This is a genomic window from Grylomicrobium aquisgranense (genome assembly GCF_033971865.1).
Taxonomy (GTDB): domain Bacteria; phylum Bacillota_I; class Bacilli_A; order Erysipelotrichales; family Erysipelotrichaceae; genus Bulleidia; species Bulleidia massiliensis.
Window position 1 is genome coordinate 1 of record NZ_JALBUR010000016.1, and the last position, 51,183, is coordinate 51,183.

General features: G+C 48.5%; 54 protein-coding genes, 1 riboswitch and 2 other annotated features. Of the genes, 47 read left to right on the forward strand and 7 right to left on the reverse strand.

All coding sequences use genetic code 11. From position 1 onward, the window contains the following. Nucleotides 1-227: 227 nt before the first annotated feature. Complete coding sequence (locus MOZ60_RS07160; RefSeq protein ID WP_370596140.1) at nucleotides 228-458, reverse strand: hypothetical protein; 231 nt, start codon at nucleotides 456-458, stop codon at nucleotides 228-230. A gap of 132 nt (nucleotides 459-590) precedes the next feature. Between MOZ60_RS07160 and MOZ60_RS07165 the strand changes: the two genes are divergently transcribed. The 11 genes from MOZ60_RS07165 to MOZ60_RS07215 all read left to right on the forward strand — a co-directional run bounded on the left by MOZ60_RS07165 (nucleotide 591) and on the right by MOZ60_RS07215 (nucleotide 13,386). Further along, the gene (locus MOZ60_RS07165; RefSeq protein ID WP_370596141.1) at nucleotides 591-2,144 is read left to right on the forward strand and encodes an ATP-binding cassette domain-containing protein; all 1,554 of its coding nucleotides are present in this window, start codon (nucleotides 591-593) and stop codon (nucleotides 2,142-2,144) included. An 87-nt stretch (nucleotides 2,145-2,231) separates the two neighbouring features. After that, nucleotides 2,232-6,863 (forward strand): SpaA isopeptide-forming pilin-related protein, encoded by a 4,632-nt coding sequence (locus tag MOZ60_RS07170; protein WP_370596142.1) that lies wholly within the window; start codon nucleotides 2,232-2,234, stop codon nucleotides 6,861-6,863. Nucleotides 6,864-6,922: 59 nt separating this feature from the next. Further along, a riboswitch (purine riboswitch) is annotated at nucleotides 6,923-7,022 on the forward strand. Between the two features lie 72 nt (nucleotides 7,023-7,094). Continuing rightward, complete coding sequence (locus MOZ60_RS07175) at nucleotides 7,095-8,465, forward strand: NCS2 family permease (RefSeq protein ID WP_277008011.1); 1,371 nt, start codon at nucleotides 7,095-7,097, stop codon at nucleotides 8,463-8,465. A gap of 69 nt (nucleotides 8,466-8,534) precedes the next feature. Continuing rightward, nucleotides 8,535-9,524 (forward strand): HD domain-containing protein, encoded by a 990-nt coding sequence (locus tag MOZ60_RS07180; protein WP_370596143.1) that lies wholly within the window; start codon nucleotides 8,535-8,537, stop codon nucleotides 9,522-9,524. Beyond that, the gene (locus MOZ60_RS07185; RefSeq protein WP_277009564.1) at nucleotides 9,517-10,116 is read left to right on the forward strand and encodes an XTP/dITP diphosphatase; all 600 of its coding nucleotides are present in this window, start codon (nucleotides 9,517-9,519) and stop codon (nucleotides 10,114-10,116) included. Before MOZ60_RS07180 ends, MOZ60_RS07185 begins: the two co-directional genes overlap by 8 nt. Next, complete coding sequence (locus MOZ60_RS07190; RefSeq protein WP_370596144.1) at nucleotides 10,100-10,801, forward strand: TIGR01906 family membrane protein; 702 nt, start codon at nucleotides 10,100-10,102, stop codon at nucleotides 10,799-10,801. Before MOZ60_RS07185 ends, MOZ60_RS07190 begins: the two co-directional genes overlap by 17 nt. After that, nucleotides 10,798-11,346 carry a tRNA (cytidine(34)-2'-O)-methyltransferase gene (locus MOZ60_RS07195; RefSeq protein ID WP_277634676.1) on the forward strand — a complete coding sequence of 183 codons (549 nt, stop codon included), beginning with the start codon at nucleotides 10,798-10,800 and terminating at the stop codon, nucleotides 11,344-11,346. Before MOZ60_RS07190 ends, MOZ60_RS07195 begins: the two co-directional genes overlap by 4 nt. Nucleotides 11,347-11,367: 21 nt before the next feature. Continuing rightward, a complete protein-coding gene (locus MOZ60_RS07200) occupies nucleotides 11,368-11,565 on the forward strand; it encodes a hypothetical protein (RefSeq protein ID WP_108775743.1) in 198 nt (65 codons plus the stop codon). A 14-nt stretch (nucleotides 11,566-11,579) separates the two neighbouring features. Then, entirely contained in the window at nucleotides 11,580-12,038 is a 459-nt protein-coding gene (locus MOZ60_RS07205) for a RidA family protein (protein ID WP_370596145.1), read from the forward strand. After that, nucleotides 12,007-12,471 carry a competence protein ComK gene (locus MOZ60_RS07210; RefSeq protein ID WP_167836358.1) on the forward strand — a complete coding sequence of 155 codons (465 nt, stop codon included), beginning with the start codon at nucleotides 12,007-12,009 and terminating at the stop codon, nucleotides 12,469-12,471. The genes MOZ60_RS07205 and MOZ60_RS07210 overlap by 32 nt, the downstream gene beginning before the upstream one ends. A 21-nt stretch (nucleotides 12,472-12,492) precedes the next feature. Further along, nucleotides 12,493-13,386: a YitT family protein gene (locus MOZ60_RS07215; RefSeq protein WP_245309507.1), complete on the forward strand. Its 894-nt coding sequence runs from the start codon at nucleotides 12,493-12,495 to the stop codon at nucleotides 13,384-13,386. A gap of 63 nt (nucleotides 13,387-13,449) precedes the next feature. Here MOZ60_RS07215 and trpS read toward each other — a convergent pair whose 3' ends face one another. Beyond that, nucleotides 13,450-14,448, reverse strand: a complete 999-nt coding sequence (gene trpS / locus MOZ60_RS07220; protein ID WP_277655408.1) for a tryptophan--tRNA ligase — start codon at nucleotides 14,446-14,448, stop codon at nucleotides 13,450-13,452. Nucleotides 14,449-14,776: 328 nt separating this feature from the next. Here trpS and MOZ60_RS07225 point away from each other — a divergent pair, with 328 nt between their 5' ends. Genes MOZ60_RS07225 through recD2 form a run of 3 tightly spaced genes read left to right on the forward strand, consistent with a single transcriptional unit; the run spans nucleotide 14,777 to nucleotide 18,638 of the window. Next, a complete protein-coding gene (locus MOZ60_RS07225) occupies nucleotides 14,777-15,226 on the forward strand; it encodes a Spx/MgsR family RNA polymerase-binding regulatory protein (RefSeq protein WP_108775747.1) in 450 nt (149 codons plus the stop codon). A gap of 21 nt (nucleotides 15,227-15,247) precedes the next feature. Then, nucleotides 15,248-16,399, forward strand: a complete 1,152-nt coding sequence (mnmA, locus tag MOZ60_RS07230; RefSeq protein WP_370596146.1) for a tRNA 2-thiouridine(34) synthase MnmA — start codon at nucleotides 15,248-15,250, stop codon at nucleotides 16,397-16,399. Continuing rightward, nucleotides 16,392-18,638 (forward strand): SF1B family DNA helicase RecD2, encoded by a 2,247-nt coding sequence (recD2, locus tag MOZ60_RS07235; RefSeq protein ID WP_370596147.1) that lies wholly within the window; start codon nucleotides 16,392-16,394, stop codon nucleotides 18,636-18,638. Before mnmA ends, recD2 begins: the two co-directional genes overlap by 8 nt. Nucleotides 18,639-18,709: 71 nt before the next feature. On the opposite strand, the gene MOZ60_RS07240 is transcribed toward recD2, so the two are convergent. From MOZ60_RS07240 to MOZ60_RS07250, 3 genes are all read right to left on the reverse strand, one after another. After that, nucleotides 18,710-19,516 carry an ABC transporter ATP-binding protein gene (locus MOZ60_RS07240; protein WP_370596148.1) on the reverse strand — a complete coding sequence of 269 codons (807 nt, stop codon included), beginning with the start codon at nucleotides 19,514-19,516 and terminating at the stop codon, nucleotides 18,710-18,712. Further along, the gene (locus MOZ60_RS07245) at nucleotides 19,516-20,454 is read right to left on the reverse strand and encodes an ABC transporter permease (RefSeq protein WP_108775923.1); all 939 of its coding nucleotides are present in this window, start codon (nucleotides 20,452-20,454) and stop codon (nucleotides 19,516-19,518) included. The genes MOZ60_RS07240 and MOZ60_RS07245 overlap by 1 nt, the downstream gene beginning before the upstream one ends. 78 nt (nucleotides 20,455-20,532) lie before the next feature. Beyond that, nucleotides 20,533-21,537 (reverse strand): ABC transporter substrate-binding protein, encoded by a 1,005-nt coding sequence (locus MOZ60_RS07250; protein WP_370596149.1) that lies wholly within the window; start codon nucleotides 21,535-21,537, stop codon nucleotides 20,533-20,535. 139 nt (nucleotides 21,538-21,676) lie between these two features. After that, nucleotides 21,677-21,876: a binding site (T-box leader), on the forward strand. A gap of 38 nt (nucleotides 21,877-21,914) precedes the next feature. On the opposite strand from MOZ60_RS07250, the gene alaS reads away from it, so the two are divergent. From alaS to MOZ60_RS07355, 21 genes are all read left to right on the forward strand, one after another. Continuing rightward, nucleotides 21,915-24,554, forward strand: a complete 2,640-nt coding sequence (gene alaS / locus MOZ60_RS07255) for an alanine--tRNA ligase (protein WP_370596150.1) — start codon at nucleotides 21,915-21,917, stop codon at nucleotides 24,552-24,554. Nucleotides 24,555-24,694: 140 nt separating this feature from the next. Further along, nucleotides 24,695-24,964 (forward strand): IreB family regulatory phosphoprotein, encoded by a 270-nt coding sequence (locus tag MOZ60_RS07260; protein WP_108775754.1) that lies wholly within the window; start codon nucleotides 24,695-24,697, stop codon nucleotides 24,962-24,964. Beyond that, the gene (ruvX, locus tag MOZ60_RS07265) at nucleotides 24,961-25,380 is read left to right on the forward strand and encodes a Holliday junction resolvase RuvX (protein WP_108775755.1); all 420 of its coding nucleotides are present in this window, start codon (nucleotides 24,961-24,963) and stop codon (nucleotides 25,378-25,380) included. The genes MOZ60_RS07260 and ruvX overlap by 4 nt, the downstream gene beginning before the upstream one ends. Before the next feature lie 36 nt (nucleotides 25,381-25,416). Beyond that, a complete protein-coding gene (locus MOZ60_RS07270; protein ID WP_370596151.1) occupies nucleotides 25,417-25,680 on the forward strand; it encodes a DUF1292 domain-containing protein in 264 nt (87 codons plus the stop codon). Further along, nucleotides 25,670-26,803, forward strand: a complete 1,134-nt coding sequence (mltG, locus tag MOZ60_RS07275; RefSeq protein ID WP_277634684.1) for an endolytic transglycosylase MltG — start codon at nucleotides 25,670-25,672, stop codon at nucleotides 26,801-26,803. Before MOZ60_RS07270 ends, mltG begins: the two co-directional genes overlap by 11 nt. Continuing rightward, the gene (locus tag MOZ60_RS07280; protein ID WP_370596152.1) at nucleotides 26,800-27,270 is read left to right on the forward strand and encodes an NUDIX hydrolase; all 471 of its coding nucleotides are present in this window, start codon (nucleotides 26,800-26,802) and stop codon (nucleotides 27,268-27,270) included. The genes mltG and MOZ60_RS07280 overlap by 4 nt, the downstream gene beginning before the upstream one ends. Next, nucleotides 27,270-27,902 (forward strand): uridine kinase, encoded by a 633-nt coding sequence (gene udk, locus MOZ60_RS07285; protein ID WP_108775759.1) that lies wholly within the window; start codon nucleotides 27,270-27,272, stop codon nucleotides 27,900-27,902. Before MOZ60_RS07280 ends, udk begins: the two co-directional genes overlap by 1 nt. Before the next feature lie 37 nt (nucleotides 27,903-27,939). After that, on the forward strand, nucleotides 27,940-28,416 hold the full coding sequence (gene greA / locus MOZ60_RS07290; protein ID WP_108775760.1) for a transcription elongation factor GreA: 477 nt from the start codon (nucleotides 27,940-27,942) through the stop codon (nucleotides 28,414-28,416). Nucleotides 28,417-28,450: 34 nt separating this feature from the next. Beyond that, nucleotides 28,451-28,696 (forward strand): hypothetical protein, encoded by a 246-nt coding sequence (locus MOZ60_RS07295; protein WP_370596153.1) that lies wholly within the window; start codon nucleotides 28,451-28,453, stop codon nucleotides 28,694-28,696. A 373-nt stretch (nucleotides 28,697-29,069) separates the two neighbouring features. Then, entirely contained in the window at nucleotides 29,070-29,543 is a 474-nt protein-coding gene (locus MOZ60_RS07300) for a ComEA family DNA-binding protein (RefSeq protein ID WP_370596154.1), read from the forward strand. Next, nucleotides 29,540-31,459, forward strand: a complete 1,920-nt coding sequence (locus MOZ60_RS07305) for a ComEC/Rec2 family competence protein (protein WP_370596155.1) — start codon at nucleotides 29,540-29,542, stop codon at nucleotides 31,457-31,459. The genes MOZ60_RS07300 and MOZ60_RS07305 overlap by 4 nt, the downstream gene beginning before the upstream one ends. Beyond that, nucleotides 31,452-32,462, forward strand: coding sequence for a DNA polymerase III subunit delta (gene holA / locus MOZ60_RS07310; protein ID WP_370596156.1), 1,011 nt, complete (start codon nucleotides 31,452-31,454; stop codon nucleotides 32,460-32,462). The genes MOZ60_RS07305 and holA overlap by 8 nt, the downstream gene beginning before the upstream one ends. Then, nucleotides 32,455-32,946: a DNA-deoxyinosine glycosylase gene (locus tag MOZ60_RS07315; protein ID WP_370596157.1), complete on the forward strand. Its 492-nt coding sequence runs from the start codon at nucleotides 32,455-32,457 to the stop codon at nucleotides 32,944-32,946. The genes holA and MOZ60_RS07315 overlap by 8 nt, the downstream gene beginning before the upstream one ends. Further along, the gene (locus MOZ60_RS07320) at nucleotides 32,933-35,110 is read left to right on the forward strand and encodes a peptidase U32 family protein (RefSeq protein WP_370596158.1); all 2,178 of its coding nucleotides are present in this window, start codon (nucleotides 32,933-32,935) and stop codon (nucleotides 35,108-35,110) included. The genes MOZ60_RS07315 and MOZ60_RS07320 overlap by 14 nt, the downstream gene beginning before the upstream one ends. Beyond that, nucleotides 35,085-35,483 (forward strand): large conductance mechanosensitive channel protein MscL, encoded by a 399-nt coding sequence (gene mscL / locus MOZ60_RS07325; RefSeq protein ID WP_277007390.1) that lies wholly within the window; start codon nucleotides 35,085-35,087, stop codon nucleotides 35,481-35,483. The genes MOZ60_RS07320 and mscL overlap by 26 nt, the downstream gene beginning before the upstream one ends. A 91-nt stretch (nucleotides 35,484-35,574) precedes the next feature. Continuing rightward, nucleotides 35,575-38,520, forward strand: a complete 2,946-nt coding sequence (locus MOZ60_RS07330; protein ID WP_370596159.1) for an SMC hinge domain-related protein — start codon at nucleotides 35,575-35,577, stop codon at nucleotides 38,518-38,520. Then, a complete protein-coding gene (gene ftsY, locus MOZ60_RS07335; protein ID WP_277007385.1) occupies nucleotides 38,517-39,488 on the forward strand; it encodes a signal recognition particle-docking protein FtsY in 972 nt (323 codons plus the stop codon). The genes MOZ60_RS07330 and ftsY overlap by 4 nt, the downstream gene beginning before the upstream one ends. After that, nucleotides 39,478-39,813 (forward strand): YlxM family DNA-binding protein, encoded by a 336-nt coding sequence (ylxM, locus tag MOZ60_RS07340; protein ID WP_108775771.1) that lies wholly within the window; start codon nucleotides 39,478-39,480, stop codon nucleotides 39,811-39,813. Before ftsY ends, ylxM begins: the two co-directional genes overlap by 11 nt. After that, nucleotides 39,806-41,002, forward strand: a complete 1,197-nt coding sequence (locus MOZ60_RS07345; protein WP_108775772.1) for an acetate kinase — start codon at nucleotides 39,806-39,808, stop codon at nucleotides 41,000-41,002. Before ylxM ends, MOZ60_RS07345 begins: the two co-directional genes overlap by 8 nt. Nucleotide 41,003: 1 nt before the next feature. Continuing rightward, nucleotides 41,004-41,960, forward strand: coding sequence for a DHH family phosphoesterase (locus MOZ60_RS07350; RefSeq protein ID WP_370596160.1), 957 nt, complete (start codon nucleotides 41,004-41,006; stop codon nucleotides 41,958-41,960). 185 nt (nucleotides 41,961-42,145) lie between these two features. Beyond that, nucleotides 42,146-42,325, forward strand: coding sequence for a hypothetical protein (locus MOZ60_RS07355; protein ID WP_370596161.1), 180 nt, complete (start codon nucleotides 42,146-42,148; stop codon nucleotides 42,323-42,325). On the opposite strand, the gene MOZ60_RS07360 is transcribed toward MOZ60_RS07355, so the two are convergent. Both MOZ60_RS07360 and MOZ60_RS07365 read right to left on the reverse strand, forming a co-directional pair. Next, entirely contained in the window at nucleotides 42,322-42,528 is a 207-nt protein-coding gene (locus MOZ60_RS07360; protein ID WP_370596162.1) for a hypothetical protein, read from the reverse strand. The two genes, MOZ60_RS07355 and MOZ60_RS07360, sit on opposite strands and share 4 nt — an antisense overlap. Before the next feature lie 44 nt (nucleotides 42,529-42,572). Further along, nucleotides 42,573-42,788 carry a hypothetical protein gene (locus MOZ60_RS07365; protein ID WP_370596163.1) on the reverse strand — a complete coding sequence of 72 codons (216 nt, stop codon included), beginning with the start codon at nucleotides 42,786-42,788 and terminating at the stop codon, nucleotides 42,573-42,575. Between the two features lie 300 nt (nucleotides 42,789-43,088). Here MOZ60_RS07365 and MOZ60_RS07370 point away from each other — a divergent pair, with 300 nt between their 5' ends. The 12 genes from MOZ60_RS07370 to MOZ60_RS07425 all read left to right on the forward strand — a co-directional run. Beyond that, complete coding sequence (locus MOZ60_RS07370) at nucleotides 43,089-43,403, forward strand: ArsR/SmtB family transcription factor (RefSeq protein ID WP_370596164.1); 315 nt, start codon at nucleotides 43,089-43,091, stop codon at nucleotides 43,401-43,403. A gap of 80 nt (nucleotides 43,404-43,483) precedes the next feature. Further along, a complete protein-coding gene (locus MOZ60_RS07375; protein WP_370596165.1) occupies nucleotides 43,484-44,452 on the forward strand; it encodes an NADH:flavin oxidoreductase in 969 nt (322 codons plus the stop codon). Between the two features lie 14 nt (nucleotides 44,453-44,466). Beyond that, entirely contained in the window at nucleotides 44,467-45,345 is an 879-nt protein-coding gene (locus MOZ60_RS07380; protein WP_370596166.1) for a radical SAM protein, read from the forward strand. 82 nt (nucleotides 45,346-45,427) lie between these two features. Further along, nucleotides 45,428-45,796, forward strand: coding sequence for a hypothetical protein (locus MOZ60_RS07385; protein WP_370596167.1), 369 nt, complete (start codon nucleotides 45,428-45,430; stop codon nucleotides 45,794-45,796). A 92-nt stretch (nucleotides 45,797-45,888) separates the two neighbouring features. Next, nucleotides 45,889-46,398, forward strand: a complete 510-nt coding sequence (locus MOZ60_RS07390; protein WP_370596168.1) for a pyridoxamine 5'-phosphate oxidase family protein — start codon at nucleotides 45,889-45,891, stop codon at nucleotides 46,396-46,398. Nucleotides 46,399-46,491: 93 nt separating this feature from the next. Next, a complete protein-coding gene (locus MOZ60_RS07395) occupies nucleotides 46,492-47,205 on the forward strand; it encodes a TIGR02452 family protein (RefSeq protein ID WP_370596169.1) in 714 nt (237 codons plus the stop codon). Nucleotides 47,206-47,256: 51 nt separating this feature from the next. Further along, nucleotides 47,257-47,787, forward strand: a complete 531-nt coding sequence (locus tag MOZ60_RS07400; protein WP_370596170.1) for a GNAT family N-acetyltransferase — start codon at nucleotides 47,257-47,259, stop codon at nucleotides 47,785-47,787. Then, a complete protein-coding gene (locus MOZ60_RS07405) occupies nucleotides 47,787-48,164 on the forward strand; it encodes an SdpI family protein (protein WP_370596171.1) in 378 nt (125 codons plus the stop codon). The genes MOZ60_RS07400 and MOZ60_RS07405 overlap by 1 nt, the downstream gene beginning before the upstream one ends. Before the next feature lie 82 nt (nucleotides 48,165-48,246). After that, nucleotides 48,247-48,456: a binding site (T-box leader), on the forward strand. A gap of 119 nt (nucleotides 48,457-48,575) precedes the next feature. After that, the gene (locus MOZ60_RS07410; RefSeq protein WP_370596172.1) at nucleotides 48,576-49,373 is read left to right on the forward strand and encodes a transporter substrate-binding domain-containing protein; all 798 of its coding nucleotides are present in this window, start codon (nucleotides 48,576-48,578) and stop codon (nucleotides 49,371-49,373) included. A gap of 22 nt (nucleotides 49,374-49,395) precedes the next feature. After that, nucleotides 49,396-50,067 carry an amino acid ABC transporter permease gene (locus tag MOZ60_RS07415; RefSeq protein WP_277654875.1) on the forward strand — a complete coding sequence of 224 codons (672 nt, stop codon included), beginning with the start codon at nucleotides 49,396-49,398 and terminating at the stop codon, nucleotides 50,065-50,067. Beyond that, complete coding sequence (locus tag MOZ60_RS07420; RefSeq protein WP_445972111.1) at nucleotides 50,060-50,797, forward strand: amino acid ABC transporter ATP-binding protein; 738 nt, start codon at nucleotides 50,060-50,062, stop codon at nucleotides 50,795-50,797. The genes MOZ60_RS07415 and MOZ60_RS07420 overlap by 8 nt, the downstream gene beginning before the upstream one ends. Then, nucleotides 50,797-51,183: hypothetical protein (locus MOZ60_RS07425; RefSeq protein WP_370596173.1), on the forward strand; the 387-nt coding region annotated here is incomplete at its 3' end. The genes MOZ60_RS07420 and MOZ60_RS07425, both read left to right, overlap by 1 nt.

Here is a 51,183-nt window from a genome sequence, read left to right on the forward strand (position 1 = left end):
TGCAAAAAGACTTAAATAAAGTCTTTTTCAGTTGTTTTACTGCGAACCTGCAACAGGCTGATTTTGGAAAATTTGCTATTATTTTCTATGTTTTGCCGAAAAATTTGGACTTTTTTTGTTTTATGCTTCTCTTTTTGTGCGTTTTGGGTTTTTTGCTTTTTGTTTAAATAGATTGTCAGCACAAAACACGCATCAAAAAAGGCATCCGTCCGGGATTTCGCCCTGAATCAGATGTCTGATTTTCGTTGCTTCCACGCCTGCGCGCGCAATTTATTCTGATCGGAACCGATGTATTGCTGGTAAACCTTGCTGATCTCAATCATGTTTCGTTCGTCTTCATTGCGCAAGATACCGAAGATGCCAGCCAGTTTCATCATTGGATTGTAAACAGTGTGACATGGATCCGCAGAATCGGAAATTTGACACGGTTCTTTTGGGATGGTACAATCTTCACCCATAGAAAGGCCTGAGCAATCAGGAAGTGATAGGCATGCGCAATTAAGTTTTGCTGGTAAATGAATTGTCTCCTGGCATTTGCCCGCGTAATCTGCTGTGTTTTCAGCTTATTGTGGGAGTAGAACGGAGTGTGCATGTTACAAATCAATCATCTTACAATTATATGCCGCAGTGATCTGCGCAGTCTGGTCACTGACTTTTCTCTTACCCTGAATAAGGGGGATGTATGTGCCCTGATTGGTGAGGAGGGCAATGGCAAATCAACACTGCTGAAATGGATGTATGATCCTTCGCTTGTGAAGGATTATGCGGATGTATCAGGATCTTTTTCCTGCTCGTTAAAGAAAGGATATCTGACCCAGATTCGAGAACATGATCCTGGCACTGTGTATGAATATCTGTGTGAGGAACCGCTGTTCTGCTATGCAGCTTCTGATGAGATTGCCTCTGTTGCATCCAGTGTGAATCTGCCGGTAGAGATGTTCTATTCTGATCAGATGATGGATAGCTTATCCGGTGGCGAAAGTATCAAGATCCGCATGAGCCGGCTCTTATTTTCGAAAGCACAGTTATTACTGCTGGATGAGCCTTCCAATGATCTGGACCTTGAAACATTAAACTGGCTGCAGAAATTTCTGGTTTCCTGTCCGGATCGTATCATTGTGTATGTATCGCATGATGAGGTTCTGTTACGCCATACGGCCAACAAGATCGTGCATATGGAACTGTTAAAGGCAAAGCAGACAGCACGGATCACCGTGGCAGGATGCGGTTATGAAGACTATCTGCAACAGCGTGCATTGAATCTGCATCATCAGGATGCTCTGGCTGTCAGTGATCAGAAGAACTATACAAAAAAGATGGAGAAGTACCAGCGGGTCCGCCAGCAGGTGGAACATGATCTGCGCAATGTATCCCGCCAGGATCCACATACCGGTCAATTGCTGAAAAAGAAGATGCACAGTATCAAGGCACAGGGAAAACGGCTGGATCAGGAAAAAGAGAATATGCATCAGAAGGTGGAAACAGAAGAGGCAATTCTGTTCTGTTTTCCTGCAGACACTGCCATTCCCAATGGCCGCATGGTACTGGATCTGCATCTTCCCCAATTATGCATTGATGGACATGTGCTGGCTCAGGATATCTCTTTGACAGTGCGCGGTCCTGCTCACCTTGCCATCATTGGCCGCAATGGCTGCGGCAAGACAACCCTGATGAAAGAGATTTATTCTCAGTTGAAAGCCGATCACAGTCTGCGGATTGGCTGGATGCCGCAGAACTATGATGAGATATTAAATGAAGACGACACTGCCATTTCCTTTTTGTGTCCTTCTGGCAAAAAAGAGGAAGTGACACATGCCCGGCAGATGCTTGGGGCGATGCGGTATACAAGTGAAGAGATGGAACGTCCGATTCGTACTCTCAGCGGCGGCCAGAAGGGTAAAATCCTTCTGCTGAAGATGCAACTGGAACATGACAATGTCCTTCTGCTGGATGAGCCTACCCGGAACTTTTCGCCGCTTTCAGCACCTGTGATTGCCTCCACAGTGGCATCTTTTCCCGGCACGGTCATCATGGTCTCTCATGACCGCTCCTTCCTTGCCAAAACAGCCAGTCAGCTGTTCAAGCTGGATCTGCATGGTCTGCACCCATGTGATCTGGCGGTACTGGCGGACAGTGACGATTGAAATCTCTTTTGGAATACGTATGATGTAGACATGAGGAATCGGAGAAATACCGGTTCCTTTTCTTGTTGTAGGAAAAAGGAGGGAAGTATGCACAAGAAGTGTAAAGGAATGCTGAAAATGCTTGGTGCATTCCTGCTGCTGGGCAGTGGGATGGCACCCGTCCAAGCAGAGGAGAGTCCTGATCCCATCAGCTCTTTTCCAGCTGAGCAAAGTCAGGAACAGACACTAGAACAGAACGAACATATGCTCATCCGTGCGGATGGCATCGGTACGATCCGCATTGTCAGAAGTGATGGCTCTGAAGAAGTTCTTTCTGTTTCGGATGAAGTGCCGCTGGACACTGAAATTGCCGGTGCCATGGATGAGGAAATCACAATTTATGCTGCGGGAGAAGAAGGTCTTGTGACTGCCATGTGGGGCATGTTCAATAGCGATGGCAGTACAAAGACCATTGGTGATGGCATGGCTGTCAGTGAAGAGGCATCTGTGGTCTTTGGACATACAAAGATGATGCAGCTTAGCTTTGCCACCAAAGAACAATCGCAGGCATTTCACTATGGCACTTCGCCCAGGCGAAGAAGACTGGCAAGAGCATTAGCACCATCATCGTTTGCCAATGCAAAGCAGGGTGATACCTTCACTGGCAGACTCACACTGTCCAATGAAGATATCTATGCCAACCGATTCCATGTCAGCTGGCTCGATGGCGGCCTGGCAGAGATTTCTCATCTGTTTACAAACGGTGAAATCATGCTGCAATGTCTGAATCCCGGCGGCATTGGACCAACCAAAGATATTTCCGTCTATGGCATGTATGCACCAGTCTATCACACCTACCATGCCGAGATTACCCGCCTGGACCGCAGCACCGGTACCATTGCCATTTCTATGTACACGGATCCGCTGCTCTCTCCGCGCGGCCGTCCGCTTACCGGATACAACAATGGTGTCACCGTAAACTATCAGACCGTTGGCCGTACCGTGCAGTATGGCGGCGAGATTGAGCTGACCATGCCGGAAGGAAGTGCAGAAGTTGTGAAAAAAGATCCTTCTGGTGCCGGTGTTGCCGGGGCAAGACTTGGTCTGTTTCAGAAAGACCTCCTGATAGAAGAATGGATCAGCGATGGCAGTGTGCATGTTGTCAAAGCCGCACCCGGGACATATGAACTGCGTGAGCTGGAAGTACCCAGAGGCTACATCAAGGCAAAGCCTGTTACGGTTGTGGTCAATGCTGGTCAGACAGCATCCTGCCAGATGAAAGACGGCCGTTTGAAAGTTGTGAAAACGGATGCTGTGACCGGTGAGCCGTTGATTGGGTCTGTCTTTGAAGTGCGCAGGCAAGATGGCAGTGTGGCAGACAGATGGACCTCCGATGGCAGTGACCACTGGGTGGAAAATCTGGAAGAAGGGAACAGATATACACTTGTGGAGACCAGTGCGCCGCAAGGATATCAGAGTGCACCGCCGGTCACCTTTACAGCTGCTTGTGACAAAGAAATTGTGATTCCCGTTGCCAACCAGCCAAAGCGGATCCGTGTTTCCTTTTCCAAACAGGACCGCTATGATTCATCTGTCAAGCTTGCCGGGGCAGAGTTCACACTGTTCCATGAAAATGGCACGGTTGCCACCATGACAAATGGTCAGCCGGCAAGAGTGCTGACTGATGAAAATGGAAACTGTTCATTTGAACTGTATTACCATCCATCCTATACAAGCTTCTACGCCATGGAAACCAAGGCACCGGATGGCTATCTTGCTGACAATGGTGCAAGGATTGAACTGGGCAGTGCTTTGGAACGGATTGATCATCCTGTGCACAAAGTGCTGACAAATACAGCGGACACATCCATCCAGATTCATAAGGTGGATGCCATTGCCGGCAGGGCACAGGGAGATGCCACCCTTGCCGGAGCCATCTATGATGTGTATGATGCAAAGACCAATCAGAAAATTGATGCCCGTATGACTGGTACCAATCAGTTTGTAATCAAAGCGGATGGCTCATCCAACATCATCCGCGGTCTGCCGTTTGACCGTGACTACTATGCCATTGAGGCAAAAGCACCGGAAGGATATCTGCTTTCCCAAGAAAAGATTATGCTTTCTCTTTCCAAGACGGTGAAAGTGGGTAATCGTCGGTCCATTGATGCCCAGGCCAAAGAGAATCCGGTATCTGGAAAACTTGGCATCTATAAGCATTACAATAAGAAACCGGGTTCTGAGATTGATGACAAACCGGAAGAAGGTGCCGTCTTTGCAGTTGTGCTGAAAAAGTATGTCGAGCAGTATGGTTCAGTGTCAGAAGCGATCCAGCACAAGGATCAGTTTGCAGCGATGGAATATGACATCATGACAACAGGTAAAGACGGCCGTGCCGCTTCAAAAGATCTTGCCTATGGCACCTATCTTGCTGCACAGATTCATGCCGTGGATCAGGAAGCAGAAATCTGCCGGGATGTGTATGAATTCCGTATTTCCGGCACTCAGAACAATCCGATTCAGCAGGTATCCTTTACCAATGATGAAAAGGAATATGCTCTGCAATTGATCAAGACAGATGGGAAAACCGGCAGGTATATCACGTACCGTTCGGCTGCCTTCAAGATCAAGCAGATCCAGGATGGCTCTGGCAAGCCTATGAATGTCTATGTGACCCAGAAAGTCGGCCTGCGCACTGTGGATACATTCCGAACAGCATCATCGCAGCTGTTTCTGCCAACCGGCACCATCTATGCAAGTTATGAAGAAAAGGGCACAGTCACGACGCCACTGAAAGTCAAAGCAGGCATCTATCTGATTGAGGAAGTGGAAACACCGGCAGGTTTTGTGAAAACCAGCCCGCTGCGCATTGAAGTCAAAGCATCCGGCATCAGTGAAATCAAAGAGGATGGAACCCAGATTGTACGCAGAGAGATTGTCAATCAACCGGTCTATGGCCGTCTGCATCTGCGGAAGAAACTTGAAGAGATCAAGTCAGATGTATCTCTTGTCAAGCCGCAGGATCTTTCCAAAGTACGATTCGGCCTGTACGCTGCAGATACGATCATTGATCCGGCAGATGGCAGTATCCTGCTGCACAAGGGCGAACTGTTCTCTTCGTTCTATCTGAACAGTGATGGCACATACCTTCTGGATCAGATCCCGCTGGGCAGCTACGATCTGAAGGAACTGGAAGCACCGGCAGGCATTCTGGTGGAGAAGAAGTCATTTCCCATTGTCATTTCACAGACGGATGAAACCACAGAGATCTATGATGTGCAACTCCAGGTAACCAATCAGCTGACATATCTGGAAATTGTCAAAGAAGATATGGATGGCCAAGTCTTAACTGGAGCGAAACTGTCACTGCGGCGGGCATCAGATCATCAGGAGGTTGCTGCATGGGTATCGGGCAGGGATCCCTTTGTCATCACCGGTCTTGATCCTCAGGAAACCTACATCCTGTATGAGCTGGAAGCACCAGAAGGCTATGTCCGCCTGAAAGAATTTGATGTCAGCCAGCCAGGTACGCCAGGCCGTCATCGGCTTGCTGTCAAAAACACACAGGTGACAATCTCCAAGGAAGATCTTGGCGGCCAGGAAGTCAAAGATGCCCATATGAGCGTCATTGAAAAAAACACAGGAAAAACAGTTGATACATGGATCAGTGACGGCTCTTCCCATGCCATCATCAACCTGGAAGAAGGAAAAGAGTATATTCTGCATGAAAATCTGGCCCCGGCAGGATATGCAAAGGCAAATGACATTCCTTTTACGCCTGGCAAAGAGAATCTGCATCTTTCCATGGAGGATGTAGAGACAACGATTGCGAAGATCGATGATGAAGGCAGTCCTTTGTCTGGCGTCAGTTTTGAAATCATTGATGAAGAAGGCAATGTCGTTGATACACTCATCTCGGATGGCACAGAGCAAAAACTTTCCAATCTTACCGTTGGCAAAACCTATACGCTGAAGGAAACAGCAGGCCTGAACGGATACTATGGCATCAAAGAAAAAGTGTTTACGGTTGAAAAAGACAAAGATCTGCATCTGGAGATCGTCAATGCAAAGATCCGGTATGACGTTGAAAAGATTGATGATGAAGGCAGACCGGTCATTGGTGCTGTGCTGCAATTGTATGAGCAGGAAACAGGAGAACTGCTGGAAAGCTGGGAAACGGCAAATGAGAACCACCGGATCCAGACAGCACTGCAGGCTGGCAAAGATTACCGGATTCATGAAGAGAAGATCATCAATGGTGTGTACCGCGCATCTGATCTTTTGTTCCATGTTGAAACGGAAGGTACGGGTGAGCCAATCTGTCTGCAGATGGTGGATGCTATGGCACCAGTTGAAATCCGTAAATGCGATGAGAATGGTAATCTGCTTGCCGGGGCAAAACTGGCAGTGATGGAAATTGATGATGATGGCAGTGAAAAAGAAGCTGTCCGTTTTGAAAGTGACGTGCACAACGCATTCGATCTGACATCCTATGTAAGCACGGAAAAGAAGTATGTGCTGCGGGAACTGGAAGCACCAAAGGGATATCTGAAAGCACAGGATATTCCGTTTGTAGTAATGGGAACAAAGGAGAATCCACAGGTGATTGTCATGACAGATGCCTTGGAACCACGTATTCCGGTGACCACAGGCATTACTTCCCATACGGCATGGCGGATCCTGATGGCAGGGGCATGTGCAGTGCTTGCCGTGGGAATTGTTACAAAACGCTTACATTAATGCAGTACTTTTCTGAAAATGAAGATGTTAACATCTTGTGAACAGTGGCATGAATGCTATAATACTCGTGTCCTGCATATCGTATATGCTTTCGGATTGGCGAAAGTGTTTCTACCTGGCTGCCATAACAGCCGGACTACGATGTTCACAAGAAACATGAGCTGCGTTATGGGGATAATAGCGCAGCTTTTTTGTTTTTCACGGTATGTCGGGCAAGGAAAGAGGGGCTATATGCTAGAAAAAATCTTCAAACTCCGTGAGAACAACACAACAGTCCGTACAGAACTCATTGCTGGTCTTACAACCTTCATGACGATGGTTTACATCCTGGCACTCAATCCAACCATTCTGAGTGCTTCAGGCATGGATGCCGGTTCTGTTCTGACTGCTACAGCAGTCGCATCTGCCATTGCCTGCTTCTGCATGGCGGCATTCTCCAACAAGCCGTTTGCACTGTCTGCCGGCCTTGGCCTGAATGCTTACTTTGCGTACACCATCTGCGGCACAATGGGCTATTCCTGGCAGGCTGCATTAACAGCAGTATTGATTGAAGGCATCATCTTCATCATCCTGTCACTGACGAACATCCGTGAGGCAATCTTCAATGCCATCCCGGGTCCGCTGAAGGTCGCTGTCTCTGTTGGTATCGGTATGTTCATCACGTTCATCGGCCTGCAGAATGCACATGTCATTGTAAACAATGATTCCACACTGGTCGGTCTGTTCTCTTTCAAGAGTGCACTGGCTGATGGTACCTTCTCCAGCGAAGGCATCACGATTCTGCTGATGCTGATCGGCACAATCCTGATCTTCTATCTGCTGAAGAAGAACGTCAAAGGCTACATGCTCTGGGGCATTCTTGTCACATGGCTGCTTGGCATCATCTGCCAGCTGTGCGGTCTGTACAAGCCGAACCCGGATGCTGGTTTCTATTCTGTTCTGCCGACTGCAATTGTTTCCGCACCGGCTTCCATGGCACCGACAATGTTCAAGTTTGACTTTGCCTTCATTGCCGAACATCCGATGGATTTCTTTGTCATGATGTTCTCCTTCCTGTTTGTCGATGTATTCGATACACTGGGAACTGTCATCGGCTGTGCTTCCAAGAGCGGCATGCTCGATGAAAACGGCAAACTGCCTGGCATCAAGGGCGTTCTGCTGGCAGATGCCGTTGGTACAGTTGTTGGTGCCTGCTGCGGTACTTCTACCATCACAACATTCGTTGAATCTTCCTCCGGTATTGCCGAAGGCGGCCGTACAGGCCTGACATCCGTTACAACCGGTGTTCTCTTCCTGCTGGCACTCTTCCTGAGCCCGCTGTTCCTGACCGTTCCGTCCTTTGCAACAGCACCGGCTCTGATCGTTGTCGGCTTCCTGATGATGCAGCAGGTTTCCAAGATTGACTGGAGCGATCTGGTTGATGCAATCCCGTGCTTCATCTGCATCACCATGATGGCCTTTGCGTACAGCATCTCTGAAGGTATTTCCTTCGGTGTCATCTCCTGGGTCATCCTGCACCTGCTCTGCAAGAAGACAGATGAGACATCCGTACTGATGTATGTACTGGCTGTCATCTTCGTGATCAAGTACTTCCTGATCTGAGCAGACAAACACCTGATTATCCAACAGCGGTGGGACAAAATCCTGCCGCTGTTTTATAATGGTCACACGATGGACGAACTGCTTTCTCTATATGCAAACGTGATGCCGGAAGATCTTTATGAGCTGGCGGGAACAAATGCCATGCGCAGACTGCAGCGCATTGATATGAACTGCGGTATGAACTACACATCTTATCCGCTGTTTCAGCATATGCATGCATATTCCCGCTATACCCACAGCCTGGGCACCGCACTGCTCGCGATCCGCTTTCATCAAAGCAAAGAAGCCGTATGTGCCTGTCTGTTTCATGACATCTCTACACCGGTATTTTCTCATGTCATCGACTTTGTTCATCAGGACTATCTGAAGCAGGAGTACACCGAACAGGCAGGAGAACGGATCATCCGCAGCGATCCTGACATTCCAGCAATTCTTTCCAGATATGGCATTGCTCTTTCAGGAACACTGGACTATCACCGCTATCCGATCTGCGACAATCCAACCGGCCGTCTCAGCATTGACCGGCTGGAATATACACTTGGCAACATGATCAACTATGGCTTTGGCACCCTGTCTGAGGCACAATGGATTCTGTCTGATCTTGCGATGGAGAAAGATGAGCTTGTCTTTATCCACAGCCTGCCAGCTATTCTGTTTGCAAAGCGCAGCCTGCAGTGCGGTCAGATCTATGCATCCGATTTTGACCGCTATGCCATGCAGATCCTGGCCGAAATTGTCCATGACGCTCTGCAGGATGGCATTGTCAAAGAAGAGGATCTGTATACAGATGAGCCGGCATTTATTCAGCTGCTGTGCAAAGATGAAACATACCACCAGCGCTGGATCAATTTCTGCCATCTGTCCGCAGTCTATCCATCTTGTGCAGATGATCCCCATGCCCGGTGCATCCCTGCCAAAAAGCGCTGGATTGATCCCATGGTAAAAAACAGGGGAAGAGTCAGTCAGATCGACGCAGATATCAAGAAGGAGATTGCTGCATTTATGGCAGCAGATCAGAACAAATATCTCAGTGACAGAAAGGAACGAACTCATGAGTGAAGAAAAAGTAATTGTTGTCGCAAGTACAAACAAAGGAAAAATCCGTGAATTTGAACAGATGCTGAATCCAAGAGGCTATATTGTCAAGAGTCTTGCTGATTTTCCGGATATGCCTGAAATCGAAGAAAACGGCACGACTTTTGAAGAAAATGCTGTAATCAAGGCAGATGCTGTAACCAGGCGCTATGGCATCATGGCCATTGCGGATGACAGCGGTCTGTGCATTGATGCCTTTGGCGGTGAACCAGGTGTCCACAGTGCCCGGTATCTTGGCCATGATACGCCCTATGACTATAAGAACAAAGTCATCCTGGAACGCATGGCCAATGAAACCAACCGCGGCTGCCACTATACATGTGCCATTGCCGTGACAAGACCAAACCAGAAGCCGGTTGTCTTCTCAGAAATCTGTGAATGCGAGATTACCAGAGAGCCGAAGGGTGAAAACGGTTTTGGGTATGATCCGATCGTTTACTATCCGCCGCTCCACAAGACGATGGCAGAAATGACCAAAGAAGAAAAGAATTCCATCTCTCACCGCGGCAAAGCAGTTAGCAAGCTGGAAAAGTGGCTTGATGAAGAAAAACTGTAATTTCTTTTGCGGTCTGCTGTTCTTTCTGCTTTCTGTTGTTCTCATCCTGAGTGCTGTGCAGATGTGCTGTTTCAGCAGAAGCTTTTATGCCAAAGAGCTGAACAGCGAAGAAGTGGAAGAGAATACAGGCATGGCCAGCAAAGATGTCATTGCCGCTGCTGATGTTCTTCTGGACTATCTTGAAAACAAGCGGGATGACATCATTATTGAAGCACAGGTTAATGGCAGTACGCAGGAAGTCTTTAACGATCGGGAAACAGCCCACATGGTCGATGTGAAAGACCTGTATCAGAAAACACTGCTGGTGCGCAATATCCTAGCTCTCGGTACTGCTGCAGGCTTTGCCATCCTGCTGATCAAGGTAACGAATGGCCGTCAGAAACTGCTGCAGAAAGGTTATCAGGCAGGCATTTCCCTGACACTGCTTGTGATTGTCTTCCTTGCGATCTGGATCATGGGTGACTTTTCAGATTTCTGGTATGATTTCCATGAACTGCTGTTTACAAAGAATGATTACTGGCTGCTGAATCCCAATTCTTCCATCATGATCAATATGTTTCCGCAGGACTTCTTTGAACACCTTGTCCTGCGCATCTGCGTTTTCAGCAGCGGTCTGCTGGCGCTGCTTGGCATCCTGCTGTGGATGCCATGGCACACACTGTATACAAAGAAGGTGAAAGCATGATCCACGTTGTCCTCTATGAACCGGAAATTCCCCAGAACACAGGCAATATCATGCGTACCTGCAGTGCTTTTGGCATCTGCCTGCACCTGATCGAACCGCTTGGCTTCTATATGGATGACAAGCATCTGAAAAGAGCAGGCATGGATTACATCAAAGATCTGCAGTGGGATATCTGGCATGACTGGCCATCGTTTATCCAAAGCCATCAAGGTGCCATGTACTATGTCACCCGCTATGGCTCTCACAGGCCTGACAGTTTTGATTATCGGAAAGATCAGGCGGATGGAAAAGATATTTATCTTGTCTTTGGCAAAGAAAGCACTGGTATCGACAAGCAGATTCTGAAAGAAAATCTGGATCACTGCATCCGCATTCCGATGGTGCCCAATGCCAGAAGCCTGAATCTTGCCAATTGTGTTGCTCTGATGGTATATGCGGTAGAGGAGCAGCTGGATTTCCCGGGCTGTTCACAGACGGAAGTTATCAAGGGAGCAGATTTCCTTGAAAAGCACTCTGATGGACAGCATCACAGTGGTTGGCTATGATGGAAAGGCAGTGAAGGAAATATGCTGGAATCGCTCAATGACTATTTGTCACTTGCCGTCATGGTGATATTCTGTGTGATCGGCTTTGTACTTCTGGTTTCTTTCCTGCATGGCAGTCATACAAGCAAGTCTAAGAAAAAGAAAGACCGCTATTATGCATTCTGGAAAGATATCAGTGATGGCCGGAATGAGAACGATGACGATCTTTTCTTCTTCTGATCAGGAGGAAACCTATGATATTTGAAACGCTGCAGACCCAGGAGGCACCGCATGTTCAGGGAGCCTATTCACCGGCTCTTTCTGTCTGTGATTACATCTTTCTTTCCGGGCAGCTGCCGCTGGACAATGATGGCGCGATGAGCACGGGTGATATCAGCAGCCAGACCAGACGCTGTATCGAAAACCTGCAGCATCTTCTCGCCCTGCGGGGGCTGGATCTTTCCTATACCGTACAGGTACGTGTGTATCTTGCGGATATGAATGACTATGCTGCGATGGATCAGGTTTACCAGCAGATGTTTAAGGATCCCTATCCTGCCCGTACCGTGATCGGCGTCAATGCGCTGCCCATGGGCGCAAAGATTCAGATTGACGCCAACGCAATGGACACAAGAGCCATCGAGATTCTGTGTGCGCAGGATGAACAGGAGACCAGCTGTCATGATGGCTATTGCAGCTGCAGGGAGAAGTAATATGGGACTTCCGGTCATGATGCAGTATGATCCTGAGACACAGCGGACATCGCTATTGTTTGAAGATGGAAACAAAGAGACAGTCACTGACAAGCCTCAGGTTTTTTTAGACCATCTGTGCATTCAGTATGGCAGCACCCGCAAGGGCAGGGAAGATGCCTACCGGGCATTGACAGGCTTTCATTGCAAAGCACCGGTCCTGCTGTCAGAACGCCTCAATACCATTTATTTTCCAACTACATCTCCATCCAATCCGGACTGCGTCTGGCTGGATGCCTCCCGGCTCATTTCCGTCCACACCAAAAATCAGATATCTTCTCTTGTCCTTTTTTCATCAGGACTTAAAATAGAAGTCGGCGTTGATGTCAGAGTGATCCGGAACCAGGTAAAACGATGTGAAATCTTCCTGTCCAGCCTCTATCAGAAACGCTGAAGAATCTGGAAAGGAACCACTATGCGTCAAAACCCGATCGCTGCCGAAATTGACAGAATGCACTTTACCAAGAAGGATATCCAGTACATCGCTGTGATTATTGCCTCCAGCCTGCTGTATGCCTTTGGCATGAATTCCTTCGTCAAAAGCGGCAATCTGTTCCCAGGCGGCTTTGCCGGACTGTCTCGTCTCTTGTCTGCCGTATGCAATACATTTCTGCATATCAATATCAGTTTCTCTGTATTCTACTTCGTACTGAACTTCCTTGTTACCATTCTTGTCTTCCGCAGGATCGGCCACAAGTTCATTCTGTACTCCGTCATCTGGTATACACTGACATCTTTTTTCACCAGTGTACTCAAGCTGCCAGTCATCACCCATGAAATCCTGCTGATTGCGGTGTTTGGCGGATTGATCAACGGTTTTGCCATCGGCCTTGCCCTGCAGTCAAATGCCTCCAGCGGCGGCACTGACTTCATCGCGATCTGGCTGTCCATGAAATTCAACAAGGAAACATGGAACTACATGCTGGCAGCCAATGCGGTGATTCTGGTCATTGCAGGATGTCTGTATGGCTGGTCGGTTGCCCTGTATTCCATCATCTTCCAGTATGTTTCCACACAGGTCGTCAATATCATGCACCAGCGCTATAAGCTGACCACACTGGATATTGTGACCAATATGCCGGATGAAGTCTGCACTGCGATCTTCCATACATGCCGCCATGGCATCACCAAGATCAAGTGCGAAGGCGGCTTTACCGATCAGGTACACTGGATGCTGATCACGACGATCAATACCTATCAGCTCAAGGAAGTTGTCGAGAATGTACGCAAGGCGGATGAACATGCCTTCATTGCCATCAACAGTGTGGAAAAGATCTACGGCAACTACTACCAGAAGCCAATCGATTGATATTTACCGGCACTGCCGGTTTTTATTTACACAAAAAAGATCCCCGCAGGGATCTCAGGATGATTACTTGTCAATGATTTCCATGCCGATGGCACGCTGTACCTGATCCAGCTTCTTATTGGCAATTACATTTGCCTTGGCAGCGCCATCACGCAGGGTTGTCTCCAGAATATCCGAAGAAATGATGTCATTGTACTTTGCCTGAATGTTTTCCAGCAGGACACATACATCATCAGCTACCGCACGCTTGAAGTCACCATAGCCTTTGCCTTCAAACTGTGCCTCAATCTCACCAAACGGCCTGTCATTTTCCAACGATGACATAATCTGCATCAAGTTGGAGATACCTGGCTGATAGTCCGGATCATAGTGGACATGGGCCTCATTGTCTGTAACAGCACCCATGATCTTCTTTCTGGCTTTCTTTGGATCATCCAGCAGATAGACACAGCCCTTGTCGTTATTGTCAGACTTGGACATCTTCTTGCTTGGATCGTTCAGTGACATGATGCGGGCACCAACCTTACCGATCAGCGGTTCCGGAAGCTTGAACAGCTCGCCATAGCGGTGATTCATTCTGGCAGCCACATCACGGGTCAGCTCGACATGCTGTTTCTGGTCATCGCCAACCGGTACATAGTCAGGATCATACAGCAGGATATCCGCAGCCATCAAAGCAGGGTAGGTATACAGACCGCCGGACAGGTTCTTTTCACCCTTGGCCTGCTTGTCCTTGAACTGGGTCATACGGGAAAGCTCACCCATGTATGTATGGCAGCACATGATATAGCCAAGCTGGGCATGGGCTTTGACATCTGTCTGCAGGAAGATCGTTGCTTTCTTCGGATCCAGACCACACGCCAGATACAGGGCAACACAATCCTTCAGGTTCTTCTGCAGGGTCTTTGGATCCTGGGGAACCGTAATGCAGTGCAGGTTGGCAATGAATGCATACATATCATAGTCATCCTGATAATCCACAAAGTGCTTCAATGCACCGATATACGAGCCCAGATGCAGCTGGCCTGTCGGCTTGATGCCGGAAAGCATTCTTTTCTTCATATGATTTACCTCTTTTCCAAAAGAAAAACGTCTCTTCAATGAAGGGACGCAGGAGACTTCTGATGCGCGGTACCACCCGTTCTTATCCACACAATCTGGATCACTCTTGGGATAACGGAACCGCCGTGTCAATATGACAATGCTCCAAGGCTCCAATGTCCGTATGATTGCCATGGCAGCTTTCACCAGTTCTGCCTCGCTGAACAAGGTTCCTATACGGACTGCACCTTTTCATAGCTCCTCAATTATTTCATATTTTTCAACTGTTTTCAATGGGCACAGATTTTCTTGACGCTCATGCTATAATACACGCATAGGGAGAAATGCCATGATTGTTGTATATACATCTCCGGGATGCGCCAGCTGCCGCAAGGTCAAGCAGTGGCTGAAAGACCGCAATATCCCGTTCATAGAAAAGAATATCTTCAAGATCCTGCTGAATGACAGCGAGATCAAGCATTTGCTGATGCGCAGTGAAAATGGAACGGATGATCTGATTTCCAAACGCTCCAAGATCATTCAGGAACAGCGCATCGACGTTGATTCGATGACGCTGGATGAACTGGTACAGTTTGTCCGGAAGAATCCAAGTGTTATGAAGCGGCCGATCATCATTTCCGAGAATAACTTCCAGGTTGGCTATGACGATGAAGAGATCGGTGTCTTTCTGCCGAAGGAGCTTCGTTCGATTGCCGCGCATCAATGTACGCCGGACTGCCCGAATTACAAAGCATGCGGACAGGTCAGAGAGGGGAAGGAGTGCGAAAAGAGGCCGTGATGGCTTCTTTTGTTTTTGGATATGAAGAAAGTACTTGTTGGCCTTTCAGGCGGCGTAGACAGTGCCGTTGCTGCCTATCTTCTGCAGCAGCAGGGCTATGATGTCACCTGTGCCTTTATGCGCAACTGGGATTCCGCAGCCGAGGATGACTTTGCCGGCAATCCCACCATCAATGATCCCGTATGCCCGCAGGAAAGCGACTATAAAGATGCCCAGAGTGTCGCCGATGCCTTGGGACTGCCGCTGTTAAGAATCGATTTCATCAAAGAATACTGGGATGATGTCTTCAAGGAATTTCTCTCAGAATACCGTAAAGGCAGAACACCCAATCCTGATATCCTTTGCAATCGCTATATCAAGTTTGACAGCTTCATGAAATTTGGCCAGAAACAGGGTTTTGATACCGTCGCTACAGGTCATTACGCCAAAAACGGCATCGAAAACGGACACGGCGTCATCCTGAAAGCCGATGACCGCAACAAGGACCAGTCCTACTTTCTCTGTGAAGTACACAGAGAAGTACTGGACCATGTTCTGTTCCCGCTTGGTGGCATTACCAAGCCGGAAGTGCGTGAGATCGCCGCAAAACTGAACCTGTCCATTGCAAAAAAGAAGGACAGCACCGGCATCTGCTTTATCGGAGAACGCCATTTCCGCCAGTTTCTGTCCAATTACCTGCCGATGAAACCAGGTCCGATTATCAATATTGTGACGGGTGAAAAGGTCGGTACTCATCAGGGTGTGCTGTATTACACGATCGGCCAGCGCAAGGGACTGGATATCGGCGGCATCGGTCCGTTCTATGTCATTGGCAAAAATGTTACTACCAATGAACTGTATGTCACAGATGAGGATCATCAGGACTGGCTGTACAGCGATGCCTGCATCGTCACCGGTGTCAATGTGCTGGCTGATCGCACACTGCCAATGGATTGTACTGCCAAGTTCCGCTACAGGCAGAGTGATAACGATGTCCATATCGAATGGCTTGATGACAGCACATTGAAAGTAACCTATCCGGAAACGATCCGTTCTGTTACGCCAGGTCAGGAAGCTGTCTTCTATGATCATGATGTCATGATCATGGGCGGCAAGATTGATGCAGTGTACCGGAATCAAGAAGACCTGATGGCAAAGATCCAGCAGAAGGCTGCAGGATACCACCATGGATGATTCCCTTGAAAAACTCAACGGGAAGCCCGTGCGCATCCTGTTCCGCAACAGTTCCAACTTCTATACGGTCATGCTGTTTCGCACCAGTGATGAAGAAGACAGAACATTGACGGTTACCGGTATCTGTCCGTCGATCCAGACCGATGTCATGTACAACATCTATGGCCGCTATGTCGAGCATCCCCGCTATGGCATCCAGTTTGCCCTGGAACATTACGAAGTCTCTTTGCCAAGTGAAGAGGAAGGGGTGATCCGCTTTCTGAGCGGGCCATCGTTTCCTGGTATCGGCAAAAAGACCGCGTCTTCCATTGTTGAAGCACTTGGCCCTGACTGTCTGGAAGAAATCCGCCGGAATCCGGAAATCCTGCATCTCAAGACAAATCTCAATGACAAACAGATCAGTGCCATTGAAAGCGGGATGTCACAGTCTGATGAAGGGCTGTCTGAACTGTCACGTTTCCTGAATGTCTATGGCATTGGCTCCCGCAGCATCATCCGCCTCAACCAGGCATATGGCAAAGAAGCACTGCAGGTATTGAAAAATAATCCCTATCAGGCAGCGGAGGAATGCGACGGCTTTGGCTTTGCCACAGCGGATAAGATCGCAGCCTATCTTGGCTTTGCGCAGAATGATGACAGACGTCTGGAAGCACTGCTGATTGCATTGACGATGGATCTGTGTGTACGCAGCGGTGACAGCTATGTCGACAGCGATGATCTTGAACAGGCATTTGCAAAGAGTACAAAAGGATTTGACGCAGACTATCCCAAATACCTGGATGCGGCAGTGGCACGTCATAAACTTGTCAATGCGAATGGCCATATCTATCCCATCACCCAGTATGAAGCTGAAACCGGCATCACCAATTTTCTCAATCATTTCCCGCTGGAAAATATCGACCCCGCAGATCCGCATACTGTAGAAACCTATCTGCAGTCGATCCAGGATAACTTCGGTATCGAATATGATGCTGTCCAGAAAGAAGCGATTCTTTCCATTCTTGACCATCCGGTACAGATTGTGACCGGCGGTCCGGGCACTGGCAAGACAACAGTGGTACGGGCAATGGTGAAGCTGTTTCATCTGCTGTATCCCGATGCCGCCATTGTCTGTGCCGCCCCAACCGGCAGGGCAGCCAAGCGGCTTTCTGAGCTTACCGGCACACCTGCGGCCACCATCCATTCCCTTTTACAATGGGATCTCGATTCCAATACCTTTGGCAAAGATGAAGATGATCCCATCCAGGCAGATCTGCTTGTCATTGATGAGTTTTCCATGGTCGATGCATGGCTGTTCTATCATCTGCTCAAAGCAAGTGCACATGTGAAAAGGCTGTGCATCATCGGTGATGAAGACCAGCTGCCAAGTGTCGGACCCGGCTGTGTGCTGCGTGATCTGATTGCCAGTGGACGTTTTCCTCTGCTGCGGCTGGATCATATCTACCGTCAGAAGGAAGGCTCAGATGTGATTGCCCTGGCGCATCAGATCAAGACAGGCCATCCGGATTTCTCATCCCTGCAGCATGATATCGTCTTTTATCCATGCCGGGATGAAGAGATCAAAGACAATGTACTGGCAGTCGTGCGCAATGCCCTGGAGAAAAACTATACGGTCAATGATATACAGGTGCTTTCACCAATGTACAAGGGAGCAGCCGGCATCAGCACATTAAATAATGCGCTGCAGATGGAACTGAATCCATATGCCCCTGAGAAAAAGGAACTGCGCCATGGCTACCAGATCTTCCGGGTAGGTGACAAGATCCTGCAGCTTAAAAATCAGCCGGATGACAATGTCTACAATGGCGATATCGGTATTCTTACGGATATCCTGGATGCAAAGCAGGTGGAAAGCCACCGCACTACGGTAGTGGTCAGCTTTGGTGATCATGAAGTGGAATACAGTGAAGAAAGTCTGGACCATATCACACTAGCCTACTGTATCTCTGTGCATAAGGCACAGGGCTCCGAATATCCGATTGTGATCCTGCCGATCAGCCGTCAGCACCAGTTCATGCTGCAAAGAAAGCTCATCTATACAGCGGTCACCCGTGCCAGAAGAAGCCTGGTCATCCTGGGTGATGAGGATGCCTTCATGAAAGGAGCAGCGACGCTGGAATACCATCCCCGTAAGACAGGCCTTGCCCAAAGACTGAAAAATGATGAAACAAGTGATGACAATCCATTTTTCACAGATGGCGATGGGGATGATCCCTTTGCAGATGAGGATATTGCATAGTAATTAAAACAAATGGACGCATCAAAAAACAGCGGTGAGACTAAGCTCATCGCTGTTTTCATCATGAAGAATTACTGCTGTGTTAACAATGCTTCATCACTGGCAAAGACCGTACCGGAAACTTCCTCAAACTTGGCCAGCAGTGTTTCGACGGTCAGTTTTTTCTTCTCTTCACCGGCAATATCGACAATGATATGACCCTCATGCATCATGATCAGACGATTGCCGTTCTTGATGGCATCCATCATGTTGTGGGTGACCATCATCGCAGTCAGATGATCCTTTTCAATGACACTGTTTGTCAAAGCCAGGACCTTCTCAGCCGTCTTTGGATCCAGGGCAGCAGTATGTTCATCCAGCAGCAGAATCTTTGGTTTCTGCAAAGATGCCATCAGCAGGGTAACTGCCTGTCTCTGGCCGCCGGACAATAAGCCAACCTTGGAAGTCAGCCGGTCTTCCAGACCAAGATTCAGCGGTTTCAGCAACTTCTGGTATTCATTCTGTTCCTGCTTGGTAACACCCCAGGAAAGCCCGCGGTGCTTGCCGCGTCTTGCTGCCAGGGCCAGGTTTTCATCAATCTGCATGGTCGCGGCAGTACCGGTCATGGGATCCTGGAATACACGGCCGACATAGGCAGCGCGCTTGAAATCCGGCAGACCTGTCACATCGTGGCCATCGATCACGATCTGACCGTCATCAATCGGCCACACACCGGCAACCGCATTCAGCAGGGTGGATTTGCCCGCACCATTGGAGCCGATCACGGTCACAAAATCACCATCGTGCAGCGTAAGACTGACATCAATCAATGCTTTCTTCTCATTGATCGTGCCTTTGTTAAAGGTTTTGGAAATATGTCTGAGAACAAGAGAGTCCATTATTTGTCCTCCTTCTGAAAGCGGGCAGCATTGCGTCCTGCTCTGGCAAAGGAATTACGCTGCTTTGCCTGCAGGTAAGGAACAGCAAGGAAGATGGCAACGATGATGGCTGTAAACATCTTGAGCCAGTTGGAATCCAGCTTGAGCCACAGCACAATCGTCACAACGATATAGTAGATGACACCACCCAGTACGACAAAGACCAGCCGGCCGGCAAAGTTGAGATGTCTGCCGCACAGGGCATTGCCAATCACTTCGCCGATGATGACAGCGGCCAGGCCGATGACGATGGAGCCGCGTCCCATATTGATATCAGAGAAGCCCTGCAACTGTGCCATCAGGGCACCGGAGAAGGCAACAATGCCATTGGAGAAGGCAAGTCCGAGTACGGTCATGCGGTCAATGTTAATGCCCTGTGCCTTGGCCATTGTCGGGTTGCAGCCGGTGGCACGCATGGCGGATCCGGCTTCAGTACCAAAATACCAGTACATGATGGCAATCAGAACGGCAGCAATGACCGCTCCGATGGCAATGGTTGGCGGAATGACACGGGATGTCACAACCAGTGCGTATTTATCAGCGGACACTGCTTTGTTGGCTGCCATTCCCATGATAGCAAGGTTAATGGAATACAGTGAGAACTGAGTCAGAATGCCTGCCAGAATGGTCGGAATGCCCAGCTTTGTATGTAATAAACCTGTTACTGCCCCGGCAGCCATGCCGGCAAGGAAGGCGACCAGCATTGCCAGCCATGGATTCCATCCTGCCAGAATTAACATAACGCATGTCGCGCCTCCGGTTGTGAAGGTACCGTCTACGGTCAGATCTGCTACATCAAGAAGACGGAAAGTAATATAAACTCCCAGGGCCATAATGCCCCAAATGATGCCCTGGGCAATACCGCCCGGCAGAGCACCAATCAGATTTCCAATACTCATTTTAATTTTGCTCCCAATTGATAAACGCATGACATGGGTGCAGTTGTCTGCACCCATGTAGTTGTCTGCTGTGCTTAATCAGTTTTCAGCAGTATATGCCTGATAGCCATCAGGAACTGTAATGCCAAGCTTTGCGCACCTGTCCGCATCATATTCTTTGACCGGATTCTCATAGTATTCAACAGGCATATCACTGATCTTTTCTTCTCCGGTCAGAATCTTCACAGCCATCTTTCCGGTTGTCTGACCAAGTTTGTAATAGTCAATGGACATGGTTGCGATGCCGCAGCCGCTCATGATACCTTCCTCACCGGTAATGATCGGTACCCCAGCAGGCTCAGCCACGTTATTGATCGCTTCGGCGCAGCTTGCTGCTGTATTATCGGTCGGAATATAAAGCGCATCACAGTCATTGCAGGCACTCTGGGTAACACTTGCCACATCGTTTGAATCGGAGAAGGTGTACACCTTTACAGTCTTGCCTTCATCTTCCAGATATTTCTGTACCTGCTGCGCCTGATAAACACTGTTGGCTTCGGCGGAGCAATAGAGAATGCCGATGGTTTTTGCATCTGGCAGCAGCTCATCAAACATAGCAGCCTGCTGATCCAGCGGAGCAAGATCAGAAGTTCCGGAAATATTGCCTCCTACGGTGCCGTTGAAATCATCTAATGAAAGGGCAACACCATATTCTGTAATAGCTGTGCCCAGAATCGGGATTGTGCTTGTTGCAGAAGCCGCAGCCTGCAGAGATGGCGTCGCATTGGCCAGAATCAGGTCCACGCCCTGAGTGACAAACTGATTGGCAATTGTTGTACACTGGGCAGAATCGTTTGAGGCATTCTTCAGTGTGACCGTCACTTTATCACCAAGCTCCGCCTTCAGTTCATCCTCAAAACCCTGACTGGCAGCATCCAGAGCCGGATGCTGGACCAGCTGGATGATGCCAACTGTGTAAGTGCCATCATCAGAGGCTTTGGCATCGGCTGAGGATACAGAGGCAGATGCAGTCGGACTGGATGCACAGCCTGCCAGGGCTGCAGCAAGAACACCTGCTGTCATCATTTTGCAAATATTTTTCATAGTTTTCATCTCCCTGAAATATATTACAGCATGGATGAATTTTATTACAATTAGAGGAAACAGGCAATACCATCCGCTATCGATTTGACTTCAAACCGTATTTTTTTTACGTTAAAGGCAACATTGTGCTAACATAATAAAGAAATCGCTGAAGGGGAAAAGTAGCATTTCTGTTCAGGCTGAAAGAGAGTAGACGGCAGGTGCAAGTCTATAGCCGGCAATGATGTGAAGCTGCCCGTGAGAGCATGTTAATCCATGCCGTTTCCTGCGTTAAAGGATGAATTAAGGTGCACACACATGTGTGAACCAGGATGGTACCGCGTTGACAGCGTTCCTGGAAATATGGAACGCTTTTTTATATTCATCAGGAGGTCATCATGACAAACAAACAGCTGACTGGCAATCAGGTACGCCAGATGTTCCTGGACTTCTTTGCGTCCAAAGGATGCATGGTAGAGCCAAGTGCCAGCCTCATTCCTCACAACGATCCAACTCTGCTTTGGATCAATGCCGGTGTTTCTGCTTTGAAGAAGTACTTCGATGGCAGTGAAAAGCCGGCTTCCAACCGCATATGCAATGCCCAGAAGTCCATCCGGACAAACGACATTGAAAATGTCGGCAAGACAGCCAGACACCACACCTTCTTTGAGATGCTTGGCAATTTCTCAATCGGCGACTACTTCAAGACCGAAGCCATCACCTGGGCATGGGAGTTTCTGACCAGCCCGAAATGGATCGGCTTTGATCCCAAGCGCCTGTATGTCACCGTTTATCCGGATGATACCGACGCCTACAATCTGTGGGTCAAGGTCGGCATGGATCCCAAGCATATCCACAAGACGATGGATAACTTCTGGGAAATCGGCAGAGGTCCGGGCGGACCGGATACCGAGATCTATTATGACCGTGGTGAAAAGTATGATCCGCAGCACCTGGGCGAGAAACTGTTCTTTGAAGACATGGAGAATGACCGCTACATTGAGGTCTGGAACATCGTCTTCTCCCAGTATGACTGCCGTCCGGGTGAAGTGCCGCGCAGTGAGTATAAGGAACTGCCGCAGAAGAACATTGATACCGGCATGGGTCTGGAAAGGCTTGTCGCTCTGATTCAGGATGGTGAGACCAACTTCGATACCGATCTCTTCCTGCCGATCATTCATGCCACGGAAAAGTATGCCGCTCATCCGTATTCTGATCCTGAATATAAGATGGCATACCGTGTCATTGCCGATCATATCCGTACGGTGACATTTGCCATTGCCGATGGCGCCATGTTCTCTAATGAAGGCAGAGGCTATGTTTTGCGCAGAGTATTGCGCAGAGCAGTCCGCTATGGCCGCAAGCTGGGCATTAACGGAGCTTTCATGTATAAGCTTGTCCAGGTTGTCGCTGACAATATGAAAGACTACTATCCGTATCTGGAAGACAAGGTGACCCTGATCAGCCGCCTGGTCAAGCAGGAGGAAGAATCCTTTGCCAGGACGCTGGACAAGGGTGAGGATCTGCTCAATGCTGCCATGAAGGAACATGAAAAGGAAAAGGCTCTGCCTGGCGATGTCGTATTCCGTCTGTATGATACGTATGGCTTCCCGAAGGAACTGACCACGGAGATTGCCCAGGATGCCGGCTATACGGTTGATGAAAAGGGCTTTGAGAAGGAAATGGAGCTGCAGAAGCAAAGAGCCAGAGATGCCCGTGCCAATGTGCAGTCCATGCATGGCCAGTCCAAGGATCTGATGGACTTTACAAAGGAAAGTGTATTTACCGGTTATACCGACAAGACCTGCAAAGGTGAAGTCATCGGCCTGTTCCATGATGGCGTGGCTGTCAATGAACTGTCTGATGAAGGTGATGTGATTCTTTCCAGCACCTGCTTCTATGCAGAGAGCGGCGGCCAGTGCGCAGATACCGGAAAACTGTGGAATGATACATTCAAGGCAGATGTCGTTGACGTGCAGAAAGCACCGCACAAGCAGCATATGCATCATATCGACCATGTCGAGGGTATTATCCACATCGGCGATGTACTGGAAGGTGCCTATGACTTTGCAGCAAGACAGAGAACCCGTGCCAACCATTCTTCTCTGCATCTTTTACAGGCAGCTCTGCGTCAGGTACTGGGCGATCACATTGCCCAGGCTGGTTCCTACAATGGACCTGATTACGGCCGTTTTGACTTCACGCATTTTGAAAAGCCGACGGCTGAGCAGCTCAAGGAAGTAGAGCGCATCGTCAACGAGAAGATCAATGAGGATCTGCCTGTTACAACCCAGGTTCTGCCGATTGAAGAAGCAAAGAAGACAGGTGCTACAGCCCTGTTTGATGAAAAGTACGGCGATACTGTAAGAGTTGTATCTATGGGTGATTTCTCCAAGGAATTCTGCGCCGGTACACATGTCAATAACACAGGTGATCTGGGCAGCTTCCATATCCTGTCCGAAGAGTCTGTCGGTTCCGGTGTACGCCGTATTACTTCTGTCACCAAGATGAAGTCTTATGACAGCTTCAAGCAGGAAGAGGAGACACTTGAGGATCTGGCTGCTCTGTTGAAGCTGAAGAAGGCAGACGGCCTGCATGAGCGGATTGCAAAGCTTCTGGAAGAAAATAATGAACTCAAGAAGGAAGTCGCAGCTGCCAATGAGAAGGCACTGCAGGCCGATGCTGAAAGCAAGCTTGCCCAGGCAAAGGAGATCAATGGACTGCATGTTCTTACGGTTAAGCTGAGGAACTTTGATGCCGGTGAGCTCAAGAAGTATGCAGAGCTTCTGCGCAATAAGATGCAGGATGGCTTTGTATTTGTGGCTGATGAGACAAATGGAAAAGTTGTCTTTGTGGCCGCAAGTTCCAAGGCGGCAATTGCCAAGGGTCTCAAAGCTGGCGATATCGTCAAGAAGGCAGCCCAGATCTGCGGCGGCAATGGCGGCGGCAGACCGGATATGGCTCAGGCCGGCGGCCGTGATGTAGCCAAGATTGATGAGGCAATCGCTGCTGTCAAACAAATCATTGAGCAGTTATAACGACAAACATAGAAAACCCGGGAAACCGGTTTTTCTTTTTGGCTTCAAATGTGAAAATTCACTAAAGTTTGGCATAGCCTGCATGCACACTTATATACTTTTTTTGCATTTTGTCCTAAAATATGAAAAAGGAGGCTCGTATGAATAAGAATAATCAGGATGTTACGGAAACTGTCAGCTTTAATGCCGAAGAGATCCGCCGTTCTAATATCTGTGAGATTTTAAAGCATGTTTCACAGGCACTTGAGGAAAGAGGCTATAACTCGATCAATCAGCTTGCGGGCTATCTGATTTCCAATGACCCGGCTTACATTTCCAGTCATAATAATGCCAGAAGCATCATTCAGTCTGTTGAGCGCCATGAGATCATTGAGGAGCTTGTCAGATTTTACCTTGAGGAGCACAAGTGAAGTATTTAGGCCTGGACCTTGGCAGTGTGACCTGCGGCGTTTCGATCAGCCAGACCGGTCTGATTGCCGGTACGTATGAAACAATCCGCTTCAAGCCGGATGATTATGATTCCGCCCTGGATCAGGTGCTGGAAGTGATCGCCAAAGAGAAGCCGGATGAGATTGTGCTTGGCATGCCGTATATGCTCAATGATGATATCGGACCGCGTGCACAGATCTGTCTGGAGTTTGGCAGACAGCTTGAGAAGGAGAGCGGTCTGCCTGTGCATATGCAGGATGAGAGGATGACGACGGTGGAGTCGGAGGATATTCTTCTGCAGGCGGATGTTTCCAGGAAAAAGAGAAAGAAAGTCATCGATCAGATGGCTGCTGTTGCCATCCTGCAGAGATGGCTTGATAGTGGCAGAAGGGGCTGAGGCCGCCTTTTGCTTTTAGGGGAAAGGAATACTTGTATGACTGATGACAACCGCATGACGATCACCGACGACAATGGCCAGGAACGGGAGGTGCATATCCTCTCCAACTTCGATGCCCCGGATGGACGCCACTTTGTGCTGTTTGAGGATCCTGCTAATCCGGATGCCGGCGTGTATGTCTACCAGTACGATGATGATGGCAACATGGATGTCGTAACGGATGAGAAGGATCTGGAAATGTGCGAAGAAGTGCTTGGTGCAATCAGCGATCAGCTGGAAGGAGGATCCGATGGCAACTGAAGATACTGCCAGCCTGAACAATGAGGAAGAAGCGCAGCCAAAGAAAAAGAAGAAGCACAGCATCGTCTTTCGGATTGTGTCAGTCATTGTGCTGCTTGGCATCGTGATTCTGGTGTCTGAGGGATACTACTATTATCGATGCACACAGCCGATGTCTTCCCAGAGTGAAACGGTGGAATTCGCCGTTCCGGATGGGGCTACGATTGCGTCTGTATCAGAAGATCTGCAGTCAGCAGGCCTGATCCGCAATGCAAAAATCGGCTATTACTTTGCCAAGCTGAATGGCTACAGCAATCTGTATGCCGGCAAATTCAACCTGGACAAGTCCATGACCCTGGATACGATCTACCAGACATTGAATGACCAGAGTGCTGCCATTTCGGATGCCTCGGTCACCATCATTGAAGGTGACTGGGCCAAGGATGTGGCTGCTAAGATTGCAGCAGTTACAGATGTATCTGCGGATGATCTGATGAATCTCTGGAACAATGCGGACTGGATCCGATCCGAAATGAGCAAATATCCATTCCTGACAGAAGATATGTTTGCGGATGGTGTCAGATGTTATCTGGAAGGCTATCTTGCCCCGGATACATATTCTTTCAAGCAGGACAGCACAGCAGAAGAAATCACGGAGAAGATCCTGGATCAGACCAATGCCGTCTACAGCCAGTACAAAGATCAGTTTGCCGCATCAGGCTATACGATTCATCAGATCTATACGCTGGCTTCCATTGTGCAGTATGAGGGCGGCTCTCAGGATGAGGAAGTACTCAAGAACATTGCCTCGGTATTCTACAACCGTCTCAATGCAGATATGCCTCTGCAGTCATCGGTCACGGTCTGCTATGCCATTGACTATGACAAGCAGACTGACAACTGGCAGTCCTGTGAGGTCAACAGTGATTTTGATTCACCATACAATACCTATCAGCATGATGGCCTGCCTCCCGGCGCGATTGAAAATGCCGGTACAGCAGCACTGGAAGCGGTCCTGAATCCGAATCAGACTGATTATTACTACTTCATGGCAGATGTCTACGGTGATGGCACGGTTTATTTTGCCAGAACACTGGATGAGCACAATGCCAATGTAAACAAATATCTCTACGGCAACTCATGATCCATTCTGTCTGTGTCTATCTGCATGATGACAGTGCGTGGCTGCTGATGTACCGCAACAAGAAACCACACGATGTCAATCATGGCAAATGGATCGGCGTTGGCGGCAAGATGGAAAAGGATGAAACACCACTTACGTGTGCCATCCGTGAAACGCGGGAAGAAACCGGTTATGAATTGGTGCCAGATTCTTTACAGCTGCAGGGAGAAGTCCTGTTTGATTCGCCGCTTGCAGAAACAGAGAAGATCTGGATCTATACAGCACAAGTGCAAAAGCATGATCTGCCTGTATGCAATGAAGGCACGCTTGCATGGGTGAAGGAAGAGGATATCTTTTCACTGCCTATGTGGGATGCGGACAGAATCTTTCTGAAAGAAGTACTTGCAGGGATCCAGCAGCCGTTTTACTATCGTGCACGGTATGATGAGGCAGGCCGGCTGACAGGCTTGTCAAAGGGAGATGAATGATGAGTAAACCAATCATTATTGGCATTGCCGGAGGCAGTGCATCTGGAAAGACAACGATTGCAGAAGAAATCCGCAATGCGTTCTCAGATGAAAAGAGTGTATTGATTATCCGTCAGGATGACTATTACAAGGACCAGTCGGATATGCCGATGGAAGAGCGCCGCAAAACAAACTACGACCATCCGCTTGCATTTGACAACGACCTTCTGATCTCCCAGATCCATGATCTGCAGCATGGCAAGCCGATTGAAAAGCCGAACTATGACTTTGTCAATCACACCAGGGCAAAGGAAACAACAACCCTCTATCCATGCGACGTGCTGATTCTGGAAGGTCTGTTTGTACTGGAAGTCAAAGAGATCCGTGATCTTCTGGACATCAAGGTATTTGTGGATACGGAACCAGATATCCGGTTTATCCGCCGTTTGATCCGTGACGTCAAGGAAAGAGGCAGAACCCTGGATTCAGTTGTGAGCCAGTATGTGACAACGGTCAGAGTCATGCATGATTCCTTTGTGGAACCAAGCAAGAAATATGCCAATATCATCATTCCGGAAGGTGGTTCCAACACAGTTGCAGTCGACCTTCTGATCACAAAAATCAGTAGCATCATCCACCATGGAATGCTATAATTACCGCGCAAATTTAATCAAATAAAAGGAGTCGTTCATGTCTGAAGATAAAATTTATGTCACTGAAGAAGGCTTGAAAAAGTTACAGGATGAGTATGATAATCTTGTCCATGTTGTTCGTGAAGAAGTAAAAGCAGAACTGGCAGAAGCACGTTCCCTTGGTGACTTGTCCGAAAACGCCGACTATGATGCCGCACGTGACAAGCAGTCTCAGGTTGAAAGCAGAATCGCTCAGCTGGAACAGATGCTGCAGCCGGGTCACTATGAGATCATCAATAAGAAGACCGGCCGTTCCAAGACCGTATCCATCGGTTCTACGGTTACCATCCGTTTCCTGGATACCAAGGAAGAGGGAACTTACACCATTGTTGGTTCCACCGAAGCAGACCCGCTCAATGGCAAACTCTCCAATGAAACAGCACTGGCAAAGGCCATCCTGGATCACAAGGTTGGAGAGACAGTGGATGTCAATGCCAAGCAGCCATACTCTGTTGAGATCCTGAAGACCAAGTAATCACTACATCATATATCAACTTAAAACAGGTGATATGTTTCGCAACGAAACGCATCACCTGTTTTTATTCCTGCATTATCCAAAGGCAGACCATCAGGAGACAATGGCAGCATCCTCCACCACATCATTGGAAACGGTGATTGAAAGCCCAGTCTGGAATCCATATGATGCTGGGGCTGCAGATGGTGTAACAGCAGGAAGGTGCTTATTACAGCAGAAGATGGGGAAGCGGCTGCCGTACCGGAGGCACATGCCGCTGCCAGCACGGGAAGCAAAATGATGATTTTATTCTTCCTGAACATGATGAATCCGCTATATCTATCTGCATTGTACGCGATCAGTAAGCCAGAAAGCACATGATATTTTCCTTCCTATTTTCATCAATCGGATCAAGCTGCCTGATGGTATGATGATGCTGTAAGCACATCGTACACATGGCTGTACTGGTTTCTGTTTATCAGTATCATCCCTGCAGTCATCATTTCATTTTGTGGGAATCTGATCATGTTACTGTATTCAGCACTTTTGCCAATCAAACAATCTGTTACAAAGGTGGACTTTGTCCGCCTTGCTGTAAACTGGAATCTCACCAGTAAGTTTCAACAGGGGAATTCATCATTTTCAAGGACATAAGATCAGTGGAGGTTTCCTGTATGAAACAGACACTGATTTTGATTGCCATGATTGCCCTGGCCCTGTGCATCGATCTTTCTCCTGTGGATCTCGCCAATCTGCAGAATGAGAGCATTCATGTTTCGATTGATGGTGAAGTACAGAATCCTGGTGAGTATGAACTCCCGTTGTATTCGCAATTGACATCTTTGTTGGAAATGGCGGGAACAACGGCAAGTTCTGATCTTTCCAGTCTGAATCCTGATACGATCCTGAAAGATCATGACCGCATTATCATACCGGCAGTTTCCGCACAATCCAAAGCCAAAGTATCCATCAATGCGGCAAGCCAGGAGGATCTGACAGCACTGCCTGGCATCGGACCTTCCACCGCTGCCCGCATCATTGCTTACCGGGAAGAAAATGGCTTCTTCCAGCAACTGGAAGATCTGATGAACGTCAAAGGCATTGGGCCAGCCAAGTTTGACAAGGTGAAAGATCACATTTCTCTATGAAGACAATCTGGAACAGAATCCTGCTGCTGGCACTATGTGTTTTTGTGTTTCGATGTCTCTCATCAAGGTGGCCGTATCTTTTCCTTGTCCTGCTTTGTGCATATTGGTTCTTACGAAACAGAGATTACTCGTTTGTACTTGCCGGCATGATTCTTCTATGCACCATGATTCCCATCTATTCATCATCCATGCCATCGTTTTCTCAAGGCAGGGTAGTTTCTGTTTCTTCAGGCTATGGCATCATCCAGAACGGCAGCGAACGCATTGTACTGTACAGCCAGGAAGAACTGCCGTTTGATGCCGTGGTTTCCTTTACGGGTGAATACAAGGAGCTTGTCTCTTCACCAGCGTTTTACCGCAATGATTTTGCCAAAACCATGCAGGCAAAAGGAATTCATTATTCTTTGTCCTGTAAAGATTTCCAGATCCTCACGCAGTATCCATCTTTCCGCCGCTTTCTGCAGAAACAGTGTGCTGCCATTGAAGATCCTGTAATCTCTGCTTTTGCCAGGAAAGTACTGCTTGGCATATCTGACAAAGAGCAGGACAGCTATCTTTTCCGGCATGGCTTTTCTTTAACCGGTCTGCTTGCCTTATGCAATCTCATCCTGAAATACATCCTGGATCAAAAACAAAGAGAGAAGGTGCTTCTAAGCATTGGCGGTTTACTGTTTCTGCTGTATGGCTTTCCGCTTGTACTTGCCCAGTATCTGCTTGTCCATCTTTTCAAACGGTCCAGTATGCGCAAGGATCAGGTACTTGGCCTGGGCTTTCTGATCCTGCTGTTTGTTTACCCGGAAAGCTACATCTCTGTCTCGTTTCTGATTCCGGCTGCTTTCCGTCTCTGCTCTCATTTCTATCCGCGCAGAAAATCTGTTTCTTTACTGACATCTTTGTTGCTGCAGGGATGGTTCTTTCATGGCATGGATCCCATTGTTTCCCTGGTCTATCTGTTTGTCAGGCCATTGCTTGGCTTTGTCTATGTTCTGTGCTTTCTGTATGTATTTGTCCAGACTTCTTTTCCTGCTTTGCTGGTAATCCATATTGATCGCTTTTTATCTTTGTTTTCGCTGTTTCATCTGCCGGGATCGATCCTTGGCTTTGGCCTGTTTTTCTATGTCCTGATGGCAGTATGCATGATGCATCTCAAACATGCCTCCCTCTGGCTGCTCGGTTCTTTATTGCTGTTTCAGCTGTCTGGCCTGTTTCATCCATTTGCGTCTGTGTCGTTTATCAATGTCGGCCAGGGCGATGCTATTTTGATCAAAGGACCGTTACGCTCGTTCAGTATTCTTGTCGATACAGGCAAGCCAGAGCAGTGGCGTACACTGTCGGCATTTCTGGAAGGAGAGGGGATACGGAAACTGGATGGTTTGATCATTACCCATGGTGACAACGACCATTCCGGCAATATGGATTCTGTCATTGCAAAGTATCAGCCGGATACGGTATTGACTTCACATGTGAAAAGCATATGTGCCGGAAAGCTGTGTCTGTATGATCTTAATGATCTGGAAACAGAGGATGAAAATGAGAGCTCTCTCTGCATGTATTTCCAGATCAACGGGCTGAGGTATCTTCTGACAGGTGATATCAATGCCAATGCAGAGGAACGCATTGCCCGCCGCTATGGGAAGCTGAAATTGGATGTATTGAAGCTGAGCCATCATGGCTCTGCCACTGGTTCCAGCTCCATCTTTCTTGACACCGTGCAGCCTTCTGTGGCTGTGGTCTCAGCCGGTGCCTACGCTTTGTACCACCATCCATCCCAGGAAGTTCTGCAGCGTCTTTTGCAAAGGCACATTGTCTGGTTCAATACCAGAGAGGAAGGAGATATCCAGATCCAGGCCATCGGCCCATGGAATTGTGTGCTGACGGCTGGTGACAGGATTGGTATAATACGGACTGATGAGTGAATATGCAGTATATGGTAAAAATGAATACCGGGAAACGGTCCAGATCCAGCGGATTCTGCAGGAAGAGCGCGTAGAAAAGACGCAGGTTGTAGAGATCGATGCTTCCAATGCTTCACAGTTTCGCATGGAAGATGCTTTGACCCAGTGCAATATGATGACACTGTTTTCTGATGAAGGCCGCAGAGCAGTGATTTTGAAAAACCCATATTTTCTGAAAAGCTCTGACAAAGCAAAGGCAGATGGCAAAACCAAGGACACAAAGCGGGAACGCATGCTCTCTCTTTTGGGCGAATATCTTGCCCATCCCAATCCCGATACGGCATTGATCTTTGATCTGCAGGGAAATGATATTGATACCCGCCGCAAAGAGACAAAACTGCTGGAGAAATACCATGTGAAGATGATTGCCTGCAATCTGATCAAGCCATGGGAATTTCCTGACCATATTGCAGAGCTGTTAAAGCAGGGCGGCTTCGTGCTGACAGCAAAGGCCAGAGCAGAGTTTGACCTGCGGGTAGGTACGGATGAATTCCAGCTGCATCATGCGATTGAGAAACTTTCTCTGTATGGAGAAAAAAACTACGATGAAGATACGATCCGCCAGCTGATTCCGGAAGATGCCAATCTGGATATGTGGCAGCTTGGCAATGCCTTTATGAAAGGGGATATGGCCGGGGTTGTACGGGCCAAGGAACAGATGTTTGCCAAAGGCATGGATGTCAATGCCATGATTCCTTTGCTTGCCAGCCAGCTGCGGCGTGCCTATGATATCGCTGCTTTGCGGGATCTTGGCTATGACGCTGCCCGGATCGCCATCCGCCTGCATGCCAAGGAAAGCGGCATCCGCATGACGCTGAAGAACATTTCAAACCGCTCGGCCAGAACACTCTTGCATCTGGAAAGTGAGCTTGCCAGTGTGGAGCAGGGCATCAAAGCCGGGACACTTGTACCCAAAGATGCCTTTGAGACATATCTTCTCAAATACGGAGGCAGACATGGCTGAGACACAGAAAGTTGTCCATCCCTTTGCCCCAATTGTTGATGCCCACAGCAGGGTATTGATTCTTGGCTCGTTTCCTTCCGTGATTTCCAGACAGCAGTCTTTTTACTATGCCAATCCGCATAACCGCTTCTGGCCGGTGCTGTTTGCGTTGTTTGAAGAAGAGCCTTGTGAGCGCACAGAGTTCTGCCACCGGCATCATATCGCCTTATGGGATGTAATCCACAGCTGCACGATTACCGGATCCTCAGATGCCTCGATCAAAGATGTCAAAGTCAATGATATTAACGGTCTGCTGAAAGACAGTGAGGTCCGGGCTGTATTTACCACAGGTACAAGGGCATCTTCTTTGTATGAAAAGTACATTGACTGTAAGCTTGTGCATATTGCATTGCCAAGTACGTCCAGTGCCAATGCAAGAATGAAGATGGATGATCTTGTGAATGCCTACAGGATCATCAGGGAGTATTGCGATGAAAAAGATTGAACTGCTGGCTCCGGCCGGCAATATGGAAAGCCTGAAGGCTGCCGTGCAGGCAGGCTGTGATGCCGTCTATCTAGGCATGACAAACTATTCTGCCCGTGCCTTTGCCGGCAATTTTGACAGGGAGCAGCTTGTGGAAGCGGTGCACTATTGCCATGTGCGCAATGTGCGTGTCTATGTGACGATGAACACGATGCTGTATGAAACCGAGATCGAGCGGGCTAAAGAAACTGTTGATTTCCTGTATCACAGCGACGTCGATGCACTGTTAATCCAGGACCTTGGCCTGTTCCATCTTGTCCATACCATGTATCCTGACTTTGAGATTCACTGCTCCACCCAGATGCATATTCATAATCTGGCTGGTGTACAGGTGATGAAAAACGAAGGCGCATCCCGGGTTGTCATGGCAAGGGAATCCCCAATTGAACTGATTGAGAAGGCATGCCAGATGGGCATTGATATTGAAGTGTTTGTCTATGGTGCCATCTGTATCTCTTATTCCGGTCAGTGCCTGTTTTCTGCATCGATGAAAAATCGCAGTGCCAACCGCGGCATGTGTGCCCAGTGCTGCCGGCTGAAATACTTCCCGGATGGCACCCATCACTTCCAGGAAGGTGACTATATCCTTTCCCCGCGTGATCTCAATGTCATCGATGAAATCCCCCAGCTGATCAAAGCGGGTGTTGCTTCCCTGAAGATTGAAGGCCGCATGAAGCGCCCTGAATACGTGTATCTTGTCATCAGGACATTCCGGGAAGCCATTGATGCCTGCCAGCAGGGCAGAGAATATCATGTTTCAAGAAAGAGACAAGAAGAACTGCTGGAAATGTTCAACCGCGGCTTTTCCAAAGGACATCTGTTCCATGATGATGTCAAAGAACGCATGAGCCAGTACCGCCCGAATCACCGCGGCATCCAGATCGGCACCGTCGAATCCTTTAACCATGGCGAAGTTACGGTAAAGCTGTCTGCACCGCTCCATCAGCATGACGGCCTGCGCATCCTGCATACACCTGCCGACATTGGCCTGACCGCAGTCAAAATCTTCCGCAAAGGAAAACTTGTCAGCTCTGCTGACAAAGGAGACATCGTCTCGCTGCCGCTGCATGGCAAAGACAGACCAAAGCCCGGTGAGCCTCTGCAGAAGACTAGTGATACGGTTCTGCTGGCAGAGATTGATGAAGAGATTGCCCATAACAGCCGCAAGGTTCCTCTTTCTGCAGAGTATCATGCCATGCCTGGTGAAACGATGAAACTATGCTTGAAAGATGCGGATGGCCATGAAGTAACGGTCGAGACGGATACGGCCCTGGAAATGGCAAAGAAGGCACCGATGCAGAAAGCACAGATCGAAAGCTCTCTTGCTAAAACCGGTGATACCTGCTTTGTGATCGATTCCTTCAGTGGTGAGGCAGGCAATGTGTTTATTGCGGTATCACAGCTCAATGCCTTACGGCGAAATGCACTTGCCAAGATGGAAGCAGCGCGTGCCGTCCTGCACAAGCGCACGCAGGCAAGACCGTACGATTTCCATCTGGATCCCACACCGGCACCAAAGCAGCGCATCCTGATTGAAGAAGATGATTTTGCCAGCGAGAGTAAACCATACGATGATGCCTGCTTCATCACCCAGGGCCATGGCCTGACTCCGGTCATCAACCAGGAACAGATGCCTGGCGGTTTCCTTGCCGATACCGTCATTTCCCAGATGGGAGATTTCTCCTGTGAGATGAAAGACTGCATTGCCGGCATGACACTGAATCTTGCCAACAGCTATGCACTTGCCTTTGTATTGTCGCATCCTGGCATTGTGGGGGCTGTGTTCTCCAGTGAATGCTCCAATGAACAGATTCATCAGACACTGACTGCCTTTGCATCGCGCTATGGCTTTGTGCCATATACGTATGCACTTGTTTATGGCCGCCGTGTATTGATGCATATCAAGGACCGCTTTACATCTGAAAAAATCACATCAATGCAGGATTTGCATGGCTCTGTGTATCCGGTGCGCTATAATGGTTCCAGCACAGAAATCGTGGAAAATGAGCCGGTTCACCGTGCCAATCCATACTGCTATGGCAGCTATGTGATTCTGGATGAATGGACAAAGGATCCATCATCTGTACAGGAGGAAGTCAATGAAGAAATTTTGGGAAGAATTTAAGGCTTTTGCATTAAAGGGAAATGTCATGGATATGGCCATTGGTGTCATCATGGCATCTGCATTCGGCACTGTTGTATCATCTCTGACTGACAACATCATCAATCCGATCATCGGCCTGCTGTTCCAGCTGGATTTCAGCAATGTTGCCATTCATATGGGAAGTGTGGATCTCAAGATCGGCGCCTTCATTTCATCCGTCATCAATTTCCTGTTGATGGCACTGGTGCTGTTCATCATGGTCAAAGCCGTCAACAAAGCTGTCAACCTGCATCCCAAGAAGGAAGAAGAACCGGCAGCACCTGCCAAGAGCCCGGAACTGCTCGAATTGGAAAAGATTACAGCTCTGCTGGAAAAGCAGAACGAAAACAAGTAAGCTTTTGGCTTTTCGCAATCTGAAAATGGACTGTTCTCCTGTGAGAGAGCAGTCTTTTTGCTATAATAGCAAAGCGTTTAAGGAGAAATAAATGTTTCTGAAACAAATCCAAATGCAGGGATTCAAGTCCTTTGCCGACAGGACGGTCATCAACTTCTCTGACCCGATTACCGGCATCGTGGGTCCCAACGGCTGCGGAAAGTCAAATATATCAGATGCGGTGCGCTGGGTGCTTGGTGAGCAGAGTGCCAAAAGCATGCGCGGCGACAAGATGAATGATGTCATTTTCGCCGGCAGTGCCGACCGGCGTAAACTCAACATGGCAGAAGTCACCCTCATCTTTGACAATACCAGCCGGGTACTCAACATGGATCAGGATGAAATCGAAGTCACCAGAAGACTTTACCGTGACTCCGGTGATGCTGCATACCTCATCAATAACCAGAATGTCCGCCTCAAGGATGTCGTTGACCTGTTCCTTGACACAGGTCTTGGCCGTGATTCTTTAAGCATCATTTCACAGGGCAACGTTGTCAGCTTTGCCCAGGCCAAGCCGACAGAGCGCCGCGGCGTGTTTGAAGAAGCCGCCGGTGTCTCCAAATACAAAAAAAGAAGAATGGAATCACTGTCCCGCCTGGAGCGCACCAAGGACAATCTCGATCGTTCCACTGACATCCTCAATGAGCTGGAAAAACAGGTCTCCCCATTAAAACGGCAGGCACATAAAGCTGAAATCTACCGGCAGAAGAAAGCACGTCTGGAAGAGATTGAAATCTCTGTGCTTGTCTCGGAGATTGATGAGATCAATGCCGGCATTGAATCTGCCCGCAAGACATTATTTGATATTGATACAAAGACGACGATGCTGCAGACAAATATCCAGGTTGCAGAAAACCAGATCCAGCAGGACCGCTCAGCTGCTTCCAGGCTGGATCAGGAAGTCAACAGCATGCAGGAAGAGCTCATGTCTTTGCTCAACAGCATTCAGGCTTTGGAAGCACGGCGTACAGAGCTGGATGAAAAGGCCAAGTACCTGATTGAAAGCGGCAATACCCAGCAGAAGATTGAACAGACGCGGCAGCTGCTTGCGGCGGCCAAAGCGGAATATGAAGACCGTAAGGCACGTGTGGATGCTTTGCACAATGAGATATCACTGTTACGTGAAAAGCTGACTCTGGCAGCCACAAAGATTGCGGATACGAGCGGTGCCTATGAAGCAGCCCAGGGTATGTTGCGGTCATTGGAAAACCGGCATAACGTCATTGAACAATTGATGCGCAATCCTTTCAATAACCAGGCTGGCATCCGTTCCATCATGGATCACCAGCATGATCTGCGCGGCATTCTTGGTGTCATCGGGCAGGTGCTCAAAGCCAAAAACGGCTATGAAGAAGCGATCTCCACAGCCCTTGGCGGTGCCTTGAACAACATCGTTACGGCTGATGATGCCTGTGCCAGAGAAGCCATCCGCTTTCTGACCAGAAACCAGAGCGGCCGGGCAACCTTCCTGCCTATTACGGTATGCACACCGCGCTATGTCTCACGTGATGCACAGATCATCTGCAACAACACCAAAGGCTACCTTGGCAATGCCAGTGCCTTTGTCGAATGTGATGCCCGCTTTGATCCGATCGTTGCCTCACTGCTCAACAACGTCCTTGTATGTGACACGATGGAATCCGGCAATAATCTGTCTGCGTTAACCAACCGCCAGTACAAGATCGTTACGCTGGATGGTGAAGTCATCCACCGCGGCGGATCCATGACCGGCGGCAAGACACGCCACAATGCCAACATCATGACGATGCAGAAAGAGGCCAATCAGATTCAGCAGTCACTTGATGCTCAAAGGGCCAGAGCCCAGCTGGCAAAGAAAGCACTGGATGAAGCCAATACACAAAGAGAACAGATCGGCCGCCAGCTGCGTGAAAAGCAGATTGCCCTGGCAGGTTTGGAACCGGTGCTGGATGCCAAGCAGGCAAAGTATGAAAAGCTGCGCAATGAAATGGCACTGCTTTCTCCCCGGCAGGAAGAGGCTTCTGAAACAAAGCCTGAGGATGATCTGATTGCCAGATTGAATCAGGCTTACCAGCGGCGGGATACGCTGACCGGCATGATCAAGACCAAACGGGAAGAGCGCATGTCAATCGGGCAGAATGCAGACCGCAGAGAGAACCAGCTGCGCCAGATGCGCAAAGATTTATCGACGGCACAGGCAAGTGCCAGTGCCCTCAAGGTTGATCAGGGCAGGCTGGAAACAAAACTGGAAGCCAATCTTTCAAGACTTGTGTCTGAGTATCAATTGACTTATGAATCGGCTTCCCAGCGCAAAGAGGAAGCGGAGATTGAGGATCTGGTGAAGGCACGTGAGGAAGTTGCACAGCTGCGTTCTGAGATTCAGCGGCTTGGCAATGTCAATATGAATGCACCGGAAGAATATGCCGAGGTCAACCAGCGCTATGAAACCATGAAGAAGCAGATTGAAGATCTGACAGCTTCCCGTGACAAGATTCTGGCTGCCATTGATGAGATGGATGAAGTCATGAAGAAACAGTTCCGGGAAACCTTTGATAAGATCAATCTGGCTTTCAATGATATCTTTGTCTCTCTCTATGGCGGCGGCAAGGCCAACCTGTATCTGCTGGATCCCGATGACATTCTCAATACCGGCATTGATATCGATGCCCAGCCGCCGGGCAAGGCAGTCCAGAATAACATGCTGTTCTCCGGCGGTGAAAAGAGTCTGATTGCACTGTGCGTGCTGTTTGCCATCCTGAAGGTCAAACCGGTTCCGCTGGTCATCCTGGATGAGGTGGAAGCAGCCCTGGATCCGGGCAACGTGGAGCGTTTTGCCCAGTATCTGCACCGCTATACAGACAAGACACAGTTCATTGTTGTCACGCACAGAGTCGGCACCATGGAAAACTGTGATGTGCTGTATGGCGTCACCATGCAGCATCAGGGTGTTTCCCAGATGCTGAAAGTCACACTCAAAGATGCGGTATCATTAGCCGATACAAGCAAGGAGGCTGTATGAGTTTTTTCTCAAAACTGAAAGAAAAATTTGCCGGCAAACAGGATAAAGCCGTCTATCTCAGCGGCTTTGAAAAGTCCAAGAACACATTCTCGGATGCCCTCAACCAGATGGGATCCAGCTTCCACGGCGTCGATGATGACTTCCTGGAACAGCTGACCATTGTCTTATTGGAAAGTGATGTCGGCATTGAACTGGCTGATCTGATCTGTGAGCGGCTGAAGAAGAAATGCGATGAATATCCCGGTATTACATTCCACTGGGCCATGAACTTCCTTCTGGAAATCATGAAAGACATCTATGATGAAATCCCGGATGCACCAATTGTCTTTAATGACAATGGTCCTACGGTGATTCTTCTAGAAGGTGTCAATGGTTCTGGCAAGACAACAACGGCTGCCAAGCTGGCCAGCATGTATACTGACCAGGGCAAGAAGGTTGCTCTGGTAGCGGCGGATACGTTCCGGGCTGGTGCCATTGATCAGCTGGCGGAATGGGGTGAGCGGCTGAACTGCCCGGTTATCAAGGGCAGAGAGAATGGGGATCCCAGTGCTGCCATCGTTGATGGCTGCCGCTTTGCCAAGGAAAAGGGTGCTGATATTCTGCTTTGCGATACGGCTGGCAGACTGCAGAACAAGGCAAACCTGATGCAGGAACTTGCCAAAATGAACCGTGTATCTTCCAGAGAGATCGAAGGGGCACCGCATGATACATGGCTGGTTCTGGATGCGACAACCGGCCAGAACGGTCTGACCCAGGCACAGGTGTTTGCCGAAAGCACTAAGCTGACCGGCATTATCCTGTCCAAGATGGATGGCACTGCCAAGGGCGGCATCATCCTGGCCATCAAGTACAAGCTGCATCTGCCGGTGTACTTCATTGGTCTTGGTGAACATCCTGAAGACCTGCGTCCATTTGATCTGGACAGCTATCTCTACAGTATTTCCGAAGGTCTCAAAGATGTCCAGTGAGCGTGAAACGTACAACCGTCTGTATGACTTCTATGGTGTCCTGCTGACCAACCGGCAGCAGAATATCTTCACACTGTATTACCAGGAAGATCTTTCACTGATGGAGATTGCTGAGAATGAAGGCATCTCGCGGGCAGCGGTGAGTGATACGCTGCGCCACTGCCGTGATGAGCTCAATGGCTATGAAGATCAACTGCATCTTCTTTCCTCTTTTGAGAAAAGAATGCAATACTATGAACAGATTCGTAAACTCTCGTCCAAAGAGGTAAGCAAGCTTCTGGACGCATGTATTAATACTGAAATCGAAGGAGGAAAAAATGAGTAAGATTATTTCAGTCAATTCCGGCTCCTCATCTTTAAAGTTCCAACTGTATGAAATGCCGCAGGAAAAGGTACTGTGCTCTGGCCAGGCAGAACGCATCGGCCAGCAGCTTGGTACGTTTACCATCAAGTACAATGGTGAAAAGAAAGTCACCAACATGCCGATTCCGGACCACAAGACCGCTGTCCAGAAACTGCTGTCTTCTCTGACAGAATGCGGCATCATCAAGTCACTGGATGAGATTGATGCAGCAGGACACCGCATTGTCCAGGGCGGCCCGTATTTCGGCAAGTCTGTGATCGTCGATCAGGATGTTGTCGACAAGGTACAGGAACTGGCAGAGCTGGCTCCGCTGCACAACCCGGCACATCTTGTCTGCTATGAAGCATTCAAGGAAGCACTGCCGAAGATCGGCCATGTCTTTGTCTTTGATACAGCGTTCCATCAGACCATGGGACCCGAATCTTATCTTTTCCCGGTGCCTTATAACTGGTACAAGGAATACAAGATCAGAAGATACGGCGCCCACGGCACATCTCACAAATATGTCAACAGGCGTGCTGCCGAACTGATGAACAAGGACTATCACAAGCTGAACATGATTACCTGTCATCTTGGCAATGGTGCTTCCATCACCGCCATCCGCAATGGCATGGTGATCAATACATCCATGGGTCTGACACCGCTGGGCGGCATCATGATGGGTACCAGATGCGGTGATATTGATCCTACGGTTGTCTTCTATATGATGAAGAAGCTGAATCTGACTCCGGATCAGATGGATGTCATCCTGAACAAGGAAAGCGGCATGCTTGGCGTTTCCGGCATTTCCTCTGATGCAAGAGATATCCAGAATGCTGTAAACAAAGGTGATGAAAGAGCAATTCTTACTGTCAATCTGTATGCCAACAGAGCCATCAATGTCATTGGTGGCTACTTCATGCAGCTGGGCCACTGTGATGCCATGGTATTTACTGCCGGCCTTGGTGAAAATGACTGGCACACAAGAGAGAGAATCCTGAAGGGACTGGAAGAGGGTATGCATCTGGATATCGACTATGACCTCAACATGCAGGCTGTAGGAAAGGAATGCTGCATCTCCAGACCGGATTCTGCTGTGCAGGTCTGGGTCATCCCGACAGATGAAGAGCTCATGATCGCCAGGGATACTGCAGCGCTGCTGCACCTTTGATATGCACTTCGATTTTCAGAATCTGCGGTCTGTCATTGCGGACAGTCCCATCATCACCGTCTTCCGCCATGAGCACCCGGACTGTGATGCCATGGGATCACAGAGTGCCCTGGTGACCTGGCTCAAAGAAAACTTCCCGGACAAGAAAGTCTATGCCTTGGGCTATGAGACATGCGACCAGGCACCATTCCCGGCAAGTGACCGTGTCAATGATGATACGATTGCAAAGTCCACGGCCATTGTCCTGGATACGGCCAATCAGGACCGTGTCGATGACAAGCGTTTTAAGGATGCCCGCTTCCTGATCAAGATTGACCATCATCCCAACCGGGAACCCTTTGGCAATCTGTGCCTTGTGTTTGATCAGGCAGCCGCAACCTGTGAGATCCTGACAGCCTTCTTTGAACAGAACAGTGATCTGTTGATCTCCGGAAAGACAGCCAGATATCTATATGAAGGTTTACTGACAGATACGCTTTGTTTCAGAACAAGCAATACGACTGCTCACACGCTGCATACAGCCAGCTTTCTGGCATCGTTCCAACTGGATATTCCAAGCCTCAACAGAATGCTGTTTGATACAGATCTGGAAGGATTCCGGTTTGCAACGTATCTGCGTTCCAGAGTGCAGCTGATTGATGGGCACCTGGCCTATGTGATTCTGCGCCGCAAGGATTTGCAGGAGTGGCACCTTTCCGCATCAAGTGCAAGAAACCGGATTGATGAACTGGGACACGTCAAAGAGTTTGTTGTCTGGGCAATGTTTACCCAGCATGATGACGGCCAGGAACTGTTTGACGGGTCATTGCGCTCCAAGACCGTGACGATCAATGATATTGCCGAGAAGTATCACGGAGGCGGGCATAAAAACGCTTCTGGCGTTAAGAATCTCAGCGAAGCAGATATCAATCAGATCCTGCAGGATCTGGATGCACGCATCCAGGAAGAGCATCACTGAAAACAATTTCGGATGTAAGTAAGCGGACAGGCAGAACACCTTTCCGCTTTCATGCGTTTCTTCTCTGAAACCTTGTAAAATCCTTTGATTCTGCCATCATTCTTTCAATAAATCTTTCCAAAGATTCATCTTCCGTTTCCTGTTTACATGATTAATACTGATGATGAAAGGGGAGGTATAGAAACATGATGACCGAACTTAATCGCAATCTTCCGAAGGATCATTTTGATGCAAACATGCTCGGTGCCTTCAGTACTTCGGATGAACCGCACCGTCTGATCAAGGACGACAAGGTAGAATTCCGCTGGCTGCGGCGCAAAGTGACAAACGATGTGCTGCTGTCCATGGCACCATTCATGCATTAAGAAACAGGAGTAATCATACTCCTTTTCTTTATGCCCTGCGGGATGCGGAAATCCGCACCTTCTTTGACAATACCAAGATTGGGATCTTCTGGAAAGATATCAACCGCCGCTTCATCGATGGCAATGCGTTCTTCCGTGACTGCTGCGGCTTTACACAAAGATCTGACTTTGTCGGTAAAACGGATGAAGAAATGGGCTGGCATGTCAACCCTAATCCATTTAAGAATGATGAATACAGAGTGCTGCATTATGGTGAACAGATCAATGGCGCAAAAGGAACTGCATCTCCCATGGCAAGATTCGTTCCATCAAGGCATGGAAGTTTTCGATCATCAGAAACGGCAGTATCGTCGGTCTGCTCGGCTACTTTGTTGATCTTGGCATTATTGCCGCAGGCACACACAATATCACCGCAATCCATCAGAATTCTGTGACAGGTCTGCTCGACCGCAGGGGACTTCATGATGCTTTCTGCCAGTATCAAAGTAGCTGGCAGAAAGAACACCGTGACTTTGCACGGATGGATGTGCAGCGGTTGGCAAAGACAGTGCTATCGGCAGACTGAATGCAGGCTATTTCCTGATTCTAGAACAGATGGACAGCGAAGATGAACTGAGAAACACACAGCGCAGAATTGAATCTTCCGCTTCCGTTAATACAGAGCTGGAACATAAACAGGATCTCAGCATTTGTTTTATTGTGGAAAAGCAGATAATTTATTTTTATATATTGACATATCTATAAACAGCGATATATTAAAGCCATGAACATCAAAGACATCTGCGGCGCCCTCGACAACCAGACGCGGCGCGACATACTGAAGTGGCTGAAAGAGCCAGAGAAATATTTTCCTCCCCAGGGTATTCATGTACCGGAAGGGATAAAGTTTGAGGGTGGTGCCTGTGTTGGCAGCATCTGTGACAAGGCAGCCATTACCCAGTCTACGATTTCCCACTACCTGGATATCCTGCAGAGGGCAGGGCTGGTGGAAAGCCAGCGGTGTGGGAAGTGGACGTACTACCGCCGCAATGAGAAGACGATACAGGCATTTGCGGACTACATCAAAAACGAACTATAAACCGGGCAGCAATTGCTGCCCTTGCTTAAGGGCTTACATATCGACAAAGAGAGATATAAAAATATAAAGGAGTGATTCAGATGAAACTTGATGAACCGTTACACACATTAAAACTGCAGTTAAAATCCCGTCTTGTGTATCCACCAATGGCTACCGGCAGTTCCAGCAACGGCTGCCCCAGCCAGCGCACTCTGGAACACTACCTGCAGGTAGCAGCCAACCCGCATGTAGGTCTTTTGATCACAGAACACAGCTACATTGATCCTCAGGGCAAAGCAGGCCAGAACCAGATGTCCTTTGCCTCTGATGATGTGATTCCTTATCAGAAAGCATTATCACAGCAGGTACATGAAGCTTCCAAGGGTCTTGTCCTGTTTGCCCAGATCAGCCATGCCGGTGCCAATACGTCTTCTCAAATCACCGGTCAGCAGCTTGTCTCTGCCAGTGCCCTTAACAAAGGCTTAGATGTCAGCCGGCCATTAACGATCAAAGAAATCCAGGCACTGGAAGATGAGTTTGCAGCAGCTGCAGTACGTGTCAAGGAAGCCGGCTATGACGGCGTAGAGATTCACTCTGCCCACAACTATCTGCTCAACCAGTTCTATTCACCGCTAACAAACAGCAGAACGGATGCCTATGGCGGACCATTTGAAAACAGGCTGCGCTTTCTGTTAGAGACGATCCAGAAAGTCAGAGCTGCCGTGGGAGACAGCTATCCCATTGCCGTCAGACTGGGCGGCTGTGACTATGAAGCAGGCGGCAGCACGATCGAAGATGCCGTTCAGGCCGCCAGACTGCTGGAAAAAGCCGGCATCGATCTTCTGGATCTTTCCGGTGGCATCCACATCTATCAGCGCCCCGGACACACAGAACCTGGCTGGTTCTCTGATATGAGCGAAGCTGTCAACGCAAACATCACGATTCCTGTCATTTTGACCGGCGGTATCAAGACAGTATCACAGGCAGAAACATTATTAACAGAAAACAAAGCAGATCTGGTTGGCGTCGGCAGAGCAATGCTTGCCAATCCGCTCTGGGGAAACAACTAAGGAGATAAAAATTTATGCATTTTGCAAGTAACGTGGTCAGGCCGCCCTATGAGGCCAGAAGTGTCTATCTGCAGGTAACAAGCGGCTGCAGCCATAACGCATGCCGGTTCTGCACGTATTACAAGGACGCACCATTTGCGATCTCACCAGATGATGAGATCATTGCCGATCTCAAGGAACTGGCATCCTATGGTGTTGCCTTCCCGAGAATCTGGCTGCAGGGTGCCGATCCATTCCTGCTGCCATATGAAAGACTCAAGCACATTGCCGAGCTGATTCATGAATATCTGCCCTTTGTCAAAACCATCGGAGGTTATGGCAGAGTGGACAGCCTGCGCAATAAGACAGCTGAGCAGCTCAAGGAATTAAAGAAGCTTGGCTACAGCGGCATCGTCTTTGGCGTCGAGTCAGCTGATGAAAAGATCCTGCAGCGGATGAATAAGGGCTATCATGCGGATGAGATCGTAACGCAGCTGTCCAAGATGGATCAGGCCGGTCTGCCGTATGAAGTGATCTTCCTGTCCGGACTGGGTGGAAAGGGCTATGGCCTTGACCATGCCAGGAAGACAGCAGAAGCATTCAACCAGCTCCATCCAGACCGGATTCTGATTGCCGGGCTGACCATCTTTCCGGATACACCGCTCATGAAGGATGTCCGCATAGGCACCTTCCAGGAAACAACCGAAGGCGAGCGTATTCAGGAGCTCATTGAATTCCTGAAAGATCTCAGGATTGAAACCCTGATTGATGCGACCAATGCATCGATTATCACATCGATTTATGGCATGATTCCGGTGCACAAGCAGGAGATGATTGACCGCCTGCAGAAGATTTACAATGCCTATGGCGAGCAGGGACTCAGAGAAATGAGAGACTCTCTCCAGGCAATCTGACATGGCTAAAACGTACTGATTATCGGTACCAGTCCAAGACCCTACGGCAACTCCAATCTGCTTGCCGAGGTATTCAGGAAGGGTGCAGAAGAAGCTGGACACAACGTTACTTACGCACCACTGGCCGGCAAGAAGATCGGCTTCTGTGTTTGCTGCTGTGTCTGAAAGCAATATGTCGTTTGGTTCTCTGTTATCTTGTCAGATGCAAGGGAATGCAGAGATTGTGGATCTGAATAGCAGAGAGTATATTGCGGAAGCTTCTTTCCGTCATATTCCTGCTGAAATGCTGCAGAAGCTGCCTTCGCCTATGTGGCTGATACGAATTGTTCCTGATGAGATGACCTTGCTTGATTCTTCACTGAAGAAAGATATGGGTCACGACAGACCTGGAAAAGATAAGTGGAATTTGTATGTAAGGAACAACATAAGAAACTGCAGGAAGAAGTTGTAGATCTGGAAGATATGAATTCTGGCATCTTTATGTTAAAAAATATGTAGCAGGAAATACATTCAGAGATTATCAGACAATTTAGGAGGCACACAATGACTAACGATCAGTATGAAGCTGCTTCATCCTTCTGGATCAAGAAGGATGCTGAATCAAAACATATGGATGATCAGGTACTATATGAACGGATTGATCATTTTCTGTCTGGGCATAAGGTGCTTGCATTAGCTTGTGGTGATGCTTCCTTTATTCGTTGTACTCCATTGGAGTATACATGGCATGATGGTGCTTTATGGATCTTTAGTGAAGGTGGATTAAAGTTTCGTGCTTTGCAGAATCATCCGCATGTGTCTGCTGCTGTGTTTGAAAGCAATATGTCGTTTGGTTCTCTGTTATCCTGTCAGATTCAAGGGAATGCAGAGATTGTGGATCTGAATAGCAGAGAGTATATTGCGGAAGCTTCTTTCCGTCATATTCCTGCTGAAATGCTGCAGAAGCTGCCTTCGCCTATGTGGCTGATTCGAATTGTTCCTGATGAGATAACATTGCTTGATTCTTCACTGAAGAAAGAAGGATATGGGTCACGACAGACCTGGAAAAGATAAGAGATATTTGTATGTATCGTGATCTAAGAGACATTGCAGTTGAGAATAAGAAGATTGTTTCCCAGAATTACTATTTAAAAGATGGCAGGAGAATTGATTTTTGTTCATTCTCTTAAGGAACATCAATCTGTGGTTGTTGTCAGTCCTTCTGTTCTTTCTTCTGCTGTTCTGCCTGCTCCTTTACATGATTCTTTCTGCAAGATCTCTGTCATCAATGATGACAGCTTTGCAGTGCCATGTGATGTTGTCATGAACTTTGCCAATGCCTATCATCCCGGTGGTGGCTATTTATCCGGTGCTCGTGCACAGGAAGAAGCACTATGCAGAGAGAGTACTTTGTATGCCTCTATTTCATCATCTGCAGCACGTGTCATGTACGATGCCAATCTGCATTCTTCTTCTGCCTGTAATACGGATTACATGCTGCTGTCACCATGCGTAGAAGTATTTCGTGATGGAGACAATAACCTGCTGCCTTCTACCCGTACAACAGCTGTATTGACATTAGCTGCACCCAATCTTCTGTATGATCCTAAGGTACGCGGCATTACGATGGCAGAACTGGATGATTATATGGTCAATCGTCTGTATCAGTTCTTCTTAATCTGCTTTTTACATGGCTATCGTACAATATGTACCGGTGCATGGGGCTGTGGTGCATTTGGCCACGATGCTGCAAGAGTTGCGTCCTACTTCCATACAGTGATTTACCAGAAGGGCATGGGGAAGTACTTTGATTCAATTCTCTTTGCCGTCAAGACGGGACGTGATCCCTACAACTATGACGCATTCAAACATGTGTTTTGATGAATCATGGTGCCAGGCTTACATACCGAAGGGAGAACTTTTGTTTAATTTATGCTGATTGCCAAACGATTAACCCAAGAAGATACTGAAGTAATCGAGAAAGTCAGAAAGCTTTATGACAGTGCTTTTCCAGCCAATGAACGTGTCAACTTACATCCAAGCGTTCTGGACCAAACCAATACAAGCGAGATCCTCTACTTCCTGGACGAAGAACAGTTTGTGGGCTTCATGGCACTGTTAACTGTAGGGAATATCACCCACATTACATACTTTGCCATTGATGATCAACAGCGTGGCAAAGGGTATGGCAGCAAGGCCGTCAAACTGGCAAGAAAACTCTTTCCAGGCCAGATCGTCATCGCCGACCTGGAAGAACCGGAACTAGGCACCAAGAACTACCACCAGCGCTTAAAGCGCGTTCATTTCTACAAAAAGAACGGATTTATGAAGACTGGTGTCTTTTACCGCTGGGAAGCAGAAGACTATCATATTTACAGCCTCGGCGGCACCATCTCAGAAAAGCAGTTCTATGACTTCTGGGATATCCTGGATCATCAAAGACCAGATCTGGCAGGCGATTAATGGCATACTGGATCTACATGCTGACGATGACCATGATCATTCCAGTGATCATGATCATCATCGGAATTGTCTTTGCAAAGCATTATCCTGCCAAGATTAACCACATCTCTGGCTATCGTACCCGCATGTCCATGAAGAACATGGACACCTGGAAGTATGCCCATCAGGTATCTTCACGATTATGGTTTCGATGCGGCATTGTGCTGCTGCCAGCAACGATGATCTGTATGCTCTTTTTTATAGGCAGAAGTATAGATGTGATCAGCTATGGCGGTCTCTTGATCACCATGATTCAGCTTGCTGTCATGATCCTGACGATACCTGTAACCGAGCATGCATTGCATCAGCGTTTCCATGAGGATGGGACGCTGCGGTGATGGACAGAATCGTTATGAAAATTTTGCGAGTCTTTCATGAAAATTGTCATTGACAAATTTCATGTTTGCAACTAAGGTATTAACAAGTTCGAGGAACAGAAGAGTAACTGGTGATGTCCATCAGCGAGCTGAAACAGAGTGGAAGTTCAGCGGCACCATCTTCAGTGAAACGCATCTGGGAGAAGTTCTTCTGAAAGACAGTAGGAAGAAACGCGGTCCGGCGTTACAGGATTGAGATGGCTGATATTGATCAGCAATCAGAGTGGTACCGCGGTGTAATGTCGTCTCTGGATTGAGACGGCATTTTTTCTTTCTATGGACAGGGGGTGATGTGATGCAGAGTGAGCGACGAAGAAAGAATGAGTTAAGCAATATGTATTCACATCAAACAAACAAAGGGAGGAAAAGAAAATGAAAAAGTTTGTATCTGCTGCTATTACAGCTATTCTTGCACTGAGTCTAACTGCCTGTGGTTCTGGTTCCACAGCTTCCACATCTGCTTCATCATCCGCTGCCTCTTCTGCTTCCGGCAAGGCACAGAACATTGTCATCGGTATTTCACCGGACTATCCGCCGTTTGATGATCTGACCACCAGCGGTGAGCTGACTGGCTTTGACTATGATATGGGTGAATGGCTGTTCAACTGGCTGGATGAAAATGGCTATAACTACACACATGAATGGAAACAGATGAGCTTTGATACGATCATCTCCGGTATCCAGGCAGACCAGGTCGATCTTGGTATTTCCGGTTTCACATATGACAAGGACAGAAAGGTTCTGTTCTCGGATACATATTATGAATCTGGTCAGGTTGCTCTGGTCGCTGCTGACAGCAAGATCACTTCTACAGATGAACTCAAGGGTGCTAACATTGGCTGCCAGCTTGGTACAACCGGTGAGACTGTTGCCGAGAGTCTGTCTCCGGATCATACAACTGCTGTAGAGGATATGGGTATTGCCGTAGAAACACTGAAGTCCGGCGGCTATGATGCAGTGATCATGGATATTGCCGTTGCAAAGAACTATGAAGCAACCGGCAGCTTCAAGATGCTCGATGGTGTTCTGCAGGATGAGTCCACTCATATCATTGCCAAGGAAGGCAATACAGAACTCATGGATGCGATTAATAAAGCACTGGCTGCATTCAAGGCATCGGATGACTACAAGACACTGACGAGCAAGTATGGTCTTGAGGCTGCTGAGTAAGTAATTAGTAAGGAGTGAATGCATGTCTGATATCTTTACTGCAGACAATCTGAAATTTCTGATTCAGGGTGCTGGTATTTCATTACTGCTGGCCCTTGGTGCAGTTGCCATTGGATGCCTCATCGGCATCCTTTTGGCCGCTGCCAAACTATCCCATTCCAAAGTCCTGCATATCATTGCCAATATCTACGTCGAACTGTTCCGTGGCACACCAATGCTGCTGCAGATCCTGTTCTTCTATCTTGGCATCCCGGTGCTCTATCAAAGAATCACCGGCACCAGAATGTCGGCCAATCCATATCTGGTAGGACTGCTGGCACTGTCCTTTAACTCCGGTGCCTATCAGACCGAACTCATCCGCTCTGGCATCCAGGGCGTCGACAAAGGCCAGTGGGAAGCCTGCGAGACACTGGGCATTGGCTACGGCACCATGATGAAAGAAATCATCCTGCCCCAGGCCTTCCGCCACATCATCCCGCCGCTGGTATCAGAGTTCATCACTCTGATCAAAGACAGCTCCCTGATCTCTTCCATCGGTGCTCTGGAACTGCTGTACAGAGCAGAAGTACTTGGCAAGAAATACTATGACTACCTGGATCCGCTGATCATGGCCGGCATCATCTACCTGATTCTGACCATCATCACATCCTGGCTGTCCAAGAAGCTGGAAAGGAGGATGGCTGTCAGTGACTAAGATCAAAGTAGAACACCTGAACAAGACATTCAAAGACCTCAAGGCACTCAATGATGTCAGCCTCGACATTGAAGACGGCGACATTGTGTGCCTGATCGGACCGTCCGGCTCCGGTAAAAGTACACTCTGCCGGTGTATCCATGGCCTGGAAATCCCAGACAGCGGCAAGATTTACCTCGACAATGAACTCATGGACAGAACCAACAAGCAGAAATACGCTGCCCAGAGAAAGAAGATGGGCTTTGTCTTCCAGCACTTCAATCTGTTTGCCAATAAGACCGTCCTGCAGAACTGCATGCTTGCCCCAATGAGCGTCGCTGGCAAATCTGCTCAGGAAGCAGAAGAGATTGCCATGACCTATCTCAGGAAGGTAGGACTGGATGGCAAGAGAGATGCCTATCCCTCCAAGCTGTCCGGCGGCCAGCAGCAGCGTGTCGCCATTGCAAGAGCACTGTGCATGCACCCGGAAGTCATGCTCTTTGATGAGCCGACATCAGCACTTGATCCAGAAATGATCAAGGAAGTCCTGGAAGTCATGAAAGACCTCGGTAAGCAGGGCATGACCATGCTTGTTGTCACCCATGAAATGGGCTTTGCCCGCAAGGTTGCCAACAAAGTTGTCTTCCTTGACCACGGCGAAATCATTGAACAGAACTCATCCGAGGCATTCTTCACACACCCTGAAACTGAAAGAGCCAGAACATTCCTTTCCCAGGTCCTCTACGACTGATGCATAAGGTCATCACAGGACAGATCCTGTTAGTCATCTGCTGCCTCTTCTATGTGATCTGGTGGAGCTTGTGCTATAAGCCGGATGTCATCGTCAACCGCACAGGCGGCATCAATGGCATCCTGTTACTCATCACCGCAGGATGCGGCCTGGCCGGCACAGCATTAACACTCTGCGGCCTCAATGCAATGCCATTAAAGCAGACCCCAAAGCTCAACGGTGCAACAATCATCCTGGGCGGCATCATCGTCTATTTCGCTCTGATGGCCATTACAAGAGGCCTCTTGAAACGGCCAGTCACAACCGAACTAGTCTTAATCACGGCATGGGCAATGCTGGAAGTCAGCGTGATCAACATACTGACAGCAGGGCAGATCTATACAGAC

What these genes read in the sequence shown, in the direction of transcription:
- MOZ60_RS07295 (WP_370596153.1), top strand. Translation starts at nt 28,451, where the DNA reads ATGTTTCGCAACGAAACGCATCACCTGTTTTTATTCCTGCATTATCCA.
- MOZ60_RS07320 (WP_370596158.1), top strand. Translation starts at nt 32,933, where the DNA reads ATGAAAAAGATTGAACTGCTGGCTCCGGCCGGCAATATGGAAAGCCTG.
- MOZ60_RS07260 (WP_108775754.1), top strand. Translation starts at nt 24,695, where the DNA reads ATGAATAAGAATAATCAGGATGTTACGGAAACTGTCAGCTTTAATGCC.
- MOZ60_RS07200 (WP_108775743.1), top strand. Translation starts at nt 11,368, where the DNA reads ATGCTGGAATCGCTCAATGACTATTTGTCACTTGCCGTCATGGTGATA.
- MOZ60_RS07360 (WP_370596162.1), bottom strand. Translation starts at nt 42,528, where the DNA reads ATGCCAGCCCATTTCTTCATCCGTTTTACCGACAAAGTCAGATCTTTG.
- MOZ60_RS07170 (WP_370596142.1), top strand. Translation starts at nt 2,232, where the DNA reads ATGCACAAGAAGTGTAAAGGAATGCTGAAAATGCTTGGTGCATTCCTG.
- MOZ60_RS07185 (WP_277009564.1), top strand. Translation starts at nt 9,517, where the DNA reads ATGAGTGAAGAAAAAGTAATTGTTGTCGCAAGTACAAACAAAGGAAAA.
- MOZ60_RS07370 (WP_370596164.1), top strand. Translation starts at nt 43,089, where the DNA reads ATGAACATCAAAGACATCTGCGGCGCCCTCGACAACCAGACGCGGCGC.
- trpS (WP_277655408.1), bottom strand. Translation starts at nt 14,448, where the DNA reads ATGAAGAAAAGAATGCTTTCCGGCATCAAGCCGACAGGCCAGCTGCAT.
- MOZ60_RS07225 (WP_108775747.1), top strand. Translation starts at nt 14,777, where the DNA reads ATGATTGTTGTATATACATCTCCGGGATGCGCCAGCTGCCGCAAGGTC.
- MOZ60_RS07355 (WP_370596161.1), top strand. Translation starts at nt 42,146, where the DNA reads ATGATGACCGAACTTAATCGCAATCTTCCGAAGGATCATTTTGATGCA.
- mnmA (WP_370596146.1), top strand. Translation starts at nt 15,248, where the DNA reads ATGAAGAAAGTACTTGTTGGCCTTTCAGGCGGCGTAGACAGTGCCGTT.
- MOZ60_RS07315 (WP_370596157.1), top strand. Translation starts at nt 32,455, where the DNA reads ATGGCTGAGACACAGAAAGTTGTCCATCCCTTTGCCCCAATTGTTGAT.
- MOZ60_RS07165 (WP_370596141.1), top strand. Translation starts at nt 591, where the DNA reads ATGTTACAAATCAATCATCTTACAATTATATGCCGCAGTGATCTGCGC.
- MOZ60_RS07350 (WP_370596160.1), top strand. Translation starts at nt 41,004, where the DNA reads ATGCACTTCGATTTTCAGAATCTGCGGTCTGTCATTGCGGACAGTCCC.
- MOZ60_RS07240 (WP_370596148.1), bottom strand. Translation starts at nt 19,516, where the DNA reads ATGGACTCTCTTGTTCTCAGACATATTTCCAAAACCTTTAACAAAGGC.
- ylxM (WP_108775771.1), top strand. Translation starts at nt 39,478, where the DNA reads ATGTCCAGTGAGCGTGAAACGTACAACCGTCTGTATGACTTCTATGGT.
- greA (WP_108775760.1), top strand. Translation starts at nt 27,940, where the DNA reads ATGTCTGAAGATAAAATTTATGTCACTGAAGAAGGCTTGAAAAAGTTA.
- mscL (WP_277007390.1), top strand. Translation starts at nt 35,085, where the DNA reads ATGAAGAAATTTTGGGAAGAATTTAAGGCTTTTGCATTAAAGGGAAAT.
- MOZ60_RS07305 (WP_370596155.1), top strand. Translation starts at nt 29,540, where the DNA reads ATGAAGACAATCTGGAACAGAATCCTGCTGCTGGCACTATGTGTTTTT.
- MOZ60_RS07160 (WP_370596140.1), bottom strand. Translation starts at nt 458, where the DNA reads ATGGGTGAAGATTGTACCATCCCAAAAGAACCGTGTCAAATTTCCGAT.
- MOZ60_RS07245 (WP_108775923.1), bottom strand. Translation starts at nt 20,454, where the DNA reads ATGAGTATTGGAAATCTGATTGGTGCTCTGCCGGGCGGTATTGCCCAG.
- MOZ60_RS07345 (WP_108775772.1), top strand. Translation starts at nt 39,806, where the DNA reads ATGAGTAAGATTATTTCAGTCAATTCCGGCTCCTCATCTTTAAAGTTC.
- holA (WP_370596156.1), top strand. Translation starts at nt 31,452, where the DNA reads ATGAGTGAATATGCAGTATATGGTAAAAATGAATACCGGGAAACGGTC.
- mltG (WP_277634684.1), top strand. Translation starts at nt 25,670, where the DNA reads ATGGCAACTGAAGATACTGCCAGCCTGAACAATGAGGAAGAAGCGCAG.
- MOZ60_RS07410 (WP_370596172.1), top strand. Translation starts at nt 48,576, where the DNA reads ATGAAAAAGTTTGTATCTGCTGCTATTACAGCTATTCTTGCACTGAGT.
- MOZ60_RS07405 (WP_370596171.1), top strand. Translation starts at nt 47,787, where the DNA reads ATGGCATACTGGATCTACATGCTGACGATGACCATGATCATTCCAGTG.
- MOZ60_RS07205 (WP_370596145.1), top strand. Translation starts at nt 11,580, where the DNA reads ATGATATTTGAAACGCTGCAGACCCAGGAGGCACCGCATGTTCAGGGA.
- MOZ60_RS07380 (WP_370596166.1), top strand. Translation starts at nt 44,467, where the DNA reads ATGCATTTTGCAAGTAACGTGGTCAGGCCGCCCTATGAGGCCAGAAGT.
- udk (WP_108775759.1), top strand. Translation starts at nt 27,270, where the DNA reads ATGAGTAAACCAATCATTATTGGCATTGCCGGAGGCAGTGCATCTGGA.
- recD2 (WP_370596147.1), top strand. Translation starts at nt 16,392, where the DNA reads ATGGATGATTCCCTTGAAAAACTCAACGGGAAGCCCGTGCGCATCCTG.
- alaS (WP_370596150.1), top strand. Translation starts at nt 21,915, where the DNA reads ATGACAAACAAACAGCTGACTGGCAATCAGGTACGCCAGATGTTCCTG.
- MOZ60_RS07280 (WP_370596152.1), top strand. Translation starts at nt 26,800, where the DNA reads ATGATCCATTCTGTCTGTGTCTATCTGCATGATGACAGTGCGTGGCTG.
- MOZ60_RS07270 (WP_370596151.1), top strand. Translation starts at nt 25,417, where the DNA reads ATGACTGATGACAACCGCATGACGATCACCGACGACAATGGCCAGGAA.
- MOZ60_RS07215 (WP_245309507.1), top strand. Translation starts at nt 12,493, where the DNA reads ATGCGTCAAAACCCGATCGCTGCCGAAATTGACAGAATGCACTTTACC.
- MOZ60_RS07375 (WP_370596165.1), top strand. Translation starts at nt 43,484, where the DNA reads ATGAAACTTGATGAACCGTTACACACATTAAAACTGCAGTTAAAATCC.
- MOZ60_RS07390 (WP_370596168.1), top strand. Translation starts at nt 45,889, where the DNA reads ATGACTAACGATCAGTATGAAGCTGCTTCATCCTTCTGGATCAAGAAG.
- MOZ60_RS07365 (WP_370596163.1), bottom strand. Translation starts at nt 42,788, where the DNA reads ATGAAGTCCCCTGCGGTCGAGCAGACCTGTCACAGAATTCTGATGGAT.
- MOZ60_RS07175 (WP_277008011.1), top strand. Translation starts at nt 7,095, where the DNA reads ATGCTAGAAAAAATCTTCAAACTCCGTGAGAACAACACAACAGTCCGT.
- ftsY (WP_277007385.1), top strand. Translation starts at nt 38,517, where the DNA reads ATGAGTTTTTTCTCAAAACTGAAAGAAAAATTTGCCGGCAAACAGGAT.
- MOZ60_RS07330 (WP_370596159.1), top strand. Translation starts at nt 35,575, where the DNA reads ATGTTTCTGAAACAAATCCAAATGCAGGGATTCAAGTCCTTTGCCGAC.
- MOZ60_RS07195 (WP_277634676.1), top strand. Translation starts at nt 10,798, where the DNA reads ATGATCCACGTTGTCCTCTATGAACCGGAAATTCCCCAGAACACAGGC.
- MOZ60_RS07180 (WP_370596143.1), top strand. Translation starts at nt 8,535, where the DNA reads ATGGACGAACTGCTTTCTCTATATGCAAACGTGATGCCGGAAGATCTT.
- MOZ60_RS07400 (WP_370596170.1), top strand. Translation starts at nt 47,257, where the DNA reads ATGCTGATTGCCAAACGATTAACCCAAGAAGATACTGAAGTAATCGAG.
- MOZ60_RS07210 (WP_167836358.1), top strand. Translation starts at nt 12,007, where the DNA reads ATGATGGCTATTGCAGCTGCAGGGAGAAGTAATATGGGACTTCCGGTC.
- MOZ60_RS07300 (WP_370596154.1), top strand. Translation starts at nt 29,070, where the DNA reads ATGAAACAGACACTGATTTTGATTGCCATGATTGCCCTGGCCCTGTGC.
- MOZ60_RS07250 (WP_370596149.1), bottom strand. Translation starts at nt 21,537, where the DNA reads ATGAAAAATATTTGCAAAATGATGACAGCAGGTGTTCTTGCTGCAGCC.
- MOZ60_RS07415 (WP_277654875.1), top strand. Translation starts at nt 49,396, where the DNA reads ATGTCTGATATCTTTACTGCAGACAATCTGAAATTTCTGATTCAGGGT.
- MOZ60_RS07190 (WP_370596144.1), top strand. Translation starts at nt 10,100, where the DNA reads ATGAAGAAAAACTGTAATTTCTTTTGCGGTCTGCTGTTCTTTCTGCTT.